Annotated in this window: 51 protein-coding genes and 1 pseudogene (2 of these 52 running past the window's edge); 31 read left to right on the forward strand and 21 right to left on the reverse strand. The window is 71.5% G+C overall.

Going from position 1 to position 57,109, the window contains the following annotated elements:
* The 4 genes from ACPXB1_RS05595 to ACPXB1_RS05610 form a co-directional block, all read right to left on the reverse strand.
* Positions 1-2,806: the 5' portion of a multifunctional oxoglutarate decarboxylase/oxoglutarate dehydrogenase thiamine pyrophosphate-binding subunit/dihydrolipoyllysine-residue succinyltransferase subunit gene (locus tag ACPXB1_RS05595; RefSeq protein ID WP_355591095.1), read on the reverse strand. It extends 995 nt beyond the left edge of the window; the window shows 2,806 of its 3,801 coding nt (coding positions 1-2,806); its start codon is at positions 2,804-2,806; its stop codon lies off the left edge, out of view.
* A gap of 312 nt (positions 2,807-3,118) precedes the next feature.
* Positions 3,119-3,943, reverse strand: coding sequence for an ABC transporter permease (locus ACPXB1_RS05600; RefSeq protein WP_355591098.1), 825 nt, complete (start codon positions 3,941-3,943; stop codon positions 3,119-3,121).
* Positions 3,940-4,875, reverse strand: a complete 936-nt coding sequence (locus tag ACPXB1_RS05605) for an ABC transporter ATP-binding protein (protein WP_355591101.1) — start codon at positions 4,873-4,875, stop codon at positions 3,940-3,942. Before ACPXB1_RS05605 ends, ACPXB1_RS05600 begins: the two co-directional genes overlap by 4 nt.
* Positions 4,876-5,016: 141 nt before the next feature.
* Positions 5,017-5,664, reverse strand: coding sequence for a hypothetical protein (locus ACPXB1_RS05610; RefSeq protein ID WP_355591104.1), 648 nt, complete (start codon positions 5,662-5,664; stop codon positions 5,017-5,019).
* A gap of 150 nt (positions 5,665-5,814) precedes the next feature.
* Between ACPXB1_RS05610 and ACPXB1_RS05615 the strand changes: the two are divergent.
* The 8 genes and pseudogenes from ACPXB1_RS05615 to ACPXB1_RS05650 all read left to right on the forward strand — a co-directional run bounded on the left by ACPXB1_RS05615 (position 5,815) and on the right by ACPXB1_RS05650 (position 14,358).
* Positions 5,815-6,521: pseudogene (locus ACPXB1_RS05615) on the forward strand (GNAT family N-acetyltransferase).
* Positions 6,518-7,459, forward strand: coding sequence for a lysophospholipid acyltransferase family protein (locus tag ACPXB1_RS05620; RefSeq protein ID WP_355591107.1), 942 nt, complete (start codon positions 6,518-6,520; stop codon positions 7,457-7,459). Before ACPXB1_RS05615 ends, ACPXB1_RS05620 begins: the two are co-directional and overlap by 4 nt.
* Positions 7,460-7,747: 288 nt before the next feature.
* Positions 7,748-8,359: a PadR family transcriptional regulator gene (locus tag ACPXB1_RS05625; protein ID WP_355591110.1), complete on the forward strand. Its 612-nt coding sequence runs from the start codon at positions 7,748-7,750 to the stop codon at positions 8,357-8,359.
* A 97-nt stretch (positions 8,360-8,456) separates the two neighbouring features.
* On the forward strand, positions 8,457-9,158 hold the full coding sequence (locus tag ACPXB1_RS05630) for a response regulator transcription factor (protein WP_030336721.1): 702 nt from the start codon (positions 8,457-8,459) through the stop codon (positions 9,156-9,158).
* A complete protein-coding gene (locus ACPXB1_RS05635) occupies positions 9,155-10,711 on the forward strand; it encodes a HAMP domain-containing sensor histidine kinase (RefSeq protein ID WP_355591113.1) in 1,557 nt (518 codons plus the stop codon). The genes ACPXB1_RS05630 and ACPXB1_RS05635 overlap by 4 nt, the downstream gene beginning before the upstream one ends.
* Before the next feature lie 62 nt (positions 10,712-10,773).
* Entirely contained in the window at positions 10,774-12,288 is a 1,515-nt protein-coding gene (locus tag ACPXB1_RS05640; RefSeq protein ID WP_355591116.1) for a S1C family serine protease, read from the forward strand.
* Positions 12,289-12,464: 176 nt separating this feature from the next.
* Complete coding sequence (locus ACPXB1_RS05645) at positions 12,465-13,136, forward strand: BON domain-containing protein (protein ID WP_355591119.1); 672 nt, start codon at positions 12,465-12,467, stop codon at positions 13,134-13,136.
* A gap of 166 nt (positions 13,137-13,302) precedes the next feature.
* Entirely contained in the window at positions 13,303-14,358 is a 1,056-nt protein-coding gene (locus ACPXB1_RS05650; protein ID WP_355631042.1) for a glycosyltransferase family 4 protein, read from the forward strand.
* Between the two features lie 44 nt (positions 14,359-14,402).
* On the opposite strand, the gene ACPXB1_RS05655 is transcribed toward ACPXB1_RS05650, so the two are convergent.
* Positions 14,403-15,977 (reverse strand): serine/threonine-protein kinase, encoded by a 1,575-nt coding sequence (locus ACPXB1_RS05655; protein ID WP_355631033.1) that lies wholly within the window; start codon positions 15,975-15,977, stop codon positions 14,403-14,405.
* 166 nt (positions 15,978-16,143) lie between these two features.
* On the opposite strand from ACPXB1_RS05655, the gene ACPXB1_RS05660 reads away from it, so the two are divergent.
* The 6 genes from ACPXB1_RS05660 to ACPXB1_RS05685 all read left to right on the forward strand — a co-directional run bounded on the left by ACPXB1_RS05660 (position 16,144) and on the right by ACPXB1_RS05685 (position 24,664).
* Positions 16,144-16,977, forward strand: a complete 834-nt coding sequence (locus ACPXB1_RS05660; protein ID WP_355631030.1) for a patatin-like phospholipase family protein — start codon at positions 16,144-16,146, stop codon at positions 16,975-16,977.
* Positions 16,977-17,993, forward strand: a complete 1,017-nt coding sequence (locus ACPXB1_RS05665; RefSeq protein ID WP_355631027.1) for a 1-acyl-sn-glycerol-3-phosphate acyltransferase — start codon at positions 16,977-16,979, stop codon at positions 17,991-17,993. The genes ACPXB1_RS05660 and ACPXB1_RS05665 overlap by 1 nt, the downstream gene beginning before the upstream one ends.
* 9 nt (positions 17,994-18,002) lie before the next feature.
* Positions 18,003-18,323, forward strand: a complete 321-nt coding sequence (gene cutA / locus ACPXB1_RS05670) for a divalent-cation tolerance protein CutA (protein WP_355631024.1) — start codon at positions 18,003-18,005, stop codon at positions 18,321-18,323.
* Positions 18,324-18,455: 132 nt separating this feature from the next.
* On the forward strand, positions 18,456-22,154 hold the full coding sequence (locus ACPXB1_RS05675) for an SCO7613 C-terminal domain-containing membrane protein (protein ID WP_355631021.1): 3,699 nt from the start codon (positions 18,456-18,458) through the stop codon (positions 22,152-22,154).
* 135 nt (positions 22,155-22,289) lie between these two features.
* Positions 22,290-23,342, forward strand: a complete 1,053-nt coding sequence (locus ACPXB1_RS05680; RefSeq protein ID WP_355591136.1) for a fatty acid desaturase family protein — start codon at positions 22,290-22,292, stop codon at positions 23,340-23,342.
* A gap of 167 nt (positions 23,343-23,509) precedes the next feature.
* Positions 23,510-24,664 (forward strand): FHA domain-containing protein, encoded by a 1,155-nt coding sequence (locus ACPXB1_RS05685; RefSeq protein WP_355591139.1) that lies wholly within the window; start codon positions 23,510-23,512, stop codon positions 24,662-24,664.
* 54 nt (positions 24,665-24,718) lie between these two features.
* Here the strand turns inward: ACPXB1_RS05685 and rocD are convergent, their stop codons facing one another.
* The 4 genes from rocD to ACPXB1_RS05705 form a co-directional block, all read right to left on the reverse strand.
* Complete coding sequence (gene rocD, locus ACPXB1_RS05690; RefSeq protein ID WP_355591423.1) at positions 24,719-25,933, reverse strand: ornithine--oxo-acid transaminase; 1,215 nt, start codon at positions 25,931-25,933, stop codon at positions 24,719-24,721.
* Positions 25,933-26,748 (reverse strand): dimethylargininase, encoded by an 816-nt coding sequence (ddaH, locus tag ACPXB1_RS05695; RefSeq protein WP_355591426.1) that lies wholly within the window; start codon positions 26,746-26,748, stop codon positions 25,933-25,935. The genes rocD and ddaH overlap by 1 nt, the downstream gene beginning before the upstream one ends.
* A gap of 393 nt (positions 26,749-27,141) precedes the next feature.
* Positions 27,142-28,020 carry a DUF308 domain-containing protein gene (locus ACPXB1_RS05700; protein WP_355631018.1) on the reverse strand — a complete coding sequence of 293 codons (879 nt, stop codon included), beginning with the start codon at positions 28,018-28,020 and terminating at the stop codon, positions 27,142-27,144.
* A 227-nt stretch (positions 28,021-28,247) separates the two neighbouring features.
* Positions 28,248-28,508 carry a hypothetical protein gene (locus tag ACPXB1_RS05705; protein WP_425734872.1) on the reverse strand — a complete coding sequence of 87 codons (261 nt, stop codon included), beginning with the start codon at positions 28,506-28,508 and terminating at the stop codon, positions 28,248-28,250.
* Positions 28,509-29,022: 514 nt separating this feature from the next.
* Here ACPXB1_RS05705 and ACPXB1_RS05710 point away from each other — a divergent pair.
* From ACPXB1_RS05710 to ACPXB1_RS05720, 3 genes are all read left to right on the forward strand, one after another.
* On the forward strand, positions 29,023-29,910 hold the full coding sequence (locus ACPXB1_RS05710) for a helix-turn-helix domain-containing protein (protein ID WP_355631015.1): 888 nt from the start codon (positions 29,023-29,025) through the stop codon (positions 29,908-29,910).
* Positions 29,903-30,121, forward strand: a complete 219-nt coding sequence (locus tag ACPXB1_RS05715; RefSeq protein ID WP_355591148.1) for a DUF397 domain-containing protein — start codon at positions 29,903-29,905, stop codon at positions 30,119-30,121. Before ACPXB1_RS05710 ends, ACPXB1_RS05715 begins: the two co-directional genes overlap by 8 nt.
* A 120-nt stretch (positions 30,122-30,241) precedes the next feature.
* A complete protein-coding gene (locus tag ACPXB1_RS05720; RefSeq protein ID WP_425734873.1) occupies positions 30,242-31,051 on the forward strand; it encodes an Fpg/Nei family DNA glycosylase in 810 nt (269 codons plus the stop codon).
* Positions 31,052-31,058: 7 nt separating this feature from the next.
* On the opposite strand, the gene ACPXB1_RS05725 is transcribed toward ACPXB1_RS05720, so the two are convergent.
* Positions 31,059-31,925 (reverse strand): aminoglycoside phosphotransferase family protein, encoded by an 867-nt coding sequence (locus ACPXB1_RS05725; RefSeq protein ID WP_425734874.1) that lies wholly within the window; start codon positions 31,923-31,925, stop codon positions 31,059-31,061.
* Positions 31,926-32,102: 177 nt separating this feature from the next.
* Here ACPXB1_RS05725 and ACPXB1_RS05730 point away from each other — a divergent pair, with 177 nt between their 5' ends.
* Positions 32,103-32,477 (forward strand): YciI family protein, encoded by a 375-nt coding sequence (locus tag ACPXB1_RS05730; protein ID WP_425734875.1) that lies wholly within the window; start codon positions 32,103-32,105, stop codon positions 32,475-32,477.
* Between the two features lie 9 nt (positions 32,478-32,486).
* The gene (locus ACPXB1_RS05735; protein ID WP_425734876.1) at positions 32,487-33,731 is read left to right on the forward strand and encodes an RNA polymerase sigma factor; all 1,245 of its coding nucleotides are present in this window, start codon (positions 32,487-32,489) and stop codon (positions 33,729-33,731) included.
* Positions 33,732-33,751: 20 nt separating this feature from the next.
* Here ACPXB1_RS05735 and ACPXB1_RS05740 read toward each other — a convergent pair whose 3' ends face one another.
* Both ACPXB1_RS05740 and ACPXB1_RS05745 read right to left on the reverse strand, forming a co-directional pair.
* Positions 33,752-34,357, reverse strand: coding sequence for a YdeI/OmpD-associated family protein (locus ACPXB1_RS05740; protein WP_425734877.1), 606 nt, complete (start codon positions 34,355-34,357; stop codon positions 33,752-33,754).
* Between the two features lie 62 nt (positions 34,358-34,419).
* Complete coding sequence (locus tag ACPXB1_RS05745) at positions 34,420-35,196, reverse strand: hypothetical protein (protein ID WP_425734878.1); 777 nt, start codon at positions 35,194-35,196, stop codon at positions 34,420-34,422.
* A 96-nt stretch (positions 35,197-35,292) separates the two neighbouring features.
* Here ACPXB1_RS05745 and ACPXB1_RS05750 point away from each other — a divergent pair, with 96 nt between their 5' ends.
* The 3 genes from ACPXB1_RS05750 to ACPXB1_RS05760 all read left to right on the forward strand — a co-directional run bounded on the left by ACPXB1_RS05750 (position 35,293) and on the right by ACPXB1_RS05760 (position 38,371).
* Positions 35,293-35,925, forward strand: a complete 633-nt coding sequence (locus ACPXB1_RS05750) for a GyrI-like domain-containing protein (protein ID WP_355631009.1) — start codon at positions 35,293-35,295, stop codon at positions 35,923-35,925.
* A gap of 230 nt (positions 35,926-36,155) precedes the next feature.
* Complete coding sequence (locus ACPXB1_RS05755) at positions 36,156-37,421, forward strand: AGE family epimerase/isomerase (RefSeq protein WP_425734879.1); 1,266 nt, start codon at positions 36,156-36,158, stop codon at positions 37,419-37,421.
* Positions 37,418-38,371, forward strand: a complete 954-nt coding sequence (locus tag ACPXB1_RS05760) for a carbohydrate kinase family protein (protein WP_355631002.1) — start codon at positions 37,418-37,420, stop codon at positions 38,369-38,371. Before ACPXB1_RS05755 ends, ACPXB1_RS05760 begins: the two co-directional genes overlap by 4 nt.
* Positions 38,372-38,723: 352 nt before the next feature.
* On the opposite strand, the gene ACPXB1_RS05765 is transcribed toward ACPXB1_RS05760, so the two are convergent.
* The 3 genes from ACPXB1_RS05765 to ACPXB1_RS05775 all read right to left on the reverse strand — a co-directional run bounded on the left by ACPXB1_RS05765 (position 38,724) and on the right by ACPXB1_RS05775 (position 42,302).
* On the reverse strand, positions 38,724-39,692 hold the full coding sequence (locus ACPXB1_RS05765) for a LacI family DNA-binding transcriptional regulator (protein WP_355591432.1): 969 nt from the start codon (positions 39,690-39,692) through the stop codon (positions 38,724-38,726).
* A gap of 72 nt (positions 39,693-39,764) precedes the next feature.
* Complete coding sequence (locus tag ACPXB1_RS05770) at positions 39,765-41,144, reverse strand: FAD-dependent oxidoreductase (protein WP_355630999.1); 1,380 nt, start codon at positions 41,142-41,144, stop codon at positions 39,765-39,767.
* Positions 41,145-41,165: 21 nt separating this feature from the next.
* Positions 41,166-42,302: a carboxylate-amine ligase gene (locus ACPXB1_RS05775; protein ID WP_355591180.1), complete on the reverse strand. Its 1,137-nt coding sequence runs from the start codon at positions 42,300-42,302 to the stop codon at positions 41,166-41,168.
* 184 nt (positions 42,303-42,486) lie between these two features.
* On the opposite strand from ACPXB1_RS05775, the gene ACPXB1_RS05780 reads away from it, so the two are divergent.
* The 5 genes from ACPXB1_RS05780 to ACPXB1_RS05800 all read left to right on the forward strand — a co-directional run bounded on the left by ACPXB1_RS05780 (position 42,487) and on the right by ACPXB1_RS05800 (position 48,377).
* Positions 42,487-42,780 (forward strand): DUF6412 domain-containing protein, encoded by a 294-nt coding sequence (locus ACPXB1_RS05780; protein WP_355591183.1) that lies wholly within the window; start codon positions 42,487-42,489, stop codon positions 42,778-42,780.
* 98 nt (positions 42,781-42,878) lie between these two features.
* Positions 42,879-43,634 (forward strand): YidC/Oxa1 family membrane protein insertase, encoded by a 756-nt coding sequence (locus ACPXB1_RS05785; RefSeq protein ID WP_425734880.1) that lies wholly within the window; start codon positions 42,879-42,881, stop codon positions 43,632-43,634.
* 72 nt (positions 43,635-43,706) lie between these two features.
* A complete protein-coding gene (locus tag ACPXB1_RS05790; RefSeq protein WP_355591189.1) occupies positions 43,707-45,125 on the forward strand; it encodes a carbohydrate-binding protein in 1,419 nt (472 codons plus the stop codon).
* Between the two features lie 172 nt (positions 45,126-45,297).
* The gene (locus ACPXB1_RS05795; RefSeq protein ID WP_425734881.1) at positions 45,298-46,686 is read left to right on the forward strand and encodes a chitinase; all 1,389 of its coding nucleotides are present in this window, start codon (positions 45,298-45,300) and stop codon (positions 46,684-46,686) included.
* 185 nt (positions 46,687-46,871) lie between these two features.
* Entirely contained in the window at positions 46,872-48,377 is a 1,506-nt protein-coding gene (locus ACPXB1_RS05800) for a cellulose binding domain-containing protein (protein WP_425734882.1), read from the forward strand.
* Positions 48,378-48,389: 12 nt separating this feature from the next.
* Here ACPXB1_RS05800 and ACPXB1_RS05805 read toward each other — a convergent pair whose 3' ends face one another.
* Positions 48,390-49,061, reverse strand: coding sequence for a DedA family protein (locus ACPXB1_RS05805; RefSeq protein ID WP_355591198.1), 672 nt, complete (start codon positions 49,059-49,061; stop codon positions 48,390-48,392).
* Between the two features lie 117 nt (positions 49,062-49,178).
* Positions 49,179-49,793, reverse strand: a complete 615-nt coding sequence (locus ACPXB1_RS05810) for a DUF1349 domain-containing protein (RefSeq protein WP_355591201.1) — start codon at positions 49,791-49,793, stop codon at positions 49,179-49,181.
* A gap of 58 nt (positions 49,794-49,851) precedes the next feature.
* Between ACPXB1_RS05810 and ACPXB1_RS05815 the strand changes: the two genes are divergently transcribed.
* Entirely contained in the window at positions 49,852-51,504 is a 1,653-nt protein-coding gene (locus tag ACPXB1_RS05815) for an alpha-amylase family protein (RefSeq protein ID WP_355630981.1), read from the forward strand.
* Between the two features lie 63 nt (positions 51,505-51,567).
* A complete protein-coding gene (gene fabG / locus ACPXB1_RS05820) occupies positions 51,568-52,323 on the forward strand; it encodes a 3-oxoacyl-ACP reductase FabG (protein ID WP_355630978.1) in 756 nt (251 codons plus the stop codon).
* 91 nt (positions 52,324-52,414) lie between these two features.
* On the opposite strand, the gene ACPXB1_RS05825 is transcribed toward fabG, so the two are convergent.
* Both ACPXB1_RS05825 and ACPXB1_RS05830 read right to left on the reverse strand, forming a co-directional pair.
* Positions 52,415-52,831, reverse strand: a complete 417-nt coding sequence (locus ACPXB1_RS05825; RefSeq protein ID WP_355591210.1) for a hypothetical protein — start codon at positions 52,829-52,831, stop codon at positions 52,415-52,417.
* Positions 52,824-53,219 carry a hypothetical protein gene (locus ACPXB1_RS05830; protein ID WP_355591213.1) on the reverse strand — a complete coding sequence of 132 codons (396 nt, stop codon included), beginning with the start codon at positions 53,217-53,219 and terminating at the stop codon, positions 52,824-52,826. The genes ACPXB1_RS05825 and ACPXB1_RS05830 overlap by 8 nt, the downstream gene beginning before the upstream one ends.
* Positions 53,220-53,458: 239 nt before the next feature.
* Here ACPXB1_RS05830 and ACPXB1_RS05835 point away from each other — a divergent pair, with 239 nt between their 5' ends.
* Entirely contained in the window at positions 53,459-54,358 is a 900-nt protein-coding gene (locus ACPXB1_RS05835; protein WP_355631036.1) for a Gfo/Idh/MocA family protein, read from the forward strand.
* 153 nt (positions 54,359-54,511) lie between these two features.
* Here the strand turns inward: ACPXB1_RS05835 and ACPXB1_RS05840 are convergent, their stop codons facing one another.
* Positions 54,512-54,703, reverse strand: a complete 192-nt coding sequence (locus ACPXB1_RS05840; protein ID WP_355591215.1) for a DUF2795 domain-containing protein — start codon at positions 54,701-54,703, stop codon at positions 54,512-54,514.
* Positions 54,704-54,889: 186 nt separating this feature from the next.
* Here ACPXB1_RS05840 and ACPXB1_RS05845 point away from each other — a divergent pair, with 186 nt between their 5' ends.
* Entirely contained in the window at positions 54,890-56,143 is a 1,254-nt protein-coding gene (locus tag ACPXB1_RS05845) for an erythromycin esterase family protein (protein ID WP_355630975.1), read from the forward strand.
* Positions 56,144-56,243: 100 nt separating this feature from the next.
* Here ACPXB1_RS05845 and ACPXB1_RS05850 read toward each other — a convergent pair whose 3' ends face one another.
* On the reverse strand, positions 56,244-57,109 hold the 3' end of the coding sequence (locus ACPXB1_RS05850; protein WP_355632123.1) for an MMPL family transporter. Its footprint extends 1,348 nt past the window's final position; only the last 866 of its 2,214 coding nucleotides appear in the window; the start codon falls outside the window, past its right edge; it ends in the stop codon at positions 56,244-56,246.

The raw sequence follows: 57,109 nt of genomic DNA on the forward strand, positions 1-57,109 counted from the left end.
GCGAGCCGAACGCGATGATCTCGCCGAAGCCCCAGTCGATGTTGCCGTCGACGGACATCTTGGCCCGCCGGTCGAGCAGCTGCTGGATCCGCTTGTGCGGCGTGAAGCCCTCCGGCAGGTTGACGTGCGCGTCGCCGACCGCCTTCACCACGGAGACGTCGGTGGCCGTGTCGACCTGCGGCTCCGGCTCCTCCTCGCGGCGCGGCCGGTTGAGCTGGCGCGGTGCCGCGGCGGCGTCCCGGGTGGCCTTGAAGACCTTCTCCAGCTGCGCCTGGTAGTCGCGCAGCAGCTCCTCGGCGTCCTCCACAGTGATGTCGCCGCGACCGATCAGCTCCTCGGTGTAGAGCTTGCGCACCGAGCGCTTCGAGTCAATGATCTTGTACATCTGCGGGTTGGACATCGACGGGTCGTCGCCCTCGTTGTGCCCGCGCCGCCGGTAGCAGACCATGTCGATCACGACGTCCTTGTTGAACGTCTGCCGGTACTCGAAGGCCAGCCGGGCCACCCGGACCACGGCCTCCGGGTCGTCGCCGTTGACGTGGAAGATCGGCGCCTGGATCATCCGGGCCACGTCGGTGCTGTAGAGGCTCGACCGGCTGTACTCCGGGGCGGTGGTGAAGCCGACCTGGTTGTTCACCACCACGTGCACGGTGCCGCCGGTGCGGTAGCCGCGCAGCTGCGACAGGTTGAGCGTCTCGGCGACAACACCCTGGCCGGCGAACGCGGCGTCGCCGTGCACCGCCAGCGGCAGCACGGTGTAGCCCTCCAGCTTGAGGTCTATCCGGTCCTGCTTGGCCCGGACGATGCCCTCCAGCACCGGGTCGACGGCCTCCAGGTGCGACGGGTTGGCCACCACCGACACCTTTACCGAGTGGTCGCCGCCGGGCGTGGTGAACTTGCCGTTCTGGCCCAGGTGGTACTTCACGTCGCCGGAGCCCTGCGTCGAGCGCGGGTCCAGGTGACCCTCGAACTCCGAGAAGATCTTCTCGTACGGCTTGCCGACGATGTTGGCGAGCACGTTGAGCCGACCCCGGTGCGCCATGCCGATGACGACCTCGTCCAGGCCGCTCTCGGCGGAGCACTCCAGCACCTCACCCAGCAGCGGGATCAGCGACTCGCCGCCCTCCAGCGAGAAGCGCTTCTGGCCCACGTACTTGGTCTGGAGGAAGGTCTCGAACGCCTCGGCGGCGTTGAGCCGGTTGAGGACGTGCTTCTGCTCGTCGGCCGACGGCTTCTCGTACTTGCGCTCGATCCGTTCCTGGACCCAGCGCCGCTCCTCCGGGTCCTGGATGTGCATGTACTCGATGCCGACCCGGCGGCAGTACGAGTCGCGCAGCACGCCCAGGATCTCGCGCAGCTTCATCCGCTTGCGGCCGGCGAAGCCGTTGACCGGGAACTCGCGGTCGAGGTCCCACAGGGTCAGCCCGTGCTGGAGGACGTCCAGGTCGGGGTGCTTGCGGATGGTGAATTCCAGCGGGTCGGTGTCGGCCATCAGGTGACCGCGCACCCGGTACGCGTGGATCAGCTCGTGCACCCGGGCCGTCTTGTTGATCTGGCCCTCGGAGTTGACCGCCACGTCGCGCATCCACCGCACCGGCTCGTACGGGATGCGCAGCGAGGTGAAGATCTCGTCGTAGAAGTCGTGCTCACCCAGGATCAGCTCGTGCATGACCTTGAGGAATTCGCCGGACTGCGCGCCCTGGATGATCCGGTGGTCGTACGTGCTGGTCAGCGTGATGATCTTGCTGACCGCCAGCTCGGCGAGGGTGGTCTCGGACATGCCCTGGTACGGCGCCGGGTACTCCATCGCGCCGACGCCGATGATCGCGCTCTGCCCCTGCATCAGCCGCGGCATCGAGTGCACGGTGCCGATGCCGCCCGGGTTGGTAAGCGAGATCGTGGTGCCGGAGTAGTCCTCCATGGTCAGCTCGTTGCGCCGCGCTCGCCGGACCACGTCCTCGTACGCCTGCCAGAACTGCCGGAAATCCATCTGCTCGCAGCCCTTGATGGAGGGGACCACCAGGTTGCGGCTGCCGTCGGGCTTGGCCAGGTCGATCGCGATGCCCAGGTTGACGTGCGCCGGGCGGACCACTGCCGGCTTGCCGTTGGCCTCGGCGAACGAGTTGTTCATCTCCGGGTGCTGGACGAGCGCCCGGACCATCGCGTAGCCCACCAGGTGGGTGAAGCTGACCTTGCCGCCGCGCCCACGGGCGAGGTGGTTGTTGATCACGATGCGGTTGTCGACAAGCAGCTTGGCCGGGACCGCGCGCACGCTCGTCGCGGTGGGCACGCTCAGGGAAGCGTCCATGTTCTGGACGATCTTCGCGGCGACACCTCGCAGCGGCGTGGTCTGCGGGCCGTCATCGCTCGACGCGTCGGCCTTCGCGGCCTTCGCGGCAGGCTTCGCCGGTGCGGCCTTGCTCGGTGCGGCCTTGCTCGGTGCGGCCTTGCTCGGTGCGGCCTTGGCCGGGGCAGCCTCCGACGTGGCGGCGGGCTTGGCCGACGCCGGCTTGGCGGCGGTCGGCTTGGCGGCGGTGGCCGGCTGGGCGCTGCTCGGCTGGCTCACCGCGGCTGCCGCCTCCGGCTGGCCGTCCGGCTCGGGTGCGGCGGCCGGTTTGCCCGACGCCTCGCCCCCGCGCGGTGTTCCGGCGCCCGGCGCCGGTCGGTAGTCGGCAAAAAAGTCGTGCCAGGCAGAATCGACACTCGTGGGGTCGGCGAGGTATCGGTGGTACATCTCCTCGACGATCCACTCGTTCGGGCCGAAACCCGCCAGTGGGTTCTCCTGCGAAGTCTGCTGGGTCGACACGGCCGGTAATCGCCTCTTTCACGCGGGTTGTGTGTCACGCGGGCGCCCGCCGGGCCAGTGAACGGCACGGACAGGACGACTCCCAGGCTACGCCGTACGAAAGTCCCTGGCATTTCCGCCTCGGCACCGTGGTCGGATTCACAGAAGATGCCAGAAGTTCAGTAAGCGCTGCGTGACCGGTCACCGACTGGTAAAGCGACCCAATACGGATGCCGGTCGTGCGCAGCGCCACAAGCCACCCCGGCGGCTGACGCGGCCCGGAGGGCGTTCCCGGGATGGCGGCCGTGCCGCCGCCACCCCGGAAACTGTCGCTCAGGAGATGTCGCGCCGACGCATCAACAGCGTGCCGACCACGCCGGTGACCACCGCGTACCCGATGAGCACGGCGGCGCCCGCCCAGCGCGGCGGGTTGCCGGGGATGTCCGCGCCGGTGACCATCAACGACGAGGCCAGCGACGGCACCAGCAGTTGCAGGTTGTTGATCCAGTCACCCCAGCGGGCGGCCAGGATGCTGATCACCAGGATGGCGCCGATCGAGCCGCCCAGGTAGAGCAGGATGCCTGTCACCGTGGCGCCGATCTGGCTGCGGATCAGCACACCGATGCCGACCCCGAACACCGCCCAGAGCAGGTACGCGAGCAGGTTCAACCCGATCGCCCGCCAGGCCGCGTCGTTGCCCAACTGGGAGCCCAGCCCGACCGCGTTCAACACCGCCGAACCGGCGATCAGGTTGAGCACGGTGGTGACCAGCCAGAACAGCAGCGCCAGCACGCCCGCCGCGGCAAGCTTGGCGCTCATCACGGCGGTGCGGTGCGGGGTGGTGAGGAACGTGGTGGTCACCGTCTGGTGGAAGAACTCGCTCGTCACCACGATGATGCCGAGCAGCATCACGATCAGCAGACCGAAGAACTGCCCGGTGGTGAACAGGTTCGACGAGAGCGCGTCCGCGCTGGCCGCGGCCGTCAGGGTGTCGACCTGGTCGGCCGGCACCTCGCCGAGGTCCTCGCTGGTCAGGACGTCGGCCTGCAACCAGTTGATGAGCAGGGTGAGCGCCCACAGCGGCAGGCTGATCAGCGCGAAGACCCACCAGGTGTTTGTGGTACGGATCTTGAGCAGCTCGGATCGGACGAGGTTCATCGGATGCCCGCCTTTCCGGCCGTCAGCTCCAGGAAGACCCGTTCCAGGTCGGGCCGTTCGGTGGTCAGTTCGTGCAGCTCGACGCCGGCGGCCAGGGCGGCCCGGCCGATCGTCGGGGCGTCCACCCCGGCGACCAGCAGGGTGCCCTGCTCGTCGGTGCTGACGGTGGCCGACTGGGCCTTGAGCGCGGCGGTAAGCGCCTCGGCCTGCGGGGTGCGGACCCGGACCTGGGCGCTCTGCGCCATCGACCCGAGAACCTGGTCGACGGGGCCCTGCCGGATCAGCTGCCCGGCCGCGATGATCACCACGTCGTCGGCGAGCAGCTGCATCTCGGACAGCAGGTGGCTGGAGACCAGCACCGTGCGTCCCTCGTGGGCGAGGTTCTTGAGGAACCCACGCATCCACCGGATGCCCTCCGGGTCGAGCCCGTTGGCCGGCTCGTCCAGGACCAGCACCTGCGGGTTGCCGAGCATCGCCGCGGCGATGCCGAGGCGCTGCTTCATGCCCAGCGAGTAGCCCTTGAACTTGCGCTTCGCCGCAGGCGTCAACCCGACAAGGGCCAACGCCTCGTCGGCCCGCTGCTTGGGCAGACCGGCCGCCGCGCAGATGACCCGCAGGTGGTTGATGCCGGTACGACCCTTGTGCGCGCTGGAAGCCTCCAACACCGCGCCGACGTGCCGCAGCGGGTCGGTGAGATCGGCGTACCGATGGCCGCTGATGGTGGCCGTGCCGCTCGTCGGCGTGACCAGGTTCAGCAGCATGCGCAGCGTGGTGGTCTTACCGGCGCCGTTCGGGCCGAGGAAGCCGGTCACCCGCCCCGGTGCCACGGTGAAGGACAGGTTGTTCACCGCCCGCACACTCTTGTATTGCTTCGTCAGACCGGACACCACGATCTGACCGTCGCTGGTGGGGCTTCGCTGCCCGTCAGTCATCGTTCTCCTCCCGTGCGTGGCGTCGAGGTACGCCGTGGCACAGCGTGACGGCCCAGAGCAACAAGGTCAATCAGGCGCGGTCCGTACGGCGTGGTCCGTCGCGCGGGGGAGGCGCGTCCCCCGTGCGGACGACGACGCAGGTCAGCGGGCGATCCAGGTGGCCCGGGCGGTACCGAGCAGCGCGCCGTCCGGGCCGTACAGGCTGGTGTGCACCATCGCCTTGCGACCGTCGACGCCGACCAACGCGCCGGTCACCACGCACTCGTCACCCGGCGCGGGGTGGGCGACGATCGCTGCCGCGATACGGCCCAGCAGGTACGGGCGGCCCGCCGCGAGCACGGTCCACCCTCCGGGGCAGTCCAGCGCCGCCCAGACCGTTGCCGCGCTCACCTGCTCGGGGGCCCGAAACGGCGCGGCGGTCCGGTCGTCGGGCAGCCGGCCGGGAAAGATCCGTAGGCCGTCCGCCCGGTCCGGGCCGCAGACGTAGCAGCCGGGAAACGGGTGCTCGACCAGCCCTGGGTAGCTGGTCGAGGCGGCCACCGCGGTCGCCCAGTCGACAGGGGGTACGACGGCGTCCACGTCACCGGCCGGGCGGACCTCGGCGACGATCTCGCCGGCCGGGTCGAGGACGGCGCCGTCGACCAGGCTCAGTGCGGTGTCCAGCGGCGGCGGCCGGCGCAGCGTCACCTCGACAGGCTCGGAGCCGCCGGCAGCGGTGGCGAACACTCCCGCGCTCCAGCCACCGTTGCCCGAGCCGGGAGGTCCGTTGTAGCGGGACTCGATGCGCACCTGTCGACCTCCGTGGGGGCATGGCCGGCGCCGGCGCCGGTCTTCCCGCAGCCTCGCACGACAGCGGTCGGGTCCATCGGCCGGCCGCCGTTCATCCGATCGACACCGGTGGTCACCGCCGATGGCACCCGGGGCACCTACACAGGTCCCATGGCCGTTCTGCATGCCGCTGGCGCACCCCTGACGACCAGCGGATACACCCTGCTGATCGCCGACGACCCCACCCAGGTCGCGGCCGCGCAACGCCTGCGCCACGAGGTGTTCGCCACCGAGCTCGGCGCCACCCTCCGTCCCGGCGCGGCCGGGTTGGACGTGGACACCTTCGACGCCCACTGCGACCACCTGATCGTCCGCCACGAGCGGACAGGCGAGGTGGTCGGCACGTACCGGCTGCTGCCGCCCGGGCGCACCAACAGGCGGTACGCCGAGGACGAGTTCGACCTCACCGCACTCGACCCGCTGCGCGACGACCTGGTCGAGGCGGGCCGCTCCTGCGTGCACCCGGACCACCGCTCCGGAGCGGTGATCAACCTGATGTGGGCGGGCATCATCAGGTACCTGCACCTGCGCGGCTCCCGCTGGCTCGGTGGCTGCGCCTCGGTCCCGATCGCCGACGGCGGCCGGACGGTCGCCGAGGTGTGGGCCCAGGCGCAGGCCCGGCACCTGTCGCCGCCCCCGCTGTCGGTCGCGCCGCAGTTCCGCCGCTGCTGCGCGGCTACCTCCGGCTGGGCGCGTGGATCTGTGGCGAGCCGTCGTACGACCCGGACTTCGGCTGCGCGGACTTCTACGTGCTCTTCTCGCTGGACCGGATGAACCTGCGCTACCTGCGGCACTTCCTCGGCGAGGCGCAGCGGTGACCGCCGTACCGCACGACCTGTGGCGGCCGACGTCCGGCTGCGGCGAGCAGTGCCTGCCGGCGGCCGGCGAGGTGCCGACCGTGCCCGTGGCCCGCCGTGTGCTCCGGCTGGTGTCGGCGGCCGGGATGCTGCTTGCCGGGGTGGGGGTGGCGGTGGTGCTGCCCGCATTGCCGGCGCGTGAGCGGCAGGCTTTGGCGCGTGGTTGGGCCCGGACCACCGCGCGGGCGTTCGGCGTCCGACTGGTGATCAAGGGCCGGTTGCCCCGGCGGCGCGCGCTGCTGGTCGCCAACCACGTCTCGTGGCTGGACATCCTGGCCGTGCTTGCCGTGGCGCCGGCCCGACTGGTGGCGAAGCGCGAGGTCCGTACCTGGCCGGTGCTCGGCCTGCTCGCGGCGGCCGGAGGCACGGTCTTCGTGGACCGGTCCCGGCCACGGGCGCTGCCGGCCACCGTGCGCCGGCTCGCCGACACGCTGCGCGCCGGTCGCTCGGTCACGGTCTTTCCCGAGGGTACGACCTGGTGTGCGGGCGATGCGGTGACGTGTCGCCCCGGCGGCGGGTTCCGCCCGGCCATGTTCCAGGCGGCCATCGACTCGGGCAGCCCGGTGGTGCCGCTGCGACTCGTCTACCGGTGCGAGGCCATCGGATCTACGACCACGGCAGCCGCGTTCCTCGGCGCGGACACCCTGCTGCGCTCGGTGGCCCGGGTGGTGGCGGCGCGGGACCTGGTGGTCACTGTGACGATCGCCGCCGCGCTGCACCCGGCCCGTGACGCCGACCGGCGGTTGCTGGCCCGGGCCGCGGAGTCGGCCGTACACCTGCTGCCTGCGGCAAACGGCGCGGCGGCCGGCGCGGCTGACCCCCGGCGGTATGCGGCATCCGTTCTGCCCTTGGCAGTGGAGCCGCCCGTCACCGGACGCGAGCTGGACCTGGCGGCGTGAGAGGCCGTGGGTGCCCCGGACCCGGGGCACCCACGGCGTGCCCTTTGCTCTGCTTCAACGGACGCAACAAATCCAGCCCGATTCCGTTGCGCGGGTTGAAGCAGAGCAAAGGAGGTGGACGAGGTGGCTGGTCCCCGAGGGAGCGACCGGCGGCCGGTGGGATTCCTGCCCGATTACGTGGTGGCACCGGGTGTTCGCCACCGGGATGGTTAAACTCTGGGCCTCCGCGACACCCGGGAGCATCGTGGCCCGCGCCCGACCCGTGGAGTCCGACCAGAAGGAGCCGCCGTGACCACCGTGTTCAGCCACGGTCGGCTCCGGCTCTACCTGCTGAAACTTCTCGACGACGGTCCGAAGCACGGCTACGAGCTGATCCGCCTCCTGGAAGAGCGGTTCCTCGGGTCGTACGCGCCCAGCGCCGGCACCATCTATCCCCGGCTTCAGCGCCTCGAAGCCGAGGGCCTGGTCAGCCACACAGCAGGCGGAGGGCGCAAGACCTACTCCATCACCGAGGCCGGTCGGGACGAGCTGCGCCAGCGGGCGGACGAGCTGGCCGTCCTGGAAGCGGACATCGCGGCCTCCGTGGCGGACCTCGCCGCCCTCGCCGGCCAGGAGCACGGTGCGGCGAGTGACGCGACGCGCGACCTCAAGCGGGAGGTGAACGGGGCCACCCGACAGGCCCGGCGTACCCGGTGGGAGCCGTCCGCCCCGCCGCCCCGGCCGGCGTCGTCGGACGGGCCTCACGCGGACCTGCTCGACGAGTTCGACAAGCGGTTGGCCGCGTTCGCCGCCGAGGTCGGCCGCCTGGCGCGCGCCCGGCGGTTCAGCGATACCCAGCTGCGCACCGCGACCCGGCTCCTCGACGGCACCCTGGACGGGCTCCGCCGGCTGCTGCGCTGACGAAGAAGCCGCAGCTGGCGCCGCGCCGACCGGGACTCACAGGGATTTTCCAGGGAGCGTCCAGCGCCGGTGCAGTGAGGTCACCGATGATGGGCACATGCCCGCTACCCAGACCGAGGCGCGACTTCTCGTCGTCGAGGACGACCCGAACATCCTCGAACTCCTCTCCGCGAGCCTGCGGTTCGCGGGCTTCGACGTGGCCACCGCGACCAGTGGCAGCGCGGCCCTCAACGCCGCGAAGGATCACCGGCCCGACCTTGTGGTGCTCGACGTGATGCTGCCGGATCTGGACGGCTTCGAGGTCATCCGGATGCTCCGCGAGGGCGGTACGCGTACCCCGGTGGTCTTCCTGACCGCCCGGGACGCCACCGACGACAAGATCCGTGGGCTCACCCTGGGTGGCGACGACTACGTCACCAAGCCGTTCAGCCTGGAGGAGCTGACAGCCCGGATCCGCGCCGTGCTGCGCCGCACGACTACCGGCGAGCAGGCCCCCTCCCGGCTCACCTTCGCCGACCTGGAGTTGGACGAGGAGACCCACGAGGTGCACCGGGCCGGGCAGCGGGTGCAGCTGTCGCCGACCGAGTTCAAGCTGCTGCGCTACCTGATGCTCAACGCCAACCGGGTGCTGTCCAAGGCGCAGATCCTCGACCACGTCTGGAACTACGACTTCCGTGGTGACGACAACATCGTCGAGTCCTACATCTCCTACCTGCGACGCAAGGTAGACACCACCCAACCTCGGCTGATCCACACCCTCCGCGGCGTGGGGTACGTGCTGCGCAAGCCGGCGGCGTGAAAGCGGTCCAGCAGGCGAAGGGACGACTGCGGGCCGTACCGCTGCGGGTGAAGCTCGTGACCGCGGTGCTCGCCCTTGTCGCCTGTGCGCTGCTGGTCATCAGCTCGCTCACCACGTTCTTCCTGCGCAGCTACCTGGTGGGCCAGGTCGACAGCGAGCTCACCGGCTCGGCTCGCAGCATCGAGAGCGCGGTGGTGACCGCGCAGCAGGGCCGGTTGGGTATCCCGACCGACTACCTGGTGGTGGTGACAAGCCGGAGCGGCGACCGGGTCCTCGGCTACCAGTTCGACGACAGGCGCTTCGGCATGGGCGACCTGCCGCCGTGGCCGACCGACGCCGCAGGCTTCGAGCAGTTGGAAGGCGAACCCTTCACCGTCCGCGCCCGGGACAGCAACGTGCGCTGGCGGATGCTGTACACGGAGCTGCCCAACGGTCAACTCGCGGCCATCGGTCAGCACCTGACCGACGTCGAACAGGCGGTGAAGCGCCTGGTCTGGATAGACCTCCTGGTGGGCGGCGCGGTACTGCTCCTGCTCGCCTCATTGGGCGCGGCGATCGTCCGGACCAGCCTCAAACCGCTCGTGGAGATCGAACGGACTGCCGCCGCCATCGCCGGTGGTGATCTGACCCGCCGAGTCCCCGACCCGGAGGAGGGCCACGAACAACCCACCTCCGAACTGGGACGACTCTCCCGAGCGCTGAACGCGATGCTCACTCAGATCGAGGCGGCGTTCACCGCCCGGGCCGCGTCGGAGTTCGCCGCCCGCTCGGCGGAGAGCAGCGCCCGCGACGCCGCTGCCGCCGCCCAGGCGTCCGAGGCGCGAGCGCGACGCTCCGAGGAGCGGATGCGGCAGTTCGTCGCGGACGCCTCGCACGAGTTGCGTACCCCGCTGACCACCATCCGTGGCTTCGCCGAGCTGTACCGGCAGGGCGCGGCACGGGCACCGGAGCAGACCGCCGGCCTGTTGCGCCGGATCGAGGACGAGGCGGCCCGGATGGGGCTGCTCGTGGAGGACCTGCTGCTGCTGGCCCGGCTGGACCGGGAGCGGCCGCTCTCGCTGGCCCCGGTGGAGCTGCCGGTGCTCGCCTCCGACGCGGTGCAGGCGGCCCGGGTGATCGCTCCGGACCGGCGTATCGAGTTGGAGATCGCGCCCGATTCGGGCCCACTCGTGGTGTTCGGCGACGACGCGCGGTTGCGTCAGGTCATCGGCAACCTCGTGACGAACGCGTTGACCCACACCCCGCCCGAGGCCCGGGTGAGCGTGCGCCTGCGTGCCGAGCCGGGGAACCTCGCCGTGGTGGAGGTGGCCGACACCGGCCCGGGTCTCACCAAGGAACAGTCGGAGCGGGTCTTCGAGCGCTTCTACCGGGCCGACGCGGCACGTACCCGACGGGCCGACGGGAACATCAGCACCGGGCTCGGCCTGGCCATCGTCGCCGCTCTGGTCTCCGCTCACCACGGCTCGGTCGAGGTGGTGGAGACGCCGGGCGGCGGGGCCACCTTCCGGGTCCGGCTGCCGCAGGTGCCACACGTCGAGGGCGTGGGCGAGTGACTTTCAGCCAACTTCCAGGGCGATTCCAGGTTGGTCGCAGTGCCTGGGGAGAAGGTAGTCCCATGACCGAGTTCGAGTCCGACCCGCAGCGGCGGCCGGCACCCACCGACGCCGAGCCGTCGCACCCCACTGCCGAGCTGCCGCGCGACGAACGCGCGCAGACCGACTCCCCGACCACGCCCGTCCAGGTCGTCTCGACCGACGAGGGTGCGCACCCCACCGCCGGTCCCGACGCGCCGGCCCCCTCCAGCGGGTACGCCGGCCAGCCGACCGGCTACGAGCCCCCGACGAGCACCCCCTCCGCCGCGCCGTACCCGGTCTCCGGGCACCCCACACACGGCCAACCCGGCTATCCGCAGCAGTACCCGGGCGCGCCCTGGTACGCGGGTCAGCAGTCCGGCTGGACCGGCGGGGGTCAGCCGGGCATGGCCTACCAGCAGCACGCCCAGCACCAGCAGCACCCCGGGCAGCCGATGCCTCCGTGGGGTCCGCAGGCCACGCCGCCCGGCACCGGGCCACGGCCGAGCCGGATCGCCAAGTTCGCAGGTGCCGGCGTCGCGGTGTTCGCCCTCATGCTCGGCTCCGGTGTGGCCGGCGGCGCGCTCGCGCTGGCCCTCGACGGCGACAACGGCATCACCCGCACCTACACGGCGGCCCCGGTGCTCAACAGCGCCGACCTGCCGAAGATCGCCGCCGCCGTTCAGGACAGCGTCGTCTCCATCGCCACCAACAGTGGTGAGGGCTCCGGCGTGGTGCTCAGCGCCGACGGCTACGTGCTCACCAACAACCACGTGGTCGCCTCCGCCGCAGGCGACTCGGTGCAGGTGGTCTTCGCCGACGGCAAGAACGCCCGGGCGAAGATCGTCGGCACGGACCCGAAGACCGACCTGGCCGTGGTGAAGGCCGACGGCGTGAGTGACCTCAAGCCGGCCACCTTCGGCGACAGTGACGCCATGCAGGTCGGCGACCAGGTGCTCGCCCTGGGCAGCCCGCTCGGGTTGCAGGGCTCGGTGACAGCGGGCATCGTCAGCGCCCGGGACCGCACCATCCGGGCCGGCGACAACAACCAGCCCCAGGACCCGAACCAGCAGAGCCAGGGGGCCAGCTCGATCTCCGGCCTGCTGCAGACCGACGCCCCGATCAACCCCGGCAACTCCGGTGGCGCGCTCGTCAACACCCGGGGCGAGGTGATCGGCGTCAACACCGCAATCGCCACCTCCGGCCAGAGCACGGGCAACATCGGCGTCGGCTTCGCCATCCCGAGCAACAAGGCCAAGGACGTCGCGGGCAAGCTCCAGCGCGGCGAGAAGGTAAGCCACCCGTCCCTCGGGGTGGGTGTCAACCAGGCCGAGGGCGGCGGCGCGCTCATCGCGTCGGTCACGCCGGGCAGCCCGGCAGAGAAGGCCGGCCTCCAGCGCGGCGACGTCGTCACCCGCTTCGGCGACAAGCCGGTGAACGACTCCGACGACCTGGTCGGCGCGGTGCAGGCCGGCAAGGTCGGCGACCGGGTCGAGGTGCAGTTCAAGCGCAACGGCGCCGAGAAGTCGGCAACAGTGACGCTCGCCGAGACGTCCTGACCGATAACCGATACCTGCCTCCCTCCGGCGGCGGGTGGCGGAGCCAAGGGGGTTGGCTCCGTCACCCGCCGCTTTTTTCGACTGTGCGCGGCGGTTCACCCGGATCGGGTGAACCGCCGTCACCCGTTGGCCCGGCACGTTCGGCAGGCGAACCGGCGACCGTACGGGGGTGTGACGTGAGCGCTGTGGTGGTTGTCCGCGACGATCAGCGGATCCAGCGCGATGTCCTGGCCGAACTGGCCTGGGATCCGCAGTTGCAACCGAACGAGATAGGCGTGACCGTCGACCGGGGCGTCGTGACCCTTACCGGATACGTGGACGGCGCCGCGCGGGGATGGGCGGCGGTCCGCAGCGCGCGGCGCGTACGTGGTGTGCGGGCGGTTGCCGACACCATCGAGGTACGCCTGCCGGGGACTCCGGGGCGTACCGACGCCGACCTGGCCCTCGCCGCCTCGCGGGCGCTGGAGTGGGACAGCTTCGTGCCTGCCGAACGGCTCGACGTGACAGTGGCGAACGGTTGGCTGATGCTGCGCGGCGAGGTCGAATTCGGGTGGCAGCGTCGTGCCGCAGAAGGTGAGGTACGCCGTCTGGACGGCGTACGCGGCATCACGAACCTCATCGAGGTGCGACCGTCCACGCCGACGGACGCTGAACGGTTGCGCCGGGACGTCCAGTGGGCGCTGGCGCGGACTCTTGGCGCCGAGCGGGTGACGGTTGACGTCGACGGCGAGACGCTGGTCCTCGCCGGGGTGGTCCGCTCCTGGTGGGAACGGGACCAGGTCGAGCGGGTGGCCTGGTCCGCGCCGGGGGTGCGGGTCGTCCACGACCAGCTTCTGGTGGGCGGGTGAGCGTCCGTCTTGTCCGGTTTACCGGTGACGCCAGGGGGAAACCGCCGCGCACGCGCACCTCACGGTGGCGTGCCACCCGCACCGGGGGATCAACGGGGGAGGACTCGTGGTCGTGAACCACCCGCCTGCCGACCGCCGCTCGCCGCAGCGGTCGTTGCGCATCGCGATGGTGGTTCCGCCGTGGCTGTCGGTGCCGCCACCCGGCTACGGGGGCCTGGAGCAGGTGGTCGCCGGCCTGGTGGACGCGCTGGCAGCGCACGGGCACGCGGTGACCCTGTTCGGTGCCGGCGAGCAGCACGGCACCGACGCCGACGGCTTCGTCTCCACTGTCGCGGAGGTCCAGTACGAGCGGCTCGGCGAGTCGTTGCCCGAGTTGGCGCACCTGGCCCGGATCAAACGCATGATCACCCCCTCCGATTTCGACGTGATCCACGACCACACGACGATCGGCCCGCTGGTGGCCGGCCGCCGCGCCGTACCGACAGTCGCGACAGTGCACGGCAACCCGGTGGGGGAGTACGGCGACGTGCTCGGCGACGTCGACGAGGGCGCGGCGCTGGTGGCCATCTCGCACGCCCAACGCCGGCTCAACTCGACACTGCCCTGGGCCGGCACCGTGCACAACGCGCTGGACCTGCGCGGTTTTCCGCGGAAGACCGAGCCCGGCCCCGGGCCGGTGCTGTGGCTGGCCCGGTTCAGCCCGGACAAGGGCCCGGACGTGGCCATCCGAGCCTGCCGGGAGGCCGGGCTGCCGTTGCTGCTGGCGGGCAAGTGCAACGAGCCGGCCGAGCGCCGCTACTACGAGCAGGTCGTCGCGCCACTTCTCGACGAGGACGTGACAGTGGTGCTCAACGCCGACCGGGCCGAGACACTGCGGATGCTCGTCGACGCCCGCTGCCTGATCATGCCGATCCAGTGGGACGAGCCGTTCGGCATGGTGATGCTGGAGGCCATGGCGACCGGTACGCCGGTGGTGGCCCTCGACCGCGGCGCGGTGCCCGAACTGGTGCGGCCCGGTCTGACCGGGCTGGTCTGCCAGCGGCCCGACGAACTATCCGCCGCGCTGCGGGCGTCGGTCGAGCTGAACCCGGCGGACTGCGTGGCGCACGTCGCGGAGAACTTCTCGGTCGAGCGGATGGCGTACGGCTACGAGGACATCTACCGGCGCTTCGCCATCGGCAGGCCCGAGGTCCGCGAGACGGCCCCGGTCGCGGCCCGCTGAACAGCCCGGTCGCCGCAAGCGGGCCGGTGGAGCGGACGCGCGGATCAGACCCGGGCGGCGCCCAGTTCGACGATGGCGGCGTCGAGCCGCTGCGCGTACGCCGGACTGATCCCGCCCTCACCCAGCCGGACCGCTACCTTCTCGCGCAGCCGGGCCACCGGCGGGGCCAGTTCGTCCCGGCCGGACCCGACAGCGGCGGTCAGGTTGCGCAGCTCGTTGCGCAGGTCGAGGCCGACGTCGGCGCGGATCTCCCCGTCGCTGAGCCCGGCCTCGATGAGGCCCTCGACCCGGTTGGCGGCCTGGCCGAGAGTGCCCGGCGTCGACGTGGGAGCTCCGGTAGGCAGCGGCGCCGACGGTGACACGCTCGGCAGTGACGGCTCGGCGACCGGCGGATCGGTAGGTGGGTCGGTGGGCGCGGGCGCCACCGGGCCGGTCGAGGGCTGGGCTTGACGGTCCGGCTGTCCGTCGGGCAGCAGGGCCGCGCCGACAAGTGCCAGAGCGACCACCAGGACCACCGGGATCAGCAGCAGCACCACGCGGCTGCGTGAACGCCGGGGCCGCCCGCCTGCCGAAACCGCCTCGCCCGCCGTCGGCCCGGCCTCGATCACCGCAGCCTGCTCGGACTGCCCCGCCGTCTGCCCGACGGTCGGATGGGTCGCCTGCCCGAACGTCGCACCGGTCGCCGGCAGGGCCTGCCCGAACATCGGATCGGTCGCCGGCAGGGCCAAGGTGGGCGGTGGCGGGGCCGGCACGGGCACCCGGATGGTCGCTGTCGGTGGATCGGCCGGCAGCAGGTGGCCGCGCAGCACCGTCGCCACCTGCCGGGCCGTCGGCCGGTCGGCCGGGTCCAGCGAGAGGCTGCGCAGGCAGATCCGGGTCACCGGCTCGGGCAGCTCCGGCAGCTCGGCAAACGTCGGTGGCGGGCCGCTGGCCAGCGCGTCGCTGAGCTGCTCCCAGGTGTCCGCCGGGTACGGCACCCGGCCGGTGAGCGCCTCGTGCAGCAGGACGCCGAGCGAGTAGACGTCGGTGGCCGGCTGTGCGGGAGCGCCGTCGAGCCGCTCCGGGGCCACGTACGCAGGGGTGCCGAAGGTGCCGCCGTCCTCGTCCTCGTCCGGCGCGCCGATGCGGGTCGCGATGCCGAAGTCGAGCACCTTGACGCCCATCCCGGTCATCATGACGTTTGCCGGTGTGATGTCCCGGTGCACGATGCCGAGCCGGTGTGCGGCGGCCAGCGCGTCCGCGACCTGTGCGCCGACCTCGACCGCCTCGGGCCACGGCAGCGGCCCCTCGGTGAGCCGCAGCTCCAGTTCCTCGCCGCTGAGCAGCTCCATCACCACGAACGAGGTGATCGACCCGTCCGGGTCGACAGTCTCGCCGTAGTCGTGCACCGATGTCACGTGCGGGTGCACCAACTGGGCGGCGGCCCGGGCTTCCTCCCGCACCATGTCCCGGAACCGCGCGTCCGCAGCCAGCGACGGCGCGAGCACCTTGAGCGCCACGACCCGGTCGAGCACCTCGTCCCGGGCACGCCAGATGACCGACATGCCGCCCGCACCGATCTGGTCGATGAGCCGGTACCTGCGGGCCAGCAATCGGCCCGGCTGGAGTGCTGCGTTCACTGATCGCACCTGCCCTCGGGGGTGGGAGCGGTATCAGGTTGCGCGAATGTGTCGTGCCTGTCAACGCCGATCACCTCAACCGTCGGTGGGTGGAACCCGCCCTGCGCCGGCCATCCTGCGATGGTGCCCCGTCGGCGGGAGGCGGGCCCGTGCCAGGATGAGAGACATGGCAGGGGGACCGGTGGCGTTCGTCCTCGGCGGCGGCGGAGTCCTCGGCGCGGTCGAGGTGGGCATGCTGCGTGCCCTGTTCCGAGCCGGTATCCAACCCGACATCGTGCTCGGCACCTCGATCGGCGCGGTGAACGGCGCGCTGGTCGCCGCCGACCCGTCGGAGGGGGTGACCGACCGGCTGGTCCGGCTCTGGGCGTCACCCGAGGCCAGCGAGGTGTACGGCGACTCGGTCGCCAGGCAACTGCGCCGCTTCGCCGCCCGCACCCACCTGCACTCGCCCCGGCCGCTGCGCCGGTTGCTGGAGTCCGAGTTGGGATCCGACACCACATTCGCCGACCTGCGGGTGCCGTTCCGCTGCTGTGCCGCCCACATCGAGCGGGCCGCCGAGCACTGGTTCACCACTGGCCCGGTGGTGCCGGCCGTCCTGGCGTCCGCCTCGGTGCCAGGGCTGCTCCCACCCACCGAGATCGACGGTGCGCACTACGTGGACGGTGGCATCGTCAACTCCATCCCCATCGGCGAGGCGGTGGCCGTCGGCGCGAGCCAGATCTTCGTCCTCCAGGTGGGGCGGATCGAGCGGGACCTGACGCCGCCCCGGCGGCCCTGGGAGATCGCGCAGGTAGCGTTCGAGATCTCCCGCAGGCACCGCTTCTTCCGGGAGATGGCCGCGCTACCCGAGGGGGTCGAGGTGCACGTCCTGCCGACCGGTGGTCTCGACCCACGTGACGACACACCGTGGGCGTACCGGGACATGGCGGCGGTGGGACGGCGGATAAGTCGGGCGTACACCGCGTCACGCCGGTATCTCGCCGCCAACGTGGAGCGGTGATGCCGCTGCCTCCGAGGTGGCTACGCCGGTTGTTGATCGCCCCCGCTGTCGTTCTGCTCGCTATAACCGTGGTGACCACGCTGCCGGTCTGGGCGCTGCTCGCCATCGCCGCTTCACCGCTGGTCCCGGGCCGGCTGCGCCCGCTGCGACTGCTCTGGATCGGTTGCGTCTACCTGGTCTGGGACGCCGCCGCGCTGCTTGCGCTCTTCATTCTGTGGGTCGTCTCGGGCTGCGGTTGGCGCACCCGCTCGCCGGCGTTCCAGCGCGCGCACTACGTGCTTGCCGGTTGGTTCCTGCGGGTGCTGTTCTGGCAGGCCCGCTGGGCGTTGCGGCTCAGCATCGACGTGGTCGGCACCGATCCCGACACCGCGCTGCCCGGCCGGCCCGAGGTGGTGCTGTGCCGGCACGCAGGGCCGGGCGACTCGTTCATCCTGATCCACGCTCTGGTCAACTGGTTCGCCCGGGAGCCGCGGATCGTGCTCAAGGACAGCCTCCAGTGGGACCCGGCGATCGACGTGCTGCTCAACCGCCTGCCCAGCCGGTTCATCGCGCCCACGCCGGAGCGGGGCGAGGAGACCGTACGCCAGGTCGGGCACCTGGCCGCCGGCCTCGACGACGACGACGCCTTCGTGATCTTCCCGGAGGGCGGCAACTTCACACCGAAGCGGCGGCTGCGCGCCATCGCCCGGCTGCGCTCCCTCGGCCTGGAGCGGATGGCGCAGCGCGCCGAACGGATGCGCCACGTGCTCGCCCCGCAGCCCGGAGGGATGCTCGCGGCGCTGGATGCCGCCCCGGACGCCGGGGTCATCTTCGTCGCCCACACCGGCCTGGACCGGATGCTCACCGTCGCCGACGTGTGGCGGGAACTGCCCATGGACAAGCGGATCGTCATGCGGTTCTGGTCGGTGCCGCCGGAGGAGGTGCCGACCGGCCGCCAGCAGCGCATCGACTGGCTCTATGACTGGTGGGCGCAGATTGACACCTGGATCGCGGCCAATCGGGACGGCCCCGCGTAGGGTGCGCTCGTGGACCATATCTGCGTGGTGACGACGGTTGTGGATGCGCGTTCGGTCGCCGACGTGCTGGCGGCCGCAGCCGTCGCGGGACGGCTCGCCGCCTGCGCTCAGGTAGGCGGTCAGGTGGACAGCACCTACTGGTGGCGTTCTGGTGTGGACACCAGCACCGAGTGGTCCGTGCAGTTCAAGACCGCGCCGGACCGGCTCGCCGCGCTAGTGGAACAGATCCGCGCCAGCCACCCGTACGAGGTGCCGGAGATCCTGGTGTCCAGAGTGGAGAGCGGCCACCCCGGTTACGCCACGTGGGTGCACGAGCACACGCGGCCCTGACGTCGGGAGTTTCAGCCGCCAGGCCGCCCCGCCGTACATGAACGTCCAGGGCAGCCCACTTATCAGTTCGGAAACGCTCACCTAGGTACGCGCACTCTGGGCAGTCTTCGATCTTGCCTGGATGATGGCCGGGTGGACGACACCCGCTACCCCTGCCCCGCCTGCGGTGCCTCGGCTGATCTGAAGGCCGGCTGCGCCGGCTGCCGCCGCCCACCCGACCCGCTCGCGGCCGAGGTGGTCCGACTCGGGCGGGAGGTCGCCCGGCTGGAGCCGGAGGTGGAGCGGGCTCGCCGGACGTACACCGAGTTGGCCGGACAGCTGACGGCGGCCACGCGGCGACGGGCCGAGCTGGCGGCGGTCGTCCGCGCGGCGCACCCGGTCATGCCGGCACCGCAGGTCGCTCGAGCGCCGCTGGTCATGCCGGTGCCGCAGGTTGCGCCAGGCCCGCAGGCGGTGCCGGGGCGCCTCTTCACCCCGGCGCCGGTGGTCCCGACGGGTTCTCCGCCGCGCGCGGCGGAGACCTCGACCCGGACGGTGCAGGGTCTGCTGTTCGTCCTGGGTGGACTCCTGCTCGGCACGGCGGCGGTGGTTTTCACGGCCGTGGCGTGGGCGTCGGTGGGGGTCGCTGGTCGGGCGCTGATCCTCGCCGCGGTAACCGCGCTCACGCTTGCCGCCCCGCTGGTGGCGGTCCGTCGAGGTCTGCGGGGCACAGCGGAGACGTTCGCCGCGGTGGGGTTGCTCCTCGTGCTGCTCGACGGGTACGCGGCCTGGTCGGTGAACCTGGGCGGGGTGACCGACTGGCCGGGCACCCGGTACGCCGCGCTGGTCGGGGGGGCCAGCGCGGCGATCGCCGTGGGGTACGCCCGGTTGAGCGGGTTGACCGGGCCGTGGTTCGCCGCGCTGTTGGCAGCCCAACCGGTGCTGCCGTTGCTCGCCGCGGGGACCGATTTCGGTGCGACCGGCTGGACGCTGGTCCTGCTCGGGGTGGCGCTGCTGAACCTGGCGGTGCTCTACGCGCTGCGTAACGGGCCCGGTTCGGCCCGGTTCGCCGGCCAGATCGTTGCCGGCGTCGGCCAGATCCTCGCGCTGTTCGGCGCCGCAGCCTGCGCCCTGGTGCCGCTGCTGTACGGCCAGGCGTTCGACTCGCCGCTGCTGGCCGGGGCGCCGCTTCTGCTGGTCGCGCTGACCGGGCTCGGAACGGCCTGGCTGATTGGTGGCCCGATGCTGCGGACCATGGCCGCAGGGCTGCTGGTGCCGGTGCTCGCGGCCGCACTGGTGCGCCCGGTGGGCGAACTGCGGCCGTCGCTGCTGCTGTTCGCCGCGGCGATGGTGACACTCGGCCTGGCCGGTGCGGTGCGGCTGCTGCCGGCCGGCTGGCAGACCGGCCCGCGCGTCGGGGCGCTCCTGGTCGCGGTAGGCGCGGCGCAGGTCGCGCTGGTGATCACCTCCACGTTGGCGTTCACAAGCGCCGCCCGGTCGCTGCCGCCGTGGGATGGGGCTGCTCTCGGACCGGACCTGGCCTGGGGCTGGCAGGTCGCTCCCGCCGTGGCGTTGACGTTCGGCGCGGCGGCGCTACTGCTGCCCCGCAGCGTGTGGGGGGTGCTCGCGTCGGCCGGCGGGGTGGCGGTGCTGCTCGCCGTACCCATCGCCTGGACGGCGTCGTGGCCGGCGGTGGTCGCCGTGGACCTGGCGGGCGGGGTCGTGCTGCTGCTCGCCGCGCTGGTCCGTCCGTCGACCCGCCCGGCCATCCTGCTGAGCTGGGCTTTCGGCGGTGCTGTTCTGCTCGCCCACGCGCTGCTGGTGGCGCTGGCCGCCCCGGTCGGGTTCCTGGTGGTGCTCGGCACCGTGGCGGTGCTCGGTGTGGCGCTGACGGTGCGCCGTGCCGTCGGGCCGTACCGGTGGGTTGCGGGTGTCGGTCTGGCTGTCGCGCAGGTCGCGCTGCCCGGCATCGCCGTGGTGGCGTTGTTCGCGGCGGGCGTAGCGCCCTGGTGGCAGGCCCGCGCCGCGCTGGCGACCGCCGGGCTGGCGCTGGCCGGGGTGCTCCTGGTGCGTCGCCACCGGGAGAACCTGACCGGGTACGCGGTTGGCGGCGCCACTCTCGTGGCGGCCGTATCCGGGCTCGCGCCGATCGTCGTGGTGCGCGACGAGCCCGTGACGTTGTACGCCGCGCTGGCGTCGCTCGGCGTCGCGTTCGTCGCCCGGTGGGACCTGTCGACTACCGGTGCCGAGCCGGCCGGTTCGGGGGAGCAGCCGGCAGCCGGCGACACGTCGGGCCCTCAGCCGGTGATCGGTGGACCGTCGGCGGTCGGGGGATCGCAGGCAATCGGGGGACCGCCGACGGTCGGAGGGCCGCCGGTGGTCGGCCTGCCGGGGGCGCTGAACGCGGTGGCGGGTGTGGTGCTGGCGGGGGTCGCCGTGCTGGCGGCGCTGCCGACGGTGCTGAGCGCGCTCGTGAGGCCGTACGACGGGTGGGGGAAGTTCTGGTCCGGTGTGCCGACCGTCGTCGCCGAACCGGAGCGGTTCCCCGCCGGGCTGGCGCTGGTGGCGGTGGCGCTCGTCGCCGTCCTGCTCGGTCGAGAGGTGCGCCCGCCGTGGCTGCCCGCGCTGCCGTTCGCCGCTGCCGCGCTGCCGGTGCTGCTCGTGGCGGCGGGCGCACCCTGGCCCGTGCTGCCGGCCGCGATGCTGCTCTCCGGAGTGGCCACGCTTGTGTACGCCGCCCTGGCCGCACCTCGGCCGGCGCTCGCGCCGATCGCCGTACCGGTGGGGGCGGTGCTTGTCGCGGTCGGGCTGGCGGGGCTCGTGGCCAACCGGGCGGGCACGCTCGCCGCAGAGGGCGTGCTGCTCGTGGCGGCGGTGGTCGTCGCCGTCGCGGCGCGGGCTACCGGGGTGCGGGTCACCGGTTGCCTCGCGGCGATCGGGGCCGCGTGTGCGCTTGCGGTGACCGCTCCGCTTGCTGACGGGCAGCCTCTGCGCGCGGCGGCGTACCCGCTGCTGGCGGTGGCCGCGGTGGTCCTCGCCCTCGGTGCGCTTACCGCACGGCCGCGACGGGCGGGGACCGCTCCGGTGGCCGACTCGCCGCAGCCTGCGGGGAGCGCACACGCGCAGCCTGGGGTGGCCGCACAGGCGCAGCCCGCGGCGTCGGCTGTTCCGCCGTCGGAGGCACGCGCCCGGATCGGTCGGGTGTTGGACGCCGCCGCGCAGGCCGTGGCGGTGGTGGCGGCGCTGCTGACCATCGGGTCGACGCGGCACTTCCCGACCATCTGTGTGCTCTGGGGTGTGGCCGTTGCGCTGCGGCTACTGCGCCGAGGCGAGCCGGCTGGCCGGCGGTGGGCCTTCGGGGGCATCGCCGCGGTGAGCGAGTTGATCGGAGTGTGGGCGCTGCTGGAGTCCGGCGGGGTGACGGTGCTGGAGGCGTACACAGTGCCGGCCGCCGCGCTCGCCCTCGGCGCGGGCCTGCTGGCCCTGCGCACCCGGCCCGACCTGACGAGCTGGCTGGCGCTCGGCCCGGGGTTGGCCGCGGCGTTGCTGCCGAGCCTGGTGTCGGTGCTTGCCGGGTCGGACCCGCAGCCCTGGCGGCGGCTGCTTCTCGGCGCGGCGGCGCTGGGCACGGTGCTGGGCGGTGCCACCCGCCGCTGGCAGGCTCCGGTGGTGCTCGGCGGCGCGGTGCTGGCGGTCCTGGCGCTGCACGAGGTGGCCCTCAGCTGGGACCTGCTGCCCCGGTGGCTCTACCTGGGCGTGGGTGGGCTGGCGCTGATCGCGCTCGCCGCCACCTACGAGCGGCGGCGTCGCGACCTGGCACGGCTGCGCGACGCGGTGGGCCGGCTGGGCTGAGCGGGTGGGGGGTAGGGCGAGCCCTACCCCCCACCCGGGGGTTGTCAGGGTTACTCAGCGCAACTGGCTCCCGGAGACTCAACAGTGAACCCCGGGCCATCCGGTGCGGGTGTGAACCGGGAACGGGGAGCAACGATGTCGCTCGGAGCGGTGGCGGAACCGCCGGTACAACGGCGAGGCAGTGATTACGCACAGTTGTCCCGACGGATCAGTCAGGCTGGCCTGCTGGAGCGCCGCCCCGCCTCGTACGTCGCCCGGATCGTGCTCACCCTCGGTGCCTTCGTGGTCGGCTGGGTGGCCGTCTTCCTGGTCGGCGACTCCTGGTGGCAGGTGCCGCTCGCGGCCCTGCTGGCGGTGGCTACCACCCAGGTCGCGTTCCTCGGTCACGACGCAGGGCACCGGCAGATGTTCCGTCGGCGTGGTCCCAGCGAGTTTGTGGGGCTGATGGCCGGCAATCTCGCGGTCGGGCTCAGCTACGGCTGGTGGGTCGACAAGCACAACCGGCACCACGCCAACCCGAACCACGAGGACGAGGACCCGGACGTCGGCGCGGGCGCCCTGGTGTGGACGTACGACCAGGCGGCGCAGACCCGCGGGTTCGGTCGGTGGATGGCGCGGCGGCAGGCGTACTTCTTCTTCCCCATGCTGCTGCTTGAGGGCCTGAACCTGCACGTGGCGAGCATCCGGGCGATCGTCGGCCGCAACCCCGACGGCCGGTACGCCACGCCGATGCGGCACCGTGCTGTCGAAGCGGGCCTGCTTCTCGCGCACACCGCCGGATACGTGGCACTGCTGTTGGCGGTCATGTCACCGGGCAAGGCGCTGCTCTTCGCCGCCGTGCACCAGGGGCTGTGGGGCCTGTACATGGGCTGCGCGTTCGCGCCGAACCACAAGGGCATGCCGATGCCGACCGCCGAGGACGAGCTGGACTTCCTGCGTAAGCAGGTGCTGACCTCGCGCAACGTACGGGGCAGCCGGGTGGTGGACACCGCGCTGGGCGGGCTCAACTACCAGATCGAGCACCACCTGTTCCCGAACATGCCACGGGCCAACCTGCGCCGGGCCCAGCCGATCGTCCGCGCCTACTGCGCAGAGCAGGGCATCTCGTACGCCGAGACCGGGCTGATCGAGTCGTACCGGCAGGCGCTCGGCCACCTGCACGAGGTGGGCCGGCCGCTGCGCGGTTGAGCGGGTCGGCCGCTGCGCGGTTCGAGTGGGTCGGCCGCTGCGCGGTTCGAGTGGTCCCGGCCGCTGGTCGATGCCGGCGGCCGGCACCGGTAGGGTCGGCGCATGGCAGACCTGCTCACCGCACACGCGGTACGAGATGACTCGAACGAGATCAGGCGGAGTGCCTCATGAGGTTCGAGATCAGCAAGGTGCTCGATGCCATCGAAGGTCGGGTCTGCACGGACCCGTCGCTGGCGCGAGCTGTGCTCGACCTGGCCGAGGTGATCCGCTACCAGGACATCGACGGCGGCCGGCCGGCAAGCCTGCTGCGCCTCGGCATGGTCATCGACGCGCTCTCCCGCGAGTTGGAGGAGGACAGCGTCCAGGTGTACGCAGTGGTGCACCGGGCTCTGCTCTCCGACGCGGACCTCACCTCCAACGAGCGGATGGTCGTCCGCCGCTGGGCCGACGACGGCCTCGTCGAGGTGCTCGACAACCCCGGCGACCGGATGCTCGAGGTCGCCGACCTGCTCGGGTTGCCGGTGCTCAGCCGGGTCCGCTTCGACGGCCTGCGCGGCCGGTTCCCCTGGCTGGTCGAGCAGCCCGGTCGGGTGGTGGCCCCGGTGCCCGGTGCTGGTGGGCCGGTGTTCATCGCGCACGTCGGCGGCGGGCACACACCCGTTGCCGGCAAGCGCTCGCCGACCGGTGTGAAGCTGCTGGCCCGCCAGTGGCGGTGCGCGGAGTCGGGTTGCGCGCTGTTCGGCGGTGGCGGTGGGGGCGGCGCGTTCGCCGACCTGACCGGAGGGGCCGACCGCAGCCCGGCGGCGCAGCCACCGCCCGCTCTGCGCAACGGCGTGCCCACCTGCCCTCGGCACGGCGTACGGCTCGGTGACGGCGGCCCACGGCCGCGCAGCGAGGTGCTCGCGGTGCGCGTCGGTGGCCTGGTCCGGCGGCGGTTCGTGCTCACCGAGGACCAGCCGGTGGTGGCCGGCCGTGCCCCCGAGCAGGACGGCGGGATCATGCTCGGGCAGTGGCTCAACGACGAGGCGCGGCGGTGGATCAGCCGTGGTCACGTCCATTTCGAGCTGCGGGTCGGCGAGGTCATCGTGACCGACATCAGCACCAACGGTTCCGGCATCCGGCCCTCCGGCTCGATGGCCGAGTCGGACCGGATCCCGCTGGCCCCCCAGCAGTCGAGGGTGTTGGGTGAGGCCGACATGGTCGAGCTCTATCCGGGGGTGCAGATCGGTAGGGCCGAGGAACTGCCCACCGGTGCCCCGTTCACCCCCACGTCGGTGATGGCGGAGGCCCCGACGATGGCGATGCGCCTGCCCCGTCCCTGACGCGCGGAGGCGGGCGCCGGAGGTCCGACGCCCGCCTTCCGCACACGTACCGGGTCAGCTGGCCAGCACTGTGGCGAGTTGGGCCACCGCGAGGTCGATCTCCTCCTCGGTGATCACCAGCGGCGGGGCGAGCCGGATGGTGGAGCCGTGGGTGTCCTTGGCGAGCACTCCGCGCTCGGCGAGCCGCTCGCACGCCTCGCGGCCGCTCATCAGCGCCGGGTCGATGTCCAGGCCGGCCCACAGGCCGCGCACGCGTACGCCGACCAGGCCCTTGCCGACCAGGGCTTCCAGGCCGGCACGCAGCCGCTCGCCCAGCTCGGCCGAGCGGCGCTGGAACTCGCCGGTGGCAAGCAGCCGGACCACCTCGATCGCCACCGCGCACGCGAGGGGGTTGCCGCCGAAGGTGGAGCCGTGCTGGCCGGGTTTGAGGACACCGAGCACGTCGGCGTTCGCGGCCACCGCCGACACCGGCACGATGCCGCCGCCGAGCGCCTTGCCCAGCAGGTACATGTCGGGCACGACGCCCTCGTGGTCACAGGCGAAGGTCGCGCCGGTACGCCCCAGGCCGGATTGGATCTCGTCGGCGATGAAGAGCACGTTCCGCTCGGTGCAGACCTGGCGTACGCCCGGCAGGTAGCCCTCCGGCGGCACCACCACACCCTGCTCGCCCTGGATCGGCTCCAGCAGCACGGCCACCGTGTTCTCGTCGATGGCTGCGGTCAGGGCGGCCAGGTCGCCGTAGGGAACGACAGTGAACCCCGGGGTGTACGGCCCGAAGTCCGCGCGGGCGTCCTCGTCGGTGGAGAAGCTCACGATGGTGGTGGTCCGGCCGTGGAAGTTGCCCTCGGCGACCACGATGTTGGCCTGCCCGGCGGGCACGCCCTTCACCTGGTAACCCCACTTGCGGGCGACCTTGATGCCGGTCTCCACCGCCTCGGCGCCGGTGTTCATGGGCAGCACCAGGTCTTTGCCACACAGCTCGGCCAGCTCCCGGCAGAAGTCGGCGAACTGGTCGTGGATGAACGCGCGGCTGGTAAGCGTCAGCCGGTCCAGCTGGGCGTGCGCGGCGGCGATCAGCTGCGGGTGCCGGTGGCCGAAGTTGAGCGCCGAGTAGCCGGCCAGGCAGTCCAGGTAGCGGCGACCGTCCACGTCGGTGAGCCAGGCGCCCTCCGCCGACGAGATCACCACCGGCAGCGGGTGGTAGTTGTGCGCCGTCCAGCGCTCGGCGTCCCGGACCGCTCCCGGCGTACGCAAAATGTCATCCACGATCACTTGCTTGCCTTTCCCTGACGGAGTCGCAGCGTGCAGCACTTCGGTCCGCCGCCGGCCTTACGCAGCTCGGAAAGGTCGACGCCGATGGTTTCGTAGCCCCGGTCGCGCAGTGCGGCGGCCAGGTCGGTGGCCTGGACGGGCAGCACCACATGCCGGCCGTCGCTCACCGCGTTGAGCCCCAGCACCTCGGCGTCGGCCATCGTGGCGTGCACCGCGTCGGGGAAGAGACGCCGCAGCACGGCCTGGCTGCCGGGGGAGAACGCCTCGGGCAGGTACGCGACGGTCCGCTCGTCGAGCACTGTCAGCGCGGTGTCCAGGTGGTAGAAGCGCGGGTCGACCAGTTGCAGGGTGACCACCGGGTAGCCGAAGACCTCCTGCAACTGGGCGTGGGCGGCGTGCGCGGTGCGGAAGCCGGTGCCGGCCAGCAGGTGGTCACCGGCCAGCAGGATGTCGCCTTCGCCCTCGTTGACGTGCTTGGGGTCGTACACCTGGAAGCCGGCGGCCTCGAACCAGGCCCGGTAGGCGGGCGCCTCGTCGGCGCGCTGCGGGTCGCGGAACTGCACGGCCATCGCCTTGCCGTCTATCACGGTGCCGCCGTTGGCGGCGAAGACCATGTCGGGCAGGCCGGGCACCGGGGTGATCTCCTCGACGGAGTGGCCCAGGTCGCTGTAGATCTGGCGCAGCTGCTCCCACTGCCGGACGGCCAGCGCGGTGTCCACCGGTGCGTTCGGGTCCATCCAGGGGTTGATCGCGTAGTCGACGGCGAAGTACGTCGGCCGGCACATCAACAGGTGCTGGCTGGTGGCGTCCATCGTCATGGTCCTGCTCCCACGGGTCGGGCGCGCCCCGGCCACCGTGGCCCACGGGCTGGCGCCGTTGCCCAACGTTATGCGGCGTCAGCGGCAGGATCCACCGTCGAGAGTTGCGCAGACCGAAGATTCGTTGCGTCTAAGCCGCCTTTGGATACGATCTGTTGCGTAGCGGTGGCTTGATGAGCCCGATTCGGGTTTCGGGCCTCTGGTTGGCGCGTCCGGGCGCTGGGGACGCGCCCGACCCGGAACTCTGCCGGACCGTAGACACACTTGAGGGGCGGCGAATCGCCGCCCCTCAACGAGTGTTGCCCGGCCGGTGAACCACCGGGAAGTCGGGCTGCCGACGAACCGCCGGCCTTGCCGGTGCACCACCGGCGAGCCGAACAGTGCCCGCTAGAAACGGTCGACAAACTGTGAGTCAAGCCACTCCCGGAAGCGCTGCACCCAGTCGCCGTCGGTGGTGGGCCACACGAACTGACCGGTCATCGCCAGCACGCCGATCACCACGGCGGAGATCCCGATCAGAATGCCGAAGAGCGCGTCGGTCTTGCCCGCGACGTGCCGACGGCGGGTGGCCATCAGGCCGAGGACCGAGAGCACCGCGCCGAACGCGCCGAGCCCGATGCCGTACCCGGCCAGGGTGCCGGTCAGCACGAACAGTGCACCGGCGACCGCGACGATCAGGCCGAGGGTGGCGAGCAGGCTGGCGCGGGGCTTCGGGCCGCGTACGACAGCAGGCTCGGCGTCAGCCCGGTCCGGGGTCGGGTCGACCGGACGGTCGGTCACAGCGCGGTCCGTCGTGTCGGACCGCCGGGTCGTGGGGTCGAGGTCGGTGTCCCGCTCGTCGGTGCGCCCGCGGGTCGAAGCGATGCCGGGCCGGGTGTCGGTGTCCGCCGCTCGGTCGACCGCGCGGGTGTCGGTGTCCGCCGCTGCGGTGCGCTCCGCCGACATGGTGGAACGGGCGTCGCCATCTACCGGCCGGGCGGTCGCGGCCCGGGCCACGGCGGCCCGCTCGGCAGCCCGCCGCTCGGCGGCCTGCTCGGAGGGCCGCCCCGCCGAGCCGGCCTGCTCGGTGGGCGCGGCGTCGCTGCGGTACGTCGTCTGGTCGGCGTTCCGGTCCGTGACCACCGGGCGGGCGGTGCTGTCGTTCGACCGGCCCCCGGTCATCACGGTGTTCTCGCGATCGCTCACCGGGGTGTCGCGACCGTCGACGTTCTCGTCCTGCGTCGGCGCCGGCTCGGACCGGCGGGACAGCGAAGGAATCCTGACCACTACACACCTCCTGTTGAATGCGTGGTGGCCGACAGGATCGGGTGGCACCCCACGCGGTACCGCCCTGAAATACCCCGATGGGCGTTTCCTGACACCAACACGGGGTACGCCGAGCTCAGCGCCAGCTCCGCGCCGCCGACGCCGCGGGGTTTCCCTTGATCGACTCGGGTTCCTTGAAGGCGGGGTATCCCCGCATCTGGGATACCGCGATTTCCAGGAACCCGAGATCACCGGTCCGCGTAGAGCACGCGCACCCCGGCCAGTTGCACGTACACCTCCCGGCGGTCGACGGCCAGGCCCTTGCCGTCGAGCGCATAGCCGGTCAACCAGACCCAACCGGGGTACGTCGGGCGAGCATCCACACTCACCAACCGCAGACGCAGCGCCCGCTCGCCCGCGAACTGGACCGAACACTCCTCACCGATCAGCAGCAGGCTGCCGGGCTTCAACTCCTCGACGCCGCCCGTCGCGCCCGTCGCGTCCGTCACGTCGGTTGTCTCGTCACGCCTGGTCACGTCGGCTGGCCGCTTACCGCTCGTCTCTCCGGTCACGTCGGTGCGTCCGGTGCGCGCGTCACGTCGGCCAGTGACCACGGCTGATCGGGATCCGATGGCGGGCTCGGCAGGGCAGTTCCGCACCGCAGCGGCACACCTCGCGCCAGCGTTCCCAACTCCAGACGGGTTGATGTCGTCGGGCGAGGGTCAGCGCGGTGACCAACAGATATTCGTTGTACGACACACGCACTGCGTCGTCCTTTCGCAAAGGAATGGTGTCGCCGGCAAATCCGCTAACGCGGCGAGTCGCGACAGTTGGCCATTGCCGACGCTATTTCTCGACCCGTTCCACGGGAGGCTCCGGCACGTGACAGCGTGTTCCACGCTGGCCACCTTGTGCAACACTCCGGGCCGTTCTAGCCTGATCCCGTATTGACGCACGATGAATGCAAGCAATTGTGTGCGGGGCGCAACATCTGATGTTGCAGGAAGGGCGCGGCGATGTTGCATGACGGATGAAACAAGCGGGTCCACTGTGCCTCGGCGGCAGCTCGGGCGGCTGCTCACGCAGCTCCGTGAGGACGCCTCCGTGACGCTGGAAGCCGCTGCGGCAGCGCTGGACTGCTCGCGGCAGAAGGTGTGGCGTATCGAGAAAGGGCTGGTACCGGTGCGCGTGGTGGATGCGCGTGCCATGTGCGCTCTCTATCGCGTACCCGAAGATATGAAGGAGATCGTCGCAGCGCTCGCGAAGGAAACTCGCGCCAAGGGGTGGTGGCATTCGTACGGCGATGTCGTTCCGTCGTGGTTCTCGCTGTACGTCGGTCTGGAATCATCCGCGACCCTGATTCGCCGATACGACTCCGAGTTGATCCCGGGGCTCTTGCAAACCCGCGAGTACGCCACCGAACTGTTCCGCCGGAAGAACCCCACCATGAGTGGGGAGGACCGGGAAAAGCTCGTGGAGGTCCGGCTGCAACGACAGGGCATCCTGGTTCGCAGGCTTCCTGCCGCGCCTACCTTGCGGGTCGTCCTGAGCGAAGCCGTGCTCCGGCGCGCGATCCCCGATCGCCGGGCCATGGTGGGGCAGTTGCGTCACCTGCTCGACGTGGCAGCCCTGCCGAACGTGAGCCTGCGGGTGCTGCCGCTCGCCGCCGGTCCGCCGCTGGCCAGCGAGACGGGGACGTTCGTCCTGCTGGGCTTCGCGCAGGCGCTCGGGCGGGCGTCGAGCGAGCCGACCACCGTCTACCTGGAGAACATCACCGGAGCGCTCTATCTCGACAAGCCCGCGGAGGTAGCTGCCTTCGAAACCGTCTGGTCTGACCTGGAAGCGCTCGCGTCGAGTGAGGCAGAATCAGAGAAAATGATCACTTCGATCACCGAGGAGCATCATGACTGACCTTGCCGGTGCCGTCTGGCGCAAGAGCACCCGCAGCGGCGGGAGCGGTGGCGACTGCGTCGAGGTGGCCGACAACCTTCCCGGCGTCGTCGGCGTACGGGACAGCAAGGCCCCGACCGGCCCGGCGCTCACCTTCGCCCCGGCCGCCTGGGCTGCCTTCCTGGCCGGCGTGCAGGACCAGCAACCAGGGCTGACGCCCCTGCGCCCGTGATCGGCCTGCGCGGGCAGCGTCAGGGCTGACGCCCCGCCGCCTGGTGCGAGGGCGCGGCCAGAGCGGCCCCTGACCGCGGGGCAGCTTCCGTTCCTGGCGGCCTGGCTATCCTTGGCACCCGTGCCAGAGGGACACACAATTCATCGCCTGGCGGCCCGGCATGCCGAGCTGTTCGCAGGGGACAAGCTGCACGCCGCCAGCCCGCAGGGCCGCTTCGCCGAGGGCGCCGCGCGGCTCTCCGGCACCGTGCTGGAGGGCACCGAGGCGTACGGCAAGCATCTGCTGCACCACTACGCCGGCGAGTTGACCCTGCACGTGCACCTCGGGCTGTACGGGAAGTTCACCGACGGGTCGGGGGAGCCGCCGGAGCCCGTCGGTCAACTACGGCTGCGACTGGTAAGCGACAGGCACTGGCTGGATCTGCGCGGGCCCACCGCCTGCGAACTGTTCACCCCGCCCGAGGTCGCCGCGCTGCGAGCCCGCCTCGGGCCAGACCCGCTGCGGGCCGAGGCCGACCCCGAGCGGGCGTACGCCCGGATTGCCCGAAGTTCGACGCCGCTGGCCGCGTTGCTGCTGGACCAGTCGGTGGTGGCCGGCACGGGGTTGATCTTCGTGACCGAGGCGCTGTTCCGGGCCGGGTTGCCGCCGACGATGCCGGGCCGGCAGTTGACCCGCGCCGGCTGGGACGCGCTGTGGGCCGACCTGGTCGGGCTGATGCGGCTCGCGGTCGAGCACGGCCGGATCGACACCGTGCGCGACGCGCACCTGCCGGAGGCGATGGGACGACCGGCGCGGGTGGACCGGCACGGCGGCGAGGTGTACGTCTACCGCCGCCCCGGCGCGCCCTGCCACATCTGCGGCACCGAGGTGAGCCGGGGCGAGTTGGCCGGCCGCAACCTCTACTGGTGCCGCACCTGCCAGCCCAGCTGAAAACCGGTCAGTCCTCGTCGAGCAGCCAGCGGACCACCTCGATCTGATGCGGGAAGACGATGTCGTCGGCGATGCTCCACGCCAGCGTGTGGCCGATCGTCCAGCCGCGGACCCGTTCCCGATCGAGCCCCAACTCGTCGCTGAGCCGGTGGAGCCGGTGTCGTACGGCCGTCGGCGAGTGGCCCAGTTCCTGACCGCGCACCATGGGCACCACCGAGAACTCCCGTTCGCCGGTGAGCGGTTTCGGGTCGATGACCAGCCACGGTTCGCGGTCGGCGGCGAGGACGTTGCCGGCGTGCAGGTCCTGATTGACGAGCACCTGCTCGCCCTGGCTCGACGCCAGTCCGGCGAGCAGGTCGAGGGCGGCGTCGAGGAGTCGCCGCTGGTACGGCCGGCCGGCTCGTTCCCAGGTGCCCGGCATCCGGTGGATCCAGCCGGCGGCCTCGTCGGCCAGCGGGGTGAACGGTTCGCCGGCCGGTCGCCAGAGTCGAGGGAGCAGGCCGACCATCACGTCCAGTGCCTGGTCCATCGGTAGCTGGTGCAGGGCGGTGCCGGGCCGGCAGCGCTCCACCAGCAGGGCACGCCGTTGCGGGTCGTGGGTGAGCAGCCGGACCGCCCCGTCGCCGTCCCAGTGAGTCAGTGCGTCGGCCTCGTGCCGGCTGTCGTCGTCGGGGTACTGGAGCTTCAGCACGGCAGCCGTGCCGTCCGGCAGCTCGGCGGGGACGGCGAGGGAGGCGTAGGCGTACTCGAAGGGGTTTCCGAGCCGTAGTGACCACCGCTCGGCGCACTCGGCCAGCCAGGTCGGGAGTGTGGCGAGCCAGGCCCGACCGGTGGGTGAGCGACGTACCCAGTCAAGTCCCTTGGGCAGATCCATCCGGCCATCCTGGCGCATTGCCCGGTCGTTGCGGTGGGCTGCATCGACGAAGAGATTCCGGGATGGTGTCGTATCAGGGCGTAGCCGCTCGTGGAACCAGTGTGCGGCGGCCGACCGGGCCGCCGCAGGCGAGAGGTCGGGGAGAGGCCCCTCGTCCGGGAGTGAGAGGAAACGATCATGCCGGAGTACCTGATCACCTTCAACGACGAGTGGGTGCCCGAGCACACGCCGGAGGAGATACGCGCAAAGTCAGTTGCCAGCCACGCCGTGATGGCGGAGATGCTGGCCGAAGGTGTCCTGATCTTCTCCAACGGTGCCCTCGACAGGTCCACTGCGGTGTGCAGCGTCGAAAGTGTCGACGGCAAGCCGGTCTTCACCGACGGCCCGTACGTCGAGACCAAGGAGCACCTCGGCGGCTTCGCCGTCGTGGACGTGCCCGACGACGAGGCGGCGCGGTACTGGGCGGGCCGACTCGCTGTCGTGCTCGACTGGCCGCAGGAAGTGCACCGGTTCCGGGGTCCCGGGACGGCAGGCGGAGCGGCTCCGCGATGAAATGAGCTAGTGAGCGGTTCCGCGTTCGAGCAGGCGATCACCCGCGCCCACCACGAGGAGTGGGCGCGGGTGGTTGCCGGCCTCGCGCGCCGCTTCGGCGACCTTGACGTCGCCGAGGAAGCGACCGCCGAGGCGTTCCTGAGGGCTGCGGAGCGGTGGCCGCGCGAGGGCGTACCCCCGAATCCCGGCGGGTGGCTCGCCACCACCGCGGCCCGCAAGGCGATCGACCGGCTCCGTCGTGATGCGCAGCGCGACGCCAAGCATCAGGCGGCCCAGATCATGTACGACGACAGCCCTCCCGAGCCGACAGGCCCTGTCGAGGACGACCGGCTCCGGCTGGTCTTCACCTGCTGCCATCCCGCGCTCGCGGTGGAGGCCCGGGTGGCGCTCACCCTGCGCCTGCTCGGCGGTCTGACCGTCGCCGAGATCGCCCGCGCCTTCCTGGTGCAGGAGACGACGATGGCGCGCCGCATCACCCGCGCCAAGGCGAAGATCAGCGCGGCGAACATCCCCTTCCGGGTGCCCTCGGCCGACGACATCCGTCAGCGGCTTCCCGGCGTACTCGCTGTCGTCTATCTCGTCTTCAACGAGGGCTACCTCGCCAGCGACGGGGACGACGCGGTGCGCGTCGACCTCACCGACGAGGCGATCCGACTCGGTCGCCTGCTCCGGGCGCTGCTTCCGGACGACGGTGAGGTGGCCGGCCTGCTGGCCCTGATGCTGCTCACCGACGCGCGGCGGCACGCGCGGGTGTCCCGTACCGGGGAGTTGGTGACCCTCGACGCCCAGGACCGCGCCGCATGGGACCGCAGCCTCATCGCCGAGGGCACCGCCCTGGTACGCGAGCGGATCAGGGCGGTGGCGGCCGGCGGCGAGCCACCCGGGCGCTACCAGTTGCAAGCCGCGATCAGCGCTGTCCACACGGAAGCGCCGTCGGCCCGGGACACCAACTGGTCGGCAATCGTCGCCCTCTACGGTCGCCTGGTGCTGCTCGACCCCTCACCGATCGTGCGGCTCAACCGGGCCGTCGCGGTTGCCGAAGTGGACGGACCCGACGTCGGGCTCGCCGAGGTCGACCGGCTCGCCGAGGTGCTGGACGGCTACCACGCCTTCCACGCCGCACGCGCCGACCTGCTGCGGCGACTCGGCCGCTGCGGCGAGTCACGGGCGGCGTACGACCGGGCCATCGGGCTTGCCAGCAACCCCGCGGAACACGCGTACCTCACCCGCCGCCGCGACCAGCTCGCCACCTGACGGGTACGCGGAGACGGCTGTCACTGTGCGGTCGGAGGCTTCGCCTTCTGCGGGTAGAACGTCTCGTGGCGGGCAAGCATGGCGACGAACTCGACGATCTTGCGTTCGCGGGTCTCGGCCCGTTTGACGGCATTGAGCCGGTGGATGAGAGCGAACCTGTTGGCCTTGGTGAGCACGTCGAACATGGCCTGGGCGGCGGGGTTGGCAGCGATGGCGGCGAGCAGGTCGGGCGGGACCTCGGCCCTCGACGGTGGGGCGTAGGCGGCGGCCCACCGGCCGTCGGCCTTGGCGGCCTCCACAGCGGCGCGGCCCGAGGGCTGCATCCGGCCCTGCGTCTCCAGCCGGGCCACGTGGGCGACGTTGATCTGGGACCAGGAACTGCGGGGGCGGCGCGGAGTGAACCGGATCCAGGAGGATTCGGCGTCCCGTTTGCGGGCCTGCCCGTCGATCCAGCCGAAACACAGGCCCTCGTCGACAGCATCCTGCCAGGTCAGCGCGGTGACGGTGCCGCCCTTCCTGGTGAGTGCGAGCCAGATGCCGGGCGACGTGGCGTGGTTTACCGACAACCAGGCGCGCAGCCCGTCGACGTCCGCGACGATCAGCTCGTCCAACTCGGCACTCGTCATGGTCGGCAGGCTATCGCTGCCCTACGACAGCAACCTCGGCCCGCGGGCCGGCCCGGCCGTGTTCAGGTCCGGAAGATGACCGTCGCGTCGTCGGTGGCGACGCCGTCGTGGGCCTCGATCTCCCGGACCCGGCGGATGACCTCGTCGGGGCCGTCGGTCTCCAGCAGGTGCAGCAGCCCGGCCCAGTCCGTACGCCCGAAGGTGTCCACGAGCCGGCTCGCACCGTTGCTGAGCAGCGCTGCCGTGCTCACCTCGTCCGCCGGGCAACTGCCGCAGACCGCCTCGTCGACCACCTGCGGGTCGTCCTTTGCCACCCAGAAGCCGTCCGGGCTGTTTCGCCGGCCCCGCAATTCCAGCAGCAGCCGCCGGTACTCGTCGCTGCCCTCGGGAATGCCCTTCAGACGCGCCTCGAAGGATCGGGCGATCACCACCTCGCGCGGATCGTGGGCGACGAGAGGCGCGGCCTCGGCCCGGCCGACGAGCACCACGGCGTCACCGAGGACCAGGTGTTCGGCGAGCCCGTCGGAGAACCGGAGCATGGCCACGGCGGCGAACGGACTGATCGGGTGGGTGACGTCGCACGTGTCGCGGTGCTGGTCGGTGACCCGCTCGATGCTCTCGGCCAGCACGTCGCGCAGGCTCCGGTCTCCGGACAACGCGCCCAGGAGGGCGCCGCCCAGGCGGGTGGCGTACCAGGTCACGCCGTGGCGGCAGACCTCCTCGACACCGGCGATGCCACCAGCGCCGTCGACCAGGACCATGCCGGACGCAACGGCGCCGGCGAAATCCTCATTGGTACGCCCGGCGTGGCCGGCATCGGTCGCCATCGTCACCCGCATGGCCGGATTATCGGTCAGCGTCGAACTCCGCGATGAGGCGAGCGGCCCTCGCCGACGGTCGGCCGCTCGTATCATTGCCGTCGTGACGGGTGCCCGATGACGAGCAAGGTCGACTTCAAGAAGACCCTCGACACCTACCAGGCGACCCGGGGCCGGTTCCGGATCGTCGACGTGCCCGACATGCGGTACCTCATGATCGACGGGCAGGGCGACCCCAACACGTCGCCCGCCTTCGCGGCGGCTGTCGAAGCGCTCTATCCGGTGGCGTACAAGCTGAAGTTCGCAAGCAGGACGGACCTGGGGCGCGACTACGTCGTCCCTCCGCTGGAAGGTCTGTGGTGGGCCGAGGACATGGCGTCCTTCACTGCCGCGCGGGACAAGTCGCTGTGGAGTTGGACGCTGCTGCTCATGGTTCCGGACTGGATCGACCGGGCCATGTTCACCGCCGCCGTCGAGCAGGTCACTGTCAAGAACCGGCCGGCGCGCCTCGCCGACGTGCGCCTGGAGACGCTCTCCGAAGGGCGGTGCGCGCAGACGCTGCACGTGGGTTCCTTCGACGACGAGGCGGACGTGCTCGCCCGGATGCACAACGAGTTCATCCCCGGTGAGGGGTTGCGGATGGCCGGCGATCACCACGAGATCTACCTGAGCGACTTCCGTAGAGTCGCCCCCGACCGGCAGCGCACGATCCTCCGGCAGCCCGTCACGGGTTCGTCCGGGCCGGTGTGACGGGCCGGACCGTAGGCGGAATTGACAGTCGGCGGCTGCCGGAGCAGGGTTGAGCGGTGACAACGATGTCAACGGACAAATGGGAGGAAGAGTGATGGTGCTTTCCTCCTCGCGTACCCGACTCGACAGGTCGGCACGCGGCGTACCGTTTGCGGTTTTCCGGCGCGGACCCGGTTCGTCCGCCGATCCTGGCCGTATGTCCATTCCCTACCCGGCGGTGACCAGCTGAGATGACCGACGTGCCCCGATCCGCAGCCGAACCTGCCCCCGTCCCGGCAGGGTCACCCGACCTGCCCGACCTCGACGAGTTCCTCGCCGACCAGGCCCGCACGCTGCTCGACACCGCCCGCCGCGCCCTCCGGCCCGAGGGCGGCTTCTGGTGGCTGACCGACGAGCGCACACCTGCTCGCGACGAACCGCTGTACACCTGGATCACCTGCCGGATGACCCACGTGGCGGCGCTCGCCCACCGCAACGGCGATCCGGACGCCGCCGCCCTCGTCGACCACGGCGTCGCGGCGCTGCGCACGCTGCTGCGCGACGAGGAGTACGGCGGCTGGTTCGCCGCCGTGGACCAGCAGGGCGAGCCGACAAACGACCGCAAGGCCGGGTACGACCACGCCTTCGTGCTGCTCGCCGCGTCCAGCGCGACCAGGGCCGGGCGACCCGGCGCGCGCGAGCTGCTCGACGACGCGCTCGCCGTGGTGCTGGACCACTTCTGGGACGACGACGCCGGCGCGGTCCGCGAGTCGTGGAACCGCGACTGGACCGTCCCCGAGGACTACCGGGGCGCCAACAGCAGCATGCACATGGTCGAGGCGTTCCTCGCCGCCAACGCCGCCACCGGCGACGCGAGCTGGGCCGACCGCGCCCTGCGCATCGCCACCCACCTGGTGCACGGCGAGGCCGCCCGACACGACTGGCGGCTGCCCGAGCACTTCACCGCCGACTGGACGCCGCTGCCCGACTACAACCGGGACCAGCCCGCCGACCAGTTTCGGCCGTACGGCTCGACGATCGGGCACTGGCTCGAGTGGGCCCGGCTGCTGCTGGAGTTGGAGGCCGTCCTGCCACAGCCGCCCCGCTGGCTGCTCGCCGACGCCCGTGCCCTCTTCGCCGCAAGCGTCCGGCGCGGCTGGGCGGTCGACGGCGCCGACGGTTTCGTCTACACGATCGACTGGGAGGACCGGCCCGTGGTCCGCTCGCGGATGCACTGGGTGGTGGCCGAGGCCATCGGCGCGGCGGTCACCCTGCACCGCCGCACCGGGCACGCCGTCTACGCCGACTGGTTCCAGGTCTTCTGGGCGTACGCCCGCCGCAACCTCATCGACGACACCGGGTGGCGGCACGAGCTTGACGCGCAGAACCTGCCCTCGGACACGGTCTGGCACGGCCGGCCGGACGTCTACCACGCGTACCAGGCGGTGCTGCTGTCCCGCTCGGCGGACGGGCTGGGCGGCCCCGGCCCACGCAAGCCGGGCGAGGTGACCGAATGATCGTGGTGGCGGGTGAAGCCCTCATCGACCTGGTGGTCACCGCCGAGGGGGAGCGGGCCGTGCCGGGCGGGTCGCCCGCGAACGTCGCGGTCACGCTCGCCCGACTGGACCAGCAGGTACGCCTGCTGGCCCGGATCGGCCCCGACGAGTACGGCCGGCAGCTGACCGGGCACCTGGACGCCAACCGGGTGGACCTGACCTGGGCGGTCCGCGCCGACCAGCCCACCTCGGTAGCGGTCGCCACCCTGAATGCCGCCGGGCAGGCAAGCTACGAGTTCCGGCTGGAAGGTGCGGCCGACTGGCAGTGGACGCCGCAGGAACTGCCCGACCTCACCGGGACACCGGCGACAGCCCTGCACACCGGATCGCTGGCGCTCGCGCTGGCACCCGGCGCGCAGGTGTTGGAGGATCTGCTCGCCCGCGAACGCCAGCGGGACGCGCTCACCGTCTCGATCGACCTCAACCTCCGGCCGAGCATCGTGTCGGACCGGGCTGCGGAGCAGGAACGGGTACGCCGGCAGGTGCGCCACGCGCACCTGGTCAAGGCCAGCGACGAGGATCTCGCCTGGCTCCACCCGGACCGGTCGGCGGCCGACGTGATGGCCGAATGGCGCGAAGCCGGGGTCTCCTGCGCTGTGGTGACCCGGGGCGGCGACGGCGCGTGGCTGCTCGCCCCCGACGGGACGCTGCACGAGGAACCAGCGGTACGCACCACAGTTGTCGACACCGTCGGCGCCGGTGACTCGTTCACCGGTGGGCTGCTGGCCGCGCTGGCCGACCTCGACGCGCTCGGCGACCGGCCGGCCGACCGGCTAGCAGCGGTGACCGAGCCGCACTGGGAGGCGGTGCTCCGGCAGGCCGCGACGGTGGCCGCGCTGACCTGCGCCCGGCGTGGCGCCGACCCGCCCCGCAGCGCCGAGGTAGAAGCCCTCCTAACCACCCCTAACTAACACCCCCGGCCCACCGCCCCGCCCTCTCTGCCCGCACCCCGCCCCGCCCCGCCCCCGCCCCCGCCCCCGCCCCCGCCCCGCCCCCGCCCCGCCCCCGCCCGCGCCCGCGCCCGCGCCCGCGTGAGTCGATCATGGAGTTGTGGTGCCTCACAAAAGGGGCACGGATGGATTAATTGCCCACCACAACTTCATGATCGACGCCGGGGGATGGGGTGAGCGCGGGGGCGGGGTGAGCGCGGGGCGGGAAGCGCGCAGGGCAGCGGGGAGCGCCGAGGGCGGGGAAGCGGGGAAGCGGGGAAGCGGGGAAGCGGGGAAGCGGGGAAGGCAGGTAACGCGGGCGGGCGTGTGGGGATTAGCGGAGGCCGCGGCGTAGCAGTCTTGTGGGTAGCACCGTTGTTGCGGGCGGGGAGTCGTCGCCGGCGATGCGTTGGAAGAGTCGTTCGGTGGCGACCCTCGCCAGCTCCCTCGTGTCGTAGGCGACGACTGTCAACGGCCGGGGCATCAGGTGGGCCAGCTCGAAGTCGTCGAAGCCGACAAGCGCCGCGTCGCTGCCGCGCCGGTGCAGCTCCTGGAGGGCGCCGACGGTAAGCCGGTTGTTGCCGCAGAAGAACGCGGTGGGCGGGTCCGCCAGGTCGAGCAGCGCGGCGACCGCCCGCCCGGCGTCCTCAGGCGCGATCAGCCGGTCGCAGAGCAGCGATCCGTCCGGCGCGACCCCGGCGGCGGCCAGCGCCGTCCGGGCACCGGCCAGCCGATCACGCATGGTGGGCACGCTTGGCGCGCCGAGCAGAAGACCCACCCGCCGGTGCCCCTCGGCCAGCAGCGCGCCGACCCCCGCCTCACCGCCACCGCGGTTGTCCAGCAGGACAGCGTCGGCGAGCAGCCCCTGCGGCGGCCGGTCCAGGAAGACCGCAGGCATGCCCAGCTCGACCTCACGGCGCAGGAACGAGTGGTCGTGGCCCGCCGGCACCACAAGCAGCCCGTCGACCCGACGCTGCGTGAAATCCTGGAGTACGGCGCGTTCCCGCTCCGGGTCCTCCTCGGACGAAGCCGTGATCAACATGGTGCCGTGGGCGGCGGCGATCTCGGCGGCGACGCTGGCGATGGTGGCGTAGAACGGGTTGGCGATCTCCTCGATGAGCAACCCGACTGTGGCGTTGAGCTGCCGCGAGCGCAGGTTGCGGGCGATGTCGTTGCGCCGGAAACCCAGCTCGGCGATGGCGGCGAGCACCCGACCCAGCAACTCCTGACCCACCGGCTCGTCATTTACCACCCGGGAGACGGTCTTCAAGCTGACCCCGGCGTGCCGGGCGACGTCGACCATCGTCGGGCGCCGGCGCACGGCCGGGCGGGTCGGGGTCTGGGTCACAGGGTGGTCCTCCACGGCGGACGCTGGTCAGCGGCCGACTGCGGCAAGCGCGTCGACCGCCTTTCGGGCGGCGATCAGCACCGGATCCCACACCGGCGCGTACGGCGGAGCGTAGCCCAGGTCGAGCGCCGTCATGTCGTCCACCGTCATGCCGTTCCACAACGCCACGGCCAGCGTGTCGATCCGCTTGGCAGCCTCGGACCAGCCGACGATCTGCGCGCCCAGCAAGCGGCCGCTGGGACGCTCCGCGATCAGTTTGACGGTCATCGGCCGGGCACCGGGGTAGTAGCCCGCCCGGCTGGTCGACTCGGCGATCACCGAGACGAAATCGAAGCCTGCCTCGCTCGCGTCCCGCTCGCGCAGGCCGGTGCGGCCCACCTCCAACTCGCAGACCTTCGTCACCGCCGTGCCGATCACACCCGCGAAAGTGGCGTACCCGCCGCCGATGTTGATGCCGGCCACCCGGCCCTGCTTGTTGGCGTGCGTGCCCAGCGGCACGTGCACAGGCATCCCGCTGACCCGGTGCAGTGTCTCCACGCAGTCACCGGCAGCCCAGACCCCGGGAAAGCCCGGCACCCGCATCCGACGGTCCACCCGGATCCCGCCGGTCGGCCCGATCGGCAGGCCGGCAGCCTCGGCCAGCGCGACGTTCGGGCGTACGCCGAGGCCCAGGACCACGACGTCGGCCGGGATCGGCCCCTCGGCGGTGACCACGGCGGACACCCGGCCGTCCTGCTGCTCCAGGCCGGTGACCGGCAGGCCGGCGCGGATCGTCACGCCCAGCCCGCGCATCGCGTCGACGACCAGCTCGGCCATGTCGCTGTCCACAGTCGACATTGGCTGGTCGGACGCCTCGACCAGGGTGACGGACAGGCCGCGCTGGATCAGCGCTTCGGCCATCTCGACGCCGATGTAACCGCCACCGATGACCACGGCCCGGCGCGGCTGCGGCTCCGCGTCCAGCCAGTCGCGCAGCGCCGCCCCGTCGTCGAGGGTCTGCACCCCGAACACGCCGCCGGCGTCGGTCCGCGCCCACGGCGGCTGCGCAGGCGTCGCGCCGGCGGCGTACATCAGCTCGTCGAAGTGCTCGCGGACCTCGCCGCCGCCCTCCAGGTCCCGGGCGACCACCTCGCGGCGTTCGATGTCGATGGCTGTCACCTCGTGGCGCATCCGCACGTCCATGGCGTACTCCGTGCGGAACGTCGCCGGCTCCCGGGCGATCAACTGCTCCGGGCCGTCGACCTGGCCGCTGATCCAGTACGGGATGCCGCATGCCGAGTAGGACGTGAAGTGCCCCCGCTCGAAGACCACGATCTCCAGGTCGTCGGAGCCCCGACGGCGTCGGGCCTGGGACGCCGCCGACATGCCGGCCGCGTCCCCGCCAATGACGATCAAGCGTTGCGCCACAGGCCCATCCTGTCACGCTGATCAGCCACGGGTCTGCCGTGCCACGTCCTGCACCACGTCGACGAGCCGTCCGGTGCGGGCGAACACCGCACGCTGCCGTGCCGCGCCCGTGCCGTGCCGGCGCAGCCCACCCAGCAGGTCGGTCACCTCAGCCCAGTCGCCGTGCTGCTCCAGAGCCGGTCGCATCCGCTCCACGAACCGGTCCAGCAGCTCCCACGCCGGGCGCAGTTCCCCGGTGGTCACGTCGACGGCCTCGCCCTCCAGGCCGTCGTGCGCGGCCCGCCAGTGCGCGCCGACGAGCAGGTGGTGATCGGTCTGGAGGGCCGGGCGGCCGGCCTCGACGTCGTCCATGGCGGTGGCCACGAGGGCGCGGACCAGCGCGGCGACGAGCACCGCGTCGTCCACCGACGGGCAGACGTCGCCGATCCGCAGCTCGACGGTTGGGTACTTCGCCGACAGCCGGGCGTACCAGTAGAGCATCCCCTCATCGAGCATCACGCCGCTGGAGATCAACTGGCGGATCAGCCGCTGGTAGTGCTCATGCGACTCCAGCCATGGCGTCGGCGCCACCGACGGCCAGCGCTCCCACTCCACCGAACGCCAACTGGCATAGCCGGAGTCCTCACCCCGGGAGAACGGGGAGTTGGTGGTGACAGCGTGCAGCAGCGGCAGCCACGGCCGGACGTGGTTGAGCACCTGCACACCGGTCTCCGGGTCGGGAACGCCCACGTGCACGTGCATCCCGTTGTTGCCGGGACCGGGCACGAGCAGCCGGAAGCGCTCGATCATCCGGTCGAAGCGGGGCTTGTCCACCACCGGAGGCACCGGCCCGTCCACCGGGCCCGTGCCGATCGCCAACAGCCGTACGCCGGCCCGCTCGGCGGCGTCGGCGAGCGCGTTTCGCAGCACGCCGAGGGAGTGCCGGATCGAGGACAACTCCAGGCCGGGCGGGCTGCCGATCTCGATCTGGCTGGTCTGGAATTCCCGCTCCACCTGCCCGCGCAACTCCGCCGGCACCTGCTCCAACACCAGGTCGACGGCGGGTACCGCGGCCCCCGTGTGCGGATCGACGAGCAGGAACTCCTCCTCGACACCGACGGTGAGCAACCCGGTCCCCGCGGTCGATCCGCTGGGCGCCTCCGTCACCTGGCCCGTCATCGCCACACCACCGTCCGTTCCAGCCGAACACGGGCCGTCCGCGTCGGTCGGTCTGTGGTTACCCGCAGTGGCGACGCCCGGAAACGTGGCGTGCGGCGCGTCGCTTCGCGTGTCGCGCCTCGGCGGGTGTAGCACGCGTCGCGATTGCGCCGGACTGCGTGACACCGGGTCCTATGCTGAGCCCGTGCCGGTGCCGCTGGGGTTCCTCTGGGTCGCGTGGATGTCCGCGTCCGCCCAGCTCACCCTGCTCGCGGCCGACCCGTCCGACCTGCTGGCGGGCGTCGCGCTGACCGCCCTGGTGCTGCTCACCGCGCTGCTCGCGGCGCGGACGCCTGGCGGGTCGGGGGCACCGGGCTTCGCACGCGTGTGGGCCGGGCTGCGTGCCCGGTCCCGGGGCCGCCGGACGCCCCGACAGATCGATCCGGACGCCGCCGGGCGACAGCGACCCCGGGCACCAGGGCACCCCCTCGCCGCGTAGCGCCACACCGCCGCGCGGCCGATCCCACCGTCATCGGTTCTCTCCGCGCGTACGACGCCGGGGGAGGACCTCTCCGGAATCGGACCGAGGGGTTTCCCATGCTCGCCTTCGCACCACTGCACTCAGTTGTCGGCGCCGCCGGCAGCGCGCTGTCCTGGCTCACCGATCTGCTCGAACCGTTCGCCGGCGGCATGGCGACCGCCGCCGCCATCGTCCTGTTCACAATCGCCGTACGGTTGCTGATCTCCCCGCTGACCGTCGCGCAGGTCCGCGGCGAGCGGCGTCGCGCGGCGCTCGCCCCGCAGGTGCGCGACCTGCAACGCCGGTACGCCGACGACCCGGCGAAGCTCCAGGGTGAGGTGTTCGCGTTGTACCGGTCGGCCGGGGCCAATCCGGTCGCGGGCTGCCTGCCGTTGCTGCTCCAGGCGCCGTTCCTGCTGGTGCTGTACCGCCTCTTCACCACGAGCGAGGGCGGCACCGGCCTGCTCGACGAGCGGCTGGCCGGTGTGCCACTGGGTCACCACCTCAGCGACGGGTTGACGGGTGCGGCAGTGCCGCTCTTCGCCGTCCTGTTGGCAGTGCTGGTGGTGCTGGCGTGGTGGTCGTCGCGGCGCGCACGCCGGGCGTCGGCGGCGGTGGGCACCGTGGCCGGTACGCCCACCGAGGGGCCTGGGGCAGCCACGCTCGGTCGGTTGCTGCCGTTGCTGCCGTTCGCGACAGTGCTGGTGGCGCTGGTGCTGCCGCTGGCCGCGGTGATCTATCTGGTGACCACGACGGCGTGGTCGGCGTTGGAGCAGGTGGTGCTCCGGCGTCCGCAGACGGTCGCGCAGAGCGACGAAGAAGATCGACGTTGACAACTGTCATGGCGGGACGTACAACTCCTGAGAGAGCGCTCTCTCGACCGTCCCCCGCAGAGAGGCACGTCCATGGAACCTCCTTCGGCGGCCACCACCGCCCCACCCGTCCGACGCCGCCTGCTGGCGTCCGTCCTGCTCGTCGCCACCACCACCGCCCTGGCCGGCGTCACAATGACCGCGCAGGCCGCCGTGCCGCCCCCCGCGTCCGGCTGGAGCACGGTCTGGAGCGACGACTTCACCGGCGCGGCCGGCACCCTGCCGTCGGCCGCCAACTGGATCATCGACACCGGCTACAACTATCCCGGCGGCCCGGCCAACTGGGGCACCGGCGAGATCCAGCGCTACACCGCCAGCACCGCGAACGTCAGCCACGACGGCAGCGGCAACCTGCGGATCACGCCGTTGCGCGACAGTTCGGGCGGCTGGACCTCCGCCCGCATCGAGACCGTCCGCAGCGACTTCAAGGCGCCGGCGGGCGGCGTGCTCGCCATCGAGGGCCGGATCCAGATGCCGAACGTCACCGGTGCGGCGGCGTCCGGCTACTGGCCCGCGTTCTGGGCGCTCGGCGCTCCCTACCGGGGCAACTACCAGAACTGGCCGGGCATCGGCGAGTTCGACGTGATGGAGAACGTCAACGGCCTCAACTCGGTCTGGGGCGTACTGCACTGCGGTGTCGCGCCCGGAGGGCCGTGCGACGAGTTCAACGGCATCGGGGCGTCCCGGGCGTGTCCGGGCAGCAGTTGCCAGTCCGCGTTCCACACCTACCGGTTCGAGTGGGACGCCTCGACAAGCCCACAGCAACTGCGCTGGTACGTCGACGGGCAGCTCTACCACACCGTCACCCAGAGCCGGGTCGGTGAGTCGGCCTGGTCGCAGATGACCTCGCACGCGGGCTACTTCCTGCTGCTCAACGTGGCGATGGGTGGGGCGTTCCCGAACGGGGTGGCAGGCAGCGCCACGCCCACGGCGGCTACCGTCCCGGGGCGGCCGATGCTCGTCGACTACGTGGCCGTGTACCGGCGGGGCGGCGGAACCACCCCGCCCACCACGCCGGCGCCGACCACGCCGCCGCCGAGCGGCACGCGGGACGCGTACGGGCAGATTCAGGCCGAGGCGTTCAGCGCGCAGAACGGTGTGATCGTGGAGGCGTGTGCCGAGGGTGGGCAGAACATCGGCGCGCTGCGCAACGGTGACTGGGTGCGTTACGACAACGTGGAGTTCGGCTCCACGTCACCTCGGGACTTCGTGGCCCGGGTGGCCTCCGGCGCCGGCTCCGGCGTGAGCGGTCTGGTCGAGGTGCGGCTGGACAGCCCGACGGCGACGCCCATCGGCAGCTTCGCGATCGGCAACACCGGCGGCTGGCAGAGCTGGACCTCGGTGCCCGGGAACGTCGCCGCGGTGACCGGTCGGCACTCCGTCTACCTCACCTTCACAAGCGGTCAGCCGAACGACTTCGTCAACGTCAACTGGTTCACCTTCCGCCGCTGAGGCGGCGGCGTTCGCCGGGTCTCCCACCGCGCCGAGGTGCGGTGGGAGACCCGGTCGTCCGTGTCTGGGCGCGGTCATTCACGCGGGCCTCTGGACAGGAACAGTTAACTGTCTTAATAATTAGCGCCAACGTAGACGTACATGAATGCCCAGTCCGGGCGTGGAGGGCCGCATGAAGCCTGCCAGATCCCTTGTCCTGTCCCTGGTGACCGTGCTGGCGGCGACGCTCGGCGCGGCCTGGGTGGCGCTGCCGGCGTTCGCCGCAGGCCCGACCGCCAGCTTCGTCAAGACCGCCGACTGGGGCGCCGGGTGGGAGGGGAAGTACACGATCACCAACGGCGGCAGCTCGACAATCAACGGTTGGAACCTCGTCTTCGACCTGCCGGCAGGCACCACGCTCGGCAGCTACTGGGACGCGTTGCTCACCTCCGCCGGCCAGCGGCACACCTTCACCAACCGGTCCTGGAACGGCAGCATCGCCCCCGGGGCGTCGGTGTCCTTCGGCTTCCTGGCCAGCGGCTCCGGCTCGCCGACCGGCTGCCAGCTCAACGGCGCACCGTGCGGCGGCGGCACCCCACCGACCACCCCGCCTCCCACGACCCCGGCCCCCACGACGCCGCCTCCCACAACGCCACCGCCGACCACGCCACCGCCCACCGGCGAGCTGCCGAAGCACCTGCTCACCGGCTACTGGCACAACTTCGACAACCCGGCGGTCGAGCTGCGGCTGCGCGACGTCCCCACCCAGTACGACCTGGTAGCTGTCGCCTTCGCCGAGGCCACCTCGACGCCGGGCGCGCTCACCTTCGGCGTAGACCCCGGGCTCGCCGCCTCGCTCGGCGGGTACACCGACGCGGACTTCAGCGCCGACGTGCGTACCCTGCACGCCCGCGGCCAGCGGGTCATCCTCTCCGTCGGCGGCGAAACCGGCCGGGTCACCGTCAACGACGCGGCATCGGCAACCGTGTTCGCCGACACCGCCGCCGCGCTGATCACCCGCTACGGCTTCGACGGCATCGACATCGACCTGGAGAACGGGCTCAACCCGACGTACATGGCGCAGGCGCTGCGAGCGCTCCGCGCCAAGATCGGCTCCGGTCTGATCATCGCGATGGCGCCGCAGACGATCGACATGCAGTCCCCGGCCAGCGGCTACTTCAAGCTCGCCCTGGACATCAAGGACATCCTCACCGTCGTCAACACCCAGTTCTACAACTCCGGGGCGATGCTCGGCTGCGACCAGAACGCCGCGTACTCCCAGGGCACCGTGAACTTCATCGTCGCGCTGGCCTGCATCCAACTGGAGGCCGGGCTGCGCCCCGACCAGGTCGGCCTCGGCCTGCCCGCCGGCCCCGGCGCCGCCGGTGGCGGCATCGTCGCGCCCAGCGTGGTGAACGCCGCGCTGGACTGCCTGGCCCGGGGCACCAACTGCGGCAGCTTCCGGCCGCCGCGCACCTACCCGGGCATCCGGGGGGCGATGACCTGGTCGGTCAACTGGGACGTCAGCAACGGCAACGGCTTCGCCCGCACCGTCGCGCCGCACCTGGACACCCTGCCCTGAGCCGTCCGACGCCCGCGCCGGCGTCGGCACCACCCGCGCGGCCGACCTCACCCGGCCGCGCGGGGCACCACCGCCCGCCGCTTCGCCGTCGGGCGACACCCCCACCACACCGGTCCCTGGAGGCCACGTGAAACTCCGATCCCCCCCGCGCGGCGACGTTCGCCGTCGCGCTGGCCGCCGCGCTGGTGGCGGCCACCCTCGTCGCGCCGCAGGCCGCGTCCGCCGCCACCGCCGCCTTCGTCCGCACCAGCACGTGGAGCAGCGGGTACGAGGCCAAGTTCACCGTCACAAACAACACGTCCACGCCGATCACCTCCTGGGACGTCCAGTTCGATCTGCCCTCGGGCAGCACGATCGGGTCGGCCTGGGACGCCGTGGTGAGCAGCTCGGGCCAGCACGTGACCGCCCGCAGCCAGTCCTGGAACGGCGCGCTGGGCGCAGGCGCTAGCACCTCGTTCGGCTTCGTCGTCGCCGGCACCGGGGACCCCACCAACTGCACCGTCAACGGCTCACCTTGCGCCGGCGGTCCGACCACCCCGGGCGCCCCCGCCACGCCCGGTGGACTGCGCGTCACCGGCACCACCGCGTCGGCGGTGTCGCTGGCATGGAACGCGGTGAGCGGCACAGTGACCGGCTACCGCGTGTACGAGGGTTCGACGGTCCGTGCCACTGTCACCGGTACGTCGGCGACAGTGTCCGGCCTGGCCGCCTGCTCGGTGCACAGCTACACGGTCGCCGCGTACAACTCGGCAGGGGAGTCGCCACGGTCGGCGGCGGTCGCCGCGAGCACCACCGGCTGCACCGGCGGCGGCGGTTCGATGGCCGTCGCGCCGTACCTCTACCCGGGTTGGGGTGACCCGCCCGCACCGGCGACCGTCATGTCGGCGACCGGCGTCAAGTGGTTCACCATCGCGTTCGTGCTCTCCGGCGGCGGCTGCACGCCCGCCTGGGACGGCGGCGGCCCGCTCACCGGCGGCGCGCACGCCAACACCATCGCGGCCATCCGGGCGGCCGGCGGCGACGTGATCCCGTCCATCGGCGGCTGGAGCGGCAACAAGCTCGGCCCGAACTGCTCCTCGGCCAGCGCCCTCGCCGGCGCGTACCAGCAGGTGATCAACGCGTTCGGACTCAAGGCGATCGACATCGACATCGAGAACAGCGACGAGTTCGAGAACGAGGTGGTGCAGGACCGGATCCTCGGCGCGCTGAAGATCGTCAAGCAGAACAACCCGGGCCTGAAGACGATCATCACGTTCGGCACCTCGACCACCGGCCCGTCGTACTACGGCACCCGGCTGATCAACCAGGCCGCCGCGCTCGGCGCCAACATCGACACCTTCACGATCATGCCGTTCGACTTCGGCGGCGGAGCCAACATGTACCAGAGCACTGTCAACGCGGCCGAAGGCCTGAAGAACACGCTGAAGACGGCCTTCGGCTGGTCCGACGCGACGGCGTACGCTCACATGGGCATCTCCGGCATGAACGGGCTCTCCGACCAGCAGGAGCTGACCACGCCGGCCACCTGGGCCCAGGTCCGTGACTGGGCGAAGGCGCGCGGGCTGAGCCGGTTCACGTTCTGGTCGGTCAACCGGGACCGGCCGTGTCCGGGCGGGGGAGTCGTCTCCAACTGCTCCGGCATCGCGCAGAACACGTGGGAGTTCACGTCGATCAGCGCCCAGTTCGGCTGAGTCGGACGCGGATCAGCGACCGGCGGTCACCGACCGCCGGTCGTCGCGTCCCCGGCGCCGGCGGATCTTACGGATCGCCCAGCTGGCAGTCATGACGACGAAGACCGCGATGATGGCGTAGTTGAACCAGTCGCTGTACCGCTCGACGTCCTGCCAGCGGCTGCCGAGCAGGTAGCCGGCGCCGACGACGAGGGCGTTCCACACGCCGCTGCCGATCGTGGTGAGCAGGATGAACTCGCCGAGCGGCATCCGGTTGGCCCCGGCCGGGACGGAGACCAGGCTGCGCACCACCGGCACGACCCGGCCGATCAGCACCGCCCACCGGCCGTGCCGTTCGAACCAGCGGTCGGCCTTCTCCAGGTCGTCGCGATCCACCAGGGGGATGTGGTCCAACCAGCGCTTGAGACGCTCCTCGCCCAGCGCCGCGCCCAGCCAGTAGAGCACCAGCGCGCCGACGAGCGAACCGGCCGTGGCGGCAAGCGTCACGAGGAAGACGTTGAACTGACCCTCGTGGGCCAGGTAGCCGGCCATCGCCAGCACGATCTCGCTGGGGATCGGCGGAATGATGCTCTCCAGCGCCACCAACAGGGCGACGCCGACCGGACCCATCCCCTCGATCACGGAGGCCACCCAACCGGTCAACCCGGTGAACTCGGACGGGTCACCCGCCTGGGCGTACGCCATTGGAAGTCCTTCCGCGCAGGCAACGGGGATCAGGACCCTCTACCCGCAGACCGGGCGACGCACACCTGCCCGGTGACAGCGGCCACCCGCTCGGGCGGCCCTGCGCCGCCCCGGCCGTCAGTTCTCGGGGTGCACCGCCGTGTCGGCCGGACCCTGCCGCCAGCCGGTGAACCGCACGACGAGCCCGGTCCGCGAGGGCGCGCAACAGAACGGGCCCGCCGTGACCTGTGCCTCCGGGTCCAACGGTGTCAGCCGGACCAGTCGCCACGGCTCGTCGTCAACCCGGGCCCGGACGGTAAGCGCGTCGCCGGCCCGGCTGACCCGGACCGTGACCACCCGGTCGGCCCACTCCGGCACCGGTGCCACCGACCAGTCGGAGACCTCCCGCGTCACCACCGCGCCGAGTTGCAGGTCGCCGTCGCTCACCTCGACACCGGCCTTGGTCCAGGTCCGCTCGTCCACCCACACCAGGACGCCGGCCTGGTCGAACTGCTCAGTGAGTTCGAGGGCGAAGCTCACCTCCATCGCGGTGCCGACAGGCAGCGGCGCGAGCAGGGCCGGGGCGTCCTCGTGGACGAAGCCGTAGCTTGTCCGCCGCCACAGGTCGCTCTCGGCCGCGGGCTCGACAAGCAGTTCGCCGTCCGGACCGTGCTCGGTGCGCACCGGCGGGTGCAGCCAGGTGCCCCGGGCCCAGTCCAACGGCTCACTCGGTGGTACGAGCTCGAACGCCATGACGGAAACGGTACCCGGCGGGTTTGCCGCGATGATCAATCGGACATGTTTGGACGGCATGGGTGACCGTTGGTATTCCGAAGCCGTTGTCTACTGCCTCGACATCGACACGTTCGCCGACTCCGACGGCGACGGGGTCGGCGACATCCGCGGCCTGATGGGCCGACTGGACTACCTTGCCCGGCTGGGCGTGACGTGTCTGTGGCTGCACCCCATCCACCCCTCGCCCAACCGTGACGACGGGTACGACGTCACCGACTTCTACAACGTGGACCCTCGCTTCGGCACACTCGGCGACTTCGCCGAACTGCTGCACCAGGCGCAGAACCGGGGCATCCGCGTGATCATCGACCTGGTGGTCAACCACACCTCCGACGAGCACCCGTGGTTCCAGTCCGCCCGATCCTCGCCGGACTCCCCGTACCGCGACTGGTATCTCTGGGCCGACCACGAGCCCGCGGACCGCCACCAGGGCATGGTCTTTCCCGGGGAGCAGAACGAGACCTGGACGTACGACCGCACCGCCAAGGCCTGGTTCTACCACCGCTTCTACAAGTTCCAGCCCGACCTCAACGTGGCGAACCCGCAGGTCCGCGCCGAGATCAAGAAGATCATGTCGTTCTGGCTCCAGCTCGGCGTCTCCGGTTTCCGGATGGACGCGGTGCCGTTCATCATCGAGCTGACCGAGCCGGGCAACCCGAAGTCGCCGAAGGACTTCGAGTTCCTCAGCGAGCTGCGCCAGCACGTGCAGTGGCGCCGGGGCGACGCCGTCCTGCTGGCCGAGGCGAACGTCGAACCCGACGAACTGCCCACGTTCTTCGGCGACGGCGGTGGCTCCGGCAACCGGGTCCACATGCTCTTCGACTTCATGCTCAACGGTCGGCTCGTGCTCGCCCTTGCCCGGCACGACCCGGAGCCGCTGATCGAGGCGTTGCGCGACACCCCGAAGCTGCCCGTCGGCGGGCAGTGGGCCACCTTCCTGCGCAACCACGACGAGATCGACCTGTCCCGGCTGACAACCGAACAACGCAACCAGGTGTACGCGGAGTTCGGCCCGGACGAAAACATGCGCATCTACGACCGGGGGATCCGTCGACGGCTGGCTCCGATGCTCGACAACGACCGGCGGCGCATCGAGTTGGCGTACGCCCTCCAGTTCTCCATGCGGGGCACGCCGGTGCTGCGCTACGGCGAGGAGATCGGCATGGGGGAGGACCTGTCGCTGCCCGGCCGGGAGGCGATCCGTACCCCGATGCAGTGGTCCTACGCGGCGAACGCCGGCTTCTCCACTGCGGACCCGGAGAAGCTGGTCCGCCCGGTCATCGACAAGGGTGAGTTCAGCTATCAGCAGGTGAACGTCACGGCCCAGACCAGCGACGCGAAGTCGCTGTTCGCCTGGTTCGAACGCATGATCCGCACGCTGCGCGAGGCGCCCGAGATCGGCTCCGGCTCGACCACCCACATCGACGTGTCGATGCCGCCCGGCGTGCTTGCGCACCGGGCGGACGGCCCGACCGGGACCATGGTGTTCGTGCACAACCTCGGCACCGACGACGTCGAAGTGGACCTGAGCAGCCTCGAACCGGAGGCCGACATGCCGATGGACGTGCTCAGCGACCGTGGCTACGGCGAGTTGGGCAAGCTCGGGGCGGTCAAGGTGGCCGGTTACGGCTACCGGTGGATCCGGCTCTGCCGTGGCTCAGCCTGGTGACCTCGGCCGGAAGGCTCCGGGGTTAAGCTCCTTCGATCGACCCCAAGTTACCCGGAGGTAGTCATGTCGGAGCCCCGCGTCGCCATCGTCACCGGAGCCGCACGCGGTATCGGTGCGGCCACCGCCCAGCGGCTGGCCGCCGACGGGATGGCCGTCGCCGTCGTCGACATCGACGAGTCGACCACCAAGGAGACGGTGGACGCCATCATCGGAGCGGGCGGTCGCGCCCTCGGCGTCGGTGCCGACGTGTCCGACCGGGCGCAGGTCGAGGCGGCCGTCGAGCGGGTCGCCGCCGAGTTGGGCGCGCCGACCGTGCTTGTCAACAACGCCGGCGTGCTCCGCGACAACCTGCTGTTCAAGATGACCAGCTCCGACTGGGACACGGTCATGGGGGTGCACCTGCGCGGCGCGTTCCTGTTCAGCCAGGCCGCTCAGAAGCACATGGTGGAGCGCAAGTGGGGGCGGATCGTCAACCTCTCCAGCACCTCCGCCCTGGGCAACCGGGGTCAGGCGAACTACGCCGCCGCCAAGGCGGGCCTCCAGGGCTTCACCAAGACGCTCGCCATCGAGCTGGGGCCGTTCGGGGTGACAGCCAACGCGGTCGCCCCCGGCTTCATCGTCACCGACATGACGGCGGCCACCGCCGCCCGGATGAAGGTCGACTTCGAGGACTTCCAGAAGCACGCCGCCGCCGAGATCCCGGTCCGTCGTCCGGGTCGCCCGGAGGACGTCGCGCACACCATCTCGTTCCTGACCAGTGAGGGCGCGGGGTTCGTCTCCGGCCAGGTCATCTACGTCGCCGGCGGCCCCCGGGCCTGATCGTTCTCCCGACGAGGACGCACCCTGCACGCCAGGGAGCGTCCTCGTCGTGCGTTTGCGGTCGACCGTGTTTGCGCGGTCAGTTGTGCGGTCAGGCCGGGTCGCGGCGGGTCCGCCAGAGCCAGACCAGGCCGAGCACCGGCAGCACCAGCGGGATGTAGCCGTATCCGCTGCCGAACTGCGACCACACCGTCTCGTCGGGGAAGAGCTCCTTGTCGACAAGGCTCAGTACGCCGACCGTGACGACCCCGACCAACTCCACCGCGCAGCAGGCAAGGGCCACGCGCCGACCGGCGTGGCCGGCACGGGCGAGCCCCACCGCGGCCACGATGTAGATGAGCGCGGCCACCGCGGAGAGCAGGTACGCCACCGGCGCCTCGTCGAACTTCGTGGCGATCTGGAGGCCGGCCCGGCTGGTCGCCGCGATAGCGAAGATCAGGTAGACGGCGATCAGTAGGCGGCCCGGACCGCTGTTGGTGGTGCGGCGGGCCGGCTGTGTCTCAACCACCGAGCACCTCCCAGGTCTGCTGCAACCGGACCACCACCACAGGGGTCACCAGGCAGACCGCGCAGACGATCGCCGAACCCCACCGGGTCGGTTCCATCCGGGCCAGCACCCAGGCCAGCGGTGGCAGGCAGACCAGCGTGACCAGATAGCCGAAGAACGCGCCGGGCTCACCGGGCCGGTCGCCACCACCGATCGCGACAAGCGCGAGCACGCCCAGGACGAGCAGCGCCAGCTCCAGCAGGGCCAGACCGGCGAACTGCACCCGGTCCGGTGGCCGCTGACGTATCGCCACGACCAGCGCCCACACCGCGACGAGCAGCGACAGCACGATCGATACCGTCGCGGCGATCCCGTCCACCGGCGAGCTGGCCGCCGCCGCGCTGGTCATCGGCCCCACCCGGTCGTTGCCTCGGTCACCGGCACAGCCTACTAACCGTCGTAGTACCCCACGACCCTGCCTCGCTGTCGTCGGCCGCTCGTTCTGGCCGGAGCGTTCTCCGCGCCGGTCACCACTACCACCCTGGCGCTCCGGTTGGTCAACCCGCCGCCGGCACGCCCGGTGCGGCGACTAGCGTGGATCAGGGCCGTGGCGTCACCACGGTGGGGACGACGGCGGAGGTACACGTGCTGCGGTTCGGCTTGTTCGGCACCGGTCACTGGGCGATCGAGACGCACGGAAAGGCGCTGCACGCACACCCGGACGCGGAACTCGTCGGGGTGTGGGGGCGCAACCCGGAGCGGGCCGCCTCACTGGGCGAGATGTACGGAGTGCCGACGTACAACGACATCGACGCCCTCATCGAGCAGTGCGAGGCCGTCGCCGTCGCGCTGCCGCCGGACATCCAGGCCGACATCGCGGTACGGGCGGCCACTGCCGGCCGGCACCTGCTGCTGGACAAGCCGCTGGCGCTCACCGTCGCCGACGCCGACAGTGTCGTCGCCGCAGCCGAGGCGTCCGGGGTGGCCTCGGTCGTCTTCTTCACCCAGCGGTTCCAGCCGAACGTCACAGCGTTCCTCGCCGCGACCGCCGCCGCCGGTGGCTGGCAGCACGGGCGGACCACGGCGTTCGCGTCGATCTTCCAGGACGGCAGCCCGTACGGCGGCTCGCTGTGGCGGCGGGAGCACGGCGCGCTCTGGGACATCGCCCCGCACGCGCTCTCGATCCTTCTGCCGGTGCTCGGCCGGGTGACCCAGGTCGCAGCCATCGACGGTCCGAGTGGCATGGTGCACCTGCTGTTCACCCACGAGGGCGGCGCCACCAGCAGTGCCGCGCTGTCCCTGGACGCTCCGCGCGAGGCGATGGCCCGGGAGTTCGTGTTCTACGGCGAGAACGGCATCGAAACCGTTCCGCACGGCGAGTACGACGCGGCCACCGCGTTCGGGGTGGCAATCGACCAGCTCATCGAGCAGGTACGCGCCGGCACCCGCGACCACCGCTGCGACGTCCGCTTCGGTCGCGAGGTCGTCACCATCCTCGCCGCCGCCGAAACCGCCCGCACAACCTCCCGCACAGTCCCCCTCCCGTAACCCCGGCTCCGCCCCCCGGCCTCCCCGCTGGCCTCCCCGCTCCTCCCGTTGATCATGAGGTTGGCGGGCCGGAACGGCGCTCCGGGCCCCGCTAACCTCATGATCAACGGGGTGGGTGGGTGGGTGGGGGCCGGGCCCTGGTCCGGGGCCGTTTCAGGAGAGGGTGGTCAGCGCGGCGGCAAGCTCGTCCGGCGACTCGAACTGCTCGGCCGGCAACGCCTGCACCATCTGCAACAACGCCGTGCTGGCCCCGTTCTCCTGCGCCCAGCGGAACAGGTCCTCGCGGGAGACCGGGTAGTCGAGCCCTGCCAGGTACTCCTGCAACTGCACCCCGGTGACGGTCATGCCGGCCGGCTACCCGCTCATTTCGGGCGTACACCGGGGCGGGCCGGGTGGTGGCGACCCGTCGCCGGACCACGAACGACGCGCCCCGCGGACGGCTCGCCAGCGCTGTCGAACCGCCGGTCGCGCGGCGTGTCGGCCCACGGCGCGCCGACGGTTTGTCGAAGCGGTCGCCGGGTAGCCGCTGCCATGCTGGTTCAGCGGCTCGGCGCGCCGAGCGACTTCGACCCGTTGCTGGAGCGCGTCCGGGACTCCCGGGTGGTGATGATCGGCGAGTCCACCCACGGCAGCTACGACTACTACCGGCTGCGTGAGCAGCTCACCCGCCGGCTGATCGCGGAGTGCGGCTTCTCGTTCGTGGCGGTGGAGGGTGACTGGCCGGACTGCGACCGGGTGCACCGCTCGGTGACCGCCGCCCCGGGCGGAGCGCTGGAACCGCAGAACGCACTCGAACGCTTCGAACGGTGGCCGACCTGGATGTGGGCGAACGCCGAGGTGGCCCGGTTCTGCAGGTGGTTGCGGGCCTGGAATCTGGAGCGGCCGGAAGGGCAACGGGCCGGCTTCCACGGGCTCGACGTGTACAGCCTCTGGGAGTCGATGCAGGCGATCTTCGACTACCTGGGGGAGGAGGACCCGAAGTCGCTGGAGGCGGCGCAGGACGCGTACCGGTGCTTCGAGCCGTACGGCAAACGGGTCGAGGATTACGGCGCGGCCAGCCGGTTCGTGTCCGCGCGGTGCGAGGAGGAGGTGATCCGGCTGCTGGCGCGTACCCGGGAACAGGCCCTCTCCGGCGGCCCGGACCGCTTCTCGGCCTGGCAGAACGCGGAGGTGGTGGCCGGCGCGGAGCGCTACTACCGGGCGATGGTCGCCGGCGGCCCGGATTCCTGGAACATCCGCGATACCCACATGCAGGACACCCTGGATCGGCTGCTGGAACGGTACGGCCCGGACGCCCGCGGGATCGTCTGGGCGCACAACACGCACGTCGGGGACGCGCGGGCCACCGACATGGCCGCGGACGGGATGGTCAACATCGGGCAGTTGGCCCGGGAGCGGCACGGCGACGACGCGGTGACGCTCATCGGGTTCGGCACCTACCGGGGAACGGTTATCGCCGCTCCCCGGTGGGGCTCGCCGCCGGAGCCGATGGTGGTGCCGCCGGCGCGGGAGGGCTCGGTCGAGCGGCGGTTGCACGAGCTGATGCCGGAACGGGCGGTGCTCGTCTTCGACGGCGACCAGCCGGGCTGGGTCACCGACACCTCGGACCATCGGGCGATCGGTGTGGTCTACGACCCGTCGTTCGAGTCCTGGGGCAACTACGTGCCGACGCGGCTCGGTGAGCGCTACGACGCGTTGATCTGGTGCGACGAGACAACAGCCCTACACCCGCTGCCCGTCCCCGCCGCCCCAGGAGAGATGGAGACGTACCCGGCCGGGGTGTAACCGGCCCGGCTGGCGTCGATCATGGAGTTGTGGTGCCTGTTGTGCCCTGAATCAGGCGATTCGTCCGGCACCACAACTCCATGATCGACCGGTTAGGGCGTTAGACGCGGGACGGGGTTTGGTCTGCCAGCTCCGTGCGGAGCTTTTCGCCCTCGATGTCGACGTTGGGCAGGACGCGGGACAGCCAACGCGGCAGCCACCACGCCCGGTCGCCGAGCAGGGACATCACGGCGGGGACGATCGTCATGCGGACCACGAAGGCGTCGATGGCCACACCGACGGCGAGCGCGAAGCCCATCGACTTGATCACCGGGTCCTCGAGGAAGACGAAGCCCCCGAACACGGAGATCATGATCAGGGCGGCGGCGGTGACCACCCGGGCGCCGTGGCCCATGCCGCTGATCGTGGCCTGCCGGGCGGTCTCACCGTGCACGTAGTCCTCCCGCATACGCGACACCAGGAAGACCTCGTAGTCCATGGCGAGGCCGAACAGGATGCCGATGAGCAGGATCGGCAGGAAGCTGATCAGCGGGGCCGGAGTGTCCAGGCCGACCAGGTCGGCGAGGTGCCCCTGCTGGAAGACAGCCACAGTGATGCCGAACGTGGCGGCGACGGTGAGCAGGAAGCCCAGCGCGGCCTTGATCGGCACCAGCACCGAGCGGAACACCAGCATCAGCAGCAGGATCGAGAGCCCGACGACAAGCAGCAGGTAGACCGGCAGCGCGTCGGAGAGCTTCTCGGAGACGTCGATGCCGACAGCCGTGACGCCGGTGAGCAGCACCTCCGCGTTGGGGATTTCGCGTACCGAGTCGCGGATGTCGTTCACCACGGTTTCGGTGGCCTCGTCGGTCGGGCCGGTCTTGGGCACCACACCGAGCAGCGCGGTCCGGCCGTCCGGGCTGATTTGCGGCGGCGCCACCGCGAGGACGTTCTCGGTGCCCTGGATGAGAGCGGTGACCTGTGGCA

The organism is Micromonospora sp. DT68 (genome assembly GCF_049847245.1).
Classification (GTDB): domain Bacteria; phylum Actinomycetota; class Actinomycetes; order Mycobacteriales; family Micromonosporaceae; genus Micromonospora; species Micromonospora profundi.

Bases quoted from the DNA above. Each gene is read 5' to 3' on its own strand.
- ACPXB1_RS05730 (WP_425734875.1), top strand. From the start codon at position 32,103: ATGCCGGAGTACCTGATCACCTTCAACGACGAGTGGGTGCCCGAGCAC.
- fabG (WP_355630978.1), top strand. From the start codon at position 51,568: ATGTCGGAGCCCCGCGTCGCCATCGTCACCGGAGCCGCACGCGGTATC.
- ACPXB1_RS05840 (WP_355591215.1), bottom strand. From the start codon at position 54,703: ATGACCGTCACCGGGGTGCAGTTGCAGGAGTACCTGGCAGGGCTCGAC.
- ACPXB1_RS05785 (WP_425734880.1), top strand. From the start codon at position 42,879: ATGCTCGCCTTCGCACCACTGCACTCAGTTGTCGGCGCCGCCGGCAGC.
- ddaH (WP_355591426.1), bottom strand. From the start codon at position 26,748: ATGGACGCCACCAGCCAGCACCTGTTGATGTGCCGGCCGACGTACTTC.
- ACPXB1_RS05715 (WP_355591148.1), top strand. From the start codon at position 29,903: ATGACTGACCTTGCCGGTGCCGTCTGGCGCAAGAGCACCCGCAGCGGC.
- ACPXB1_RS05680 (WP_355591136.1), top strand. From the start codon at position 22,290: ATGTCGCTCGGAGCGGTGGCGGAACCGCCGGTACAACGGCGAGGCAGT.
- ACPXB1_RS05740 (WP_425734877.1), bottom strand. From the start codon at position 34,357: ATGACGAGTGCCGAGTTGGACGAGCTGATCGTCGCGGACGTCGACGGG.
- ACPXB1_RS05685 (WP_355591139.1), top strand. From the start codon at position 23,510: ATGAGGTTCGAGATCAGCAAGGTGCTCGATGCCATCGAAGGTCGGGTC.
- ACPXB1_RS05795 (WP_425734881.1), top strand. From the start codon at position 45,298: ATGAAGCCTGCCAGATCCCTTGTCCTGTCCCTGGTGACCGTGCTGGCG.
- ACPXB1_RS05775 (WP_355591180.1), bottom strand. From the start codon at position 42,302: ATGACGGGCCAGGTGACGGAGGCGCCCAGCGGATCGACCGCGGGGACC.
- ACPXB1_RS05710 (WP_355631015.1), top strand. From the start codon at position 29,023: ATGACGGATGAAACAAGCGGGTCCACTGTGCCTCGGCGGCAGCTCGGG.
- ACPXB1_RS05810 (WP_355591201.1), bottom strand. From the start codon at position 49,793: ATGGCGTTCGAGCTCGTACCACCGAGTGAGCCGTTGGACTGGGCCCGG.
- ACPXB1_RS05750 (WP_355631009.1), top strand. From the start codon at position 35,293: ATGACGAGCAAGGTCGACTTCAAGAAGACCCTCGACACCTACCAGGCG.
- ACPXB1_RS05630 (WP_030336721.1), top strand. From the start codon at position 8,457: ATGCCCGCTACCCAGACCGAGGCGCGACTTCTCGTCGTCGAGGACGAC.
- ACPXB1_RS05640 (WP_355591116.1), top strand. From the start codon at position 10,774: ATGACCGAGTTCGAGTCCGACCCGCAGCGGCGGCCGGCACCCACCGAC.
- ACPXB1_RS05765 (WP_355591432.1), bottom strand. From the start codon at position 39,692: ATGGTCGACGTCGCCCGGCACGCCGGGGTCAGCTTGAAGACCGTCTCC.
- ACPXB1_RS05790 (WP_355591189.1), top strand. From the start codon at position 43,707: ATGGAACCTCCTTCGGCGGCCACCACCGCCCCACCCGTCCGACGCCGC.
- ACPXB1_RS05845 (WP_355630975.1), top strand. From the start codon at position 54,890: ATGCTGGTTCAGCGGCTCGGCGCGCCGAGCGACTTCGACCCGTTGCTG.
- ACPXB1_RS05660 (WP_355631030.1), top strand. From the start codon at position 16,144: ATGGCAGGGGGACCGGTGGCGTTCGTCCTCGGCGGCGGCGGAGTCCTC.
- ACPXB1_RS05745 (WP_425734878.1), bottom strand. From the start codon at position 35,196: ATGCGGGTGACGATGGCGACCGATGCCGGCCACGCCGGGCGTACCAAT.
- ACPXB1_RS05605 (WP_355591101.1), bottom strand. From the start codon at position 4,875: ATGACTGACGGGCAGCGAAGCCCCACCAGCGACGGTCAGATCGTGGTG.
- ACPXB1_RS05650 (WP_355631042.1), top strand. From the start codon at position 13,303: ATGGTGGTTCCGCCGTGGCTGTCGGTGCCGCCACCCGGCTACGGGGGC.
- ACPXB1_RS05600 (WP_355591098.1), bottom strand. From the start codon at position 3,943: ATGAACCTCGTCCGATCCGAGCTGCTCAAGATCCGTACCACAAACACC.
- ACPXB1_RS05725 (WP_425734874.1), bottom strand. From the start codon at position 31,925: ATGGATCTGCCCAAGGGACTTGACTGGGTACGTCGCTCACCCACCGGT.
- ACPXB1_RS05830 (WP_355591213.1), bottom strand. From the start codon at position 53,219: ATGACCAGCGCGGCGGCGGCCAGCTCGCCGGTGGACGGGATCGCCGCG.
- ACPXB1_RS05665 (WP_355631027.1), top strand. From the start codon at position 16,977: ATGCCGCTGCCTCCGAGGTGGCTACGCCGGTTGTTGATCGCCCCCGCT.
- ACPXB1_RS05755 (WP_425734879.1), top strand. From the start codon at position 36,156: ATGACCGACGTGCCCCGATCCGCAGCCGAACCTGCCCCCGTCCCGGCA.
- ACPXB1_RS05760 (WP_355631002.1), top strand. From the start codon at position 37,418: ATGATCGTGGTGGCGGGTGAAGCCCTCATCGACCTGGTGGTCACCGCC.
- ACPXB1_RS05815 (WP_355630981.1), top strand. From the start codon at position 49,852: ATGGGTGACCGTTGGTATTCCGAAGCCGTTGTCTACTGCCTCGACATC.
- ACPXB1_RS05805 (WP_355591198.1), bottom strand. From the start codon at position 49,061: ATGGCGTACGCCCAGGCGGGTGACCCGTCCGAGTTCACCGGGTTGACC.